This is a genomic window from Paenimyroides baculatum (assembly GCF_008629655.1).
GTDB classification, from domain to species: Bacteria; Bacteroidota; Bacteroidia; order Flavobacteriales; family Flavobacteriaceae; genus Flavobacterium; species Flavobacterium baculatum.
On the sequence record NZ_VWSG01000003.1, the window covers coordinates 215709 to 273379 of the forward strand.

The 57671-nt window shown below is 34.1% G+C and carries 65 protein-coding genes and 3 tRNA genes (2 of these 68 cut by a window edge); 39 read left to right on the forward strand and 29 right to left on the reverse strand.

What is annotated here, in order from left to right:
• The 5 genes from F0460_RS05540 to F0460_RS05560 form a co-directional block, all read left to right on the forward strand.
• A protein-coding gene (locus tag F0460_RS05540) for an OmpP1/FadL family transporter (RefSeq protein WP_150011091.1) crosses the window boundary here: on the forward strand, nt 1–1155 show its 3' portion. The gene continues 375 nt to the left of window position 1, outside the view; only the last 1155 of its 1530 coding nucleotides appear in the window; its start codon lies beyond the left edge, outside the window; the stop codon is at nt 1153–1155.
• 85 nt (nt 1156–1240) lie between these two features.
• Entirely contained in the window at nt 1241–2083 is an 843-nt protein-coding gene (locus F0460_RS05545; RefSeq protein WP_150011093.1) for a hypothetical protein, read from the forward strand.
• A gap of 54 nt (nt 2084–2137) precedes the next feature.
• Nucleotides 2138–3454, forward strand: coding sequence for a 30S ribosomal protein S12 methylthiotransferase RimO (gene rimO / locus F0460_RS05550; RefSeq protein ID WP_150011095.1), 1317 nt, complete (start codon nt 2138–2140; stop codon nt 3452–3454).
• Nucleotides 3455–3501: 47 nt separating this feature from the next.
• The gene (locus tag F0460_RS05555) at nt 3502–4419 is read left to right on the forward strand and encodes an AEC family transporter (RefSeq protein ID WP_150011097.1); all 918 of its coding nucleotides are present in this window, start codon (nt 3502–3504) and stop codon (nt 4417–4419) included.
• A 132-nt stretch (nt 4420–4551) separates the two neighbouring features.
• Nucleotides 4552–5124 (forward strand): HNH endonuclease signature motif containing protein, encoded by a 573-nt coding sequence (locus F0460_RS05560; protein WP_150011099.1) that lies wholly within the window; start codon nt 4552–4554, stop codon nt 5122–5124.
• 46 nt (nt 5125–5170) lie between these two features.
• On the opposite strand, the gene F0460_RS05565 is transcribed toward F0460_RS05560, so the two are convergent.
• Together F0460_RS05565 and F0460_RS05570 are read right to left on the reverse strand one after the other, a co-directional pair.
• On the reverse strand, nt 5171–6214 hold the full coding sequence (locus F0460_RS05565) for an AMP-binding protein (protein ID WP_150011101.1): 1044 nt from the start codon (nt 6212–6214) through the stop codon (nt 5171–5173).
• Nucleotides 6215–6216: 2 nt separating this feature from the next.
• Nucleotides 6217–7101 carry a CPBP family intramembrane glutamic endopeptidase gene (locus tag F0460_RS05570; protein ID WP_150011103.1) on the reverse strand — a complete coding sequence of 295 codons (885 nt, stop codon included), beginning with the start codon at nt 7099–7101 and terminating at the stop codon, nt 6217–6219.
• Between the two features lie 60 nt (nt 7102–7161).
• Between F0460_RS05570 and arsC the strand changes: the two genes are divergently transcribed.
• The 9 genes from arsC to F0460_RS05615 all read left to right on the forward strand — a co-directional run bounded on the left by arsC (nt 7162) and on the right by F0460_RS05615 (nt 14645).
• Nucleotides 7162–7503 carry an arsenate reductase (glutaredoxin) gene (gene arsC, locus F0460_RS05575; RefSeq protein ID WP_150011105.1) on the forward strand — a complete coding sequence of 114 codons (342 nt, stop codon included), beginning with the start codon at nt 7162–7164 and terminating at the stop codon, nt 7501–7503.
• Between the two features lie 101 nt (nt 7504–7604).
• Nucleotides 7605–10067: a TonB-dependent receptor domain-containing protein gene (locus F0460_RS05580; protein ID WP_150011107.1), complete on the forward strand. Its 2463-nt coding sequence runs from the start codon at nt 7605–7607 to the stop codon at nt 10065–10067.
• Between the two features lie 79 nt (nt 10068–10146).
• Entirely contained in the window at nt 10147–11073 is a 927-nt protein-coding gene (locus F0460_RS05585) for an EamA family transporter (RefSeq protein ID WP_397361835.1), read from the forward strand.
• 127 nt (nt 11074–11200) lie between these two features.
• On the forward strand, nt 11201–11473 hold the full coding sequence (locus F0460_RS05590; RefSeq protein ID WP_150011111.1) for a DUF2089 family protein: 273 nt from the start codon (nt 11201–11203) through the stop codon (nt 11471–11473).
• 3 nt (nt 11474–11476) lie between these two features.
• Nucleotides 11477–12049, forward strand: coding sequence for a hypothetical protein (locus F0460_RS05595; protein ID WP_150011113.1), 573 nt, complete (start codon nt 11477–11479; stop codon nt 12047–12049).
• A 2-nt stretch (nt 12050–12051) separates the two neighbouring features.
• The gene (locus tag F0460_RS05600; protein ID WP_150011115.1) at nt 12052–13407 is read left to right on the forward strand and encodes an alpha/beta hydrolase family protein; all 1356 of its coding nucleotides are present in this window, start codon (nt 12052–12054) and stop codon (nt 13405–13407) included.
• A gap of 1 nt (nt 13408) precedes the next feature.
• Entirely contained in the window at nt 13409–13870 is a 462-nt protein-coding gene (locus F0460_RS05605; RefSeq protein ID WP_150011117.1) for a hypothetical protein, read from the forward strand.
• Nucleotides 13870–14301 (forward strand): DUF3784 domain-containing protein, encoded by a 432-nt coding sequence (locus tag F0460_RS05610; protein WP_150011119.1) that lies wholly within the window; start codon nt 13870–13872, stop codon nt 14299–14301. Before F0460_RS05605 ends, F0460_RS05610 begins: the two co-directional genes overlap by 1 nt.
• The gene (locus F0460_RS05615; protein ID WP_150011121.1) at nt 14298–14645 is read left to right on the forward strand and encodes an SdpI family protein; all 348 of its coding nucleotides are present in this window, start codon (nt 14298–14300) and stop codon (nt 14643–14645) included. Before F0460_RS05610 ends, F0460_RS05615 begins: the two co-directional genes overlap by 4 nt.
• A 125-nt stretch (nt 14646–14770) precedes the next feature.
• On the opposite strand, the gene F0460_RS05620 is transcribed toward F0460_RS05615, so the two are convergent.
• Nucleotides 14771–16969 carry a radical SAM protein gene (locus F0460_RS05620; RefSeq protein ID WP_150011123.1) on the reverse strand — a complete coding sequence of 733 codons (2199 nt, stop codon included), beginning with the start codon at nt 16967–16969 and terminating at the stop codon, nt 14771–14773.
• A gap of 149 nt (nt 16970–17118) precedes the next feature.
• Here F0460_RS05620 and bshC point away from each other — a divergent pair, with 149 nt between their 5' ends.
• From bshC to F0460_RS05635, 3 genes are all read left to right on the forward strand, one after another.
• Nucleotides 17119–18702: a bacillithiol biosynthesis cysteine-adding enzyme BshC gene (gene bshC, locus F0460_RS05625; protein ID WP_150011125.1), complete on the forward strand. Its 1584-nt coding sequence runs from the start codon at nt 17119–17121 to the stop codon at nt 18700–18702.
• A 249-nt stretch (nt 18703–18951) separates the two neighbouring features.
• On the forward strand, nt 18952–19833 hold the full coding sequence (locus tag F0460_RS05630; protein ID WP_190304102.1) for an SDR family oxidoreductase: 882 nt from the start codon (nt 18952–18954) through the stop codon (nt 19831–19833).
• Nucleotides 19834–19873: 40 nt separating this feature from the next.
• The gene (locus tag F0460_RS05635; protein WP_150011127.1) at nt 19874–20581 is read left to right on the forward strand and encodes a hypothetical protein; all 708 of its coding nucleotides are present in this window, start codon (nt 19874–19876) and stop codon (nt 20579–20581) included.
• 56 nt (nt 20582–20637) lie between these two features.
• On the opposite strand, the gene F0460_RS05640 is transcribed toward F0460_RS05635, so the two are convergent.
• Entirely contained in the window at nt 20638–21552 is a 915-nt protein-coding gene (locus tag F0460_RS05640) for a phosphatase PAP2 family protein (RefSeq protein ID WP_150011129.1), read from the reverse strand.
• 240 nt (nt 21553–21792) lie between these two features.
• Between F0460_RS05640 and F0460_RS05645 the strand changes: the two genes are divergently transcribed.
• The 10 genes from F0460_RS05645 to F0460_RS05690 all read left to right on the forward strand — a co-directional run bounded on the left by F0460_RS05645 (nt 21793) and on the right by F0460_RS05690 (nt 29550).
• Complete coding sequence (locus F0460_RS05645) at nt 21793–22563, forward strand: ParA family protein (RefSeq protein ID WP_150011131.1); 771 nt, start codon at nt 21793–21795, stop codon at nt 22561–22563.
• Complete coding sequence (locus F0460_RS05650; protein WP_150011133.1) at nt 22563–23465, forward strand: ParB/RepB/Spo0J family partition protein; 903 nt, start codon at nt 22563–22565, stop codon at nt 23463–23465. Before F0460_RS05645 ends, F0460_RS05650 begins: the two co-directional genes overlap by 1 nt.
• Nucleotides 23465–24031 (forward strand): DUF5683 domain-containing protein, encoded by a 567-nt coding sequence (locus tag F0460_RS05655; RefSeq protein WP_150011135.1) that lies wholly within the window; start codon nt 23465–23467, stop codon nt 24029–24031. Before F0460_RS05650 ends, F0460_RS05655 begins: the two co-directional genes overlap by 1 nt.
• 2 nt (nt 24032–24033) lie before the next feature.
• Nucleotides 24034–24735, forward strand: a complete 702-nt coding sequence (dapB, locus tag F0460_RS05660) for a 4-hydroxy-tetrahydrodipicolinate reductase (RefSeq protein WP_150011137.1) — start codon at nt 24034–24036, stop codon at nt 24733–24735.
• A 40-nt stretch (nt 24736–24775) separates the two neighbouring features.
• Nucleotides 24776–26353, forward strand: a complete 1578-nt coding sequence (gene lepB / locus F0460_RS05665) for a signal peptidase I (RefSeq protein WP_150011139.1) — start codon at nt 24776–24778, stop codon at nt 26351–26353.
• Entirely contained in the window at nt 26353–26967 is a 615-nt protein-coding gene (locus tag F0460_RS05670; protein ID WP_150011141.1) for a WbqC family protein, read from the forward strand. Before lepB ends, F0460_RS05670 begins: the two co-directional genes overlap by 1 nt.
• A gap of 123 nt (nt 26968–27090) precedes the next feature.
• Entirely contained in the window at nt 27091–27654 is a 564-nt protein-coding gene (locus F0460_RS05675) for a hypothetical protein (RefSeq protein ID WP_150011143.1), read from the forward strand.
• Nucleotides 27644–28168, forward strand: coding sequence for a hypothetical protein (locus F0460_RS05680; RefSeq protein ID WP_150011145.1), 525 nt, complete (start codon nt 27644–27646; stop codon nt 28166–28168). The genes F0460_RS05675 and F0460_RS05680 overlap by 11 nt, the downstream gene beginning before the upstream one ends.
• Nucleotides 28159–29019 carry a tetratricopeptide repeat protein gene (locus tag F0460_RS05685; protein WP_150011147.1) on the forward strand — a complete coding sequence of 287 codons (861 nt, stop codon included), beginning with the start codon at nt 28159–28161 and terminating at the stop codon, nt 29017–29019. Before F0460_RS05680 ends, F0460_RS05685 begins: the two co-directional genes overlap by 10 nt.
• A 72-nt stretch (nt 29020–29091) precedes the next feature.
• The gene (locus tag F0460_RS05690) at nt 29092–29550 is read left to right on the forward strand and encodes a lipocalin family protein (RefSeq protein WP_150011149.1); all 459 of its coding nucleotides are present in this window, start codon (nt 29092–29094) and stop codon (nt 29548–29550) included.
• A 26-nt stretch (nt 29551–29576) separates the two neighbouring features.
• On the opposite strand, the gene F0460_RS05695 is transcribed toward F0460_RS05690, so the two are convergent.
• The 6 genes from F0460_RS05695 to F0460_RS05720 all read right to left on the reverse strand — a co-directional run bounded on the left by F0460_RS05695 (nt 29577) and on the right by F0460_RS05720 (nt 35495).
• Entirely contained in the window at nt 29577–30620 is a 1044-nt protein-coding gene (locus tag F0460_RS05695; RefSeq protein ID WP_150011424.1) for an endonuclease/exonuclease/phosphatase family protein, read from the reverse strand.
• A gap of 7 nt (nt 30621–30627) precedes the next feature.
• Nucleotides 30628–31422, reverse strand: coding sequence for a rhomboid family protein (locus F0460_RS05700; protein ID WP_150011151.1), 795 nt, complete (start codon nt 31420–31422; stop codon nt 30628–30630).
• Nucleotides 31423–31428: 6 nt separating this feature from the next.
• Nucleotides 31429–32184: a rhomboid family intramembrane serine protease gene (locus F0460_RS05705; protein WP_150011153.1), complete on the reverse strand. Its 756-nt coding sequence runs from the start codon at nt 32182–32184 to the stop codon at nt 31429–31431.
• Complete coding sequence (gene mutL / locus F0460_RS05710) at nt 32184–34115, reverse strand: DNA mismatch repair endonuclease MutL (protein ID WP_150011155.1); 1932 nt, start codon at nt 34113–34115, stop codon at nt 32184–32186. The genes F0460_RS05705 and mutL overlap by 1 nt, the downstream gene beginning before the upstream one ends.
• 121 nt (nt 34116–34236) lie before the next feature.
• Nucleotides 34237–34719, reverse strand: a complete 483-nt coding sequence (gene ribH, locus F0460_RS05715; protein ID WP_150011157.1) for a 6,7-dimethyl-8-ribityllumazine synthase — start codon at nt 34717–34719, stop codon at nt 34237–34239.
• 2 nt (nt 34720–34721) lie between these two features.
• Entirely contained in the window at nt 34722–35495 is a 774-nt protein-coding gene (locus F0460_RS05720) for a tetratricopeptide repeat protein (protein WP_150011159.1), read from the reverse strand.
• A gap of 116 nt (nt 35496–35611) precedes the next feature.
• Between F0460_RS05720 and recF the strand changes: the two genes are divergently transcribed.
• The 6 genes from recF to F0460_RS05750 all read left to right on the forward strand — a co-directional run bounded on the left by recF (nt 35612) and on the right by F0460_RS05750 (nt 40562).
• Nucleotides 35612–36697 (forward strand): DNA replication/repair protein RecF, encoded by a 1086-nt coding sequence (gene recF, locus F0460_RS05725; protein WP_150011161.1) that lies wholly within the window; start codon nt 35612–35614, stop codon nt 36695–36697.
• A 40-nt stretch (nt 36698–36737) separates the two neighbouring features.
• Nucleotides 36738–37748: a UDP-N-acetylmuramate dehydrogenase gene (murB, locus tag F0460_RS05730; protein WP_150011163.1), complete on the forward strand. Its 1011-nt coding sequence runs from the start codon at nt 36738–36740 to the stop codon at nt 37746–37748.
• A gap of 59 nt (nt 37749–37807) precedes the next feature.
• Nucleotides 37808–38902, forward strand: a complete 1095-nt coding sequence (locus tag F0460_RS05735) for a glycosyltransferase (protein ID WP_150011165.1) — start codon at nt 37808–37810, stop codon at nt 38900–38902.
• A 1-nt stretch (nt 38903) separates the two neighbouring features.
• Nucleotides 38904–39473, forward strand: a complete 570-nt coding sequence (locus F0460_RS05740; protein ID WP_223810772.1) for an RNA polymerase sigma factor — start codon at nt 38904–38906, stop codon at nt 39471–39473.
• 2 nt (nt 39474–39475) lie between these two features.
• A complete protein-coding gene (locus F0460_RS05745; protein ID WP_150011167.1) occupies nt 39476–40051 on the forward strand; it encodes a Crp/Fnr family transcriptional regulator in 576 nt (191 codons plus the stop codon).
• Nucleotides 40052–40115: 64 nt separating this feature from the next.
• Nucleotides 40116–40562 carry a carboxymuconolactone decarboxylase family protein gene (locus F0460_RS05750; protein WP_150011169.1) on the forward strand — a complete coding sequence of 149 codons (447 nt, stop codon included), beginning with the start codon at nt 40116–40118 and terminating at the stop codon, nt 40560–40562.
• An 80-nt stretch (nt 40563–40642) separates the two neighbouring features.
• On the opposite strand, the gene hisS is transcribed toward F0460_RS05750, so the two are convergent.
• Together hisS and prmC are read right to left on the reverse strand one after the other, a co-directional pair.
• Nucleotides 40643–42301, reverse strand: a complete 1659-nt coding sequence (hisS, locus tag F0460_RS05755; RefSeq protein ID WP_150011171.1) for a histidine--tRNA ligase — start codon at nt 42299–42301, stop codon at nt 40643–40645.
• Nucleotides 42302–42465: 164 nt separating this feature from the next.
• The gene (gene prmC / locus F0460_RS05760; protein WP_150011173.1) at nt 42466–43320 is read right to left on the reverse strand and encodes a peptide chain release factor N(5)-glutamine methyltransferase; all 855 of its coding nucleotides are present in this window, start codon (nt 43318–43320) and stop codon (nt 42466–42468) included.
• 28 nt (nt 43321–43348) lie between these two features.
• Between prmC and ribD the strand changes: the two genes are divergently transcribed.
• Together ribD and F0460_RS05770 are read left to right on the forward strand one after the other, a co-directional pair.
• Nucleotides 43349–44398, forward strand: coding sequence for a bifunctional diaminohydroxyphosphoribosylaminopyrimidine deaminase/5-amino-6-(5-phosphoribosylamino)uracil reductase RibD (gene ribD, locus F0460_RS05765; RefSeq protein ID WP_150011175.1), 1050 nt, complete (start codon nt 43349–43351; stop codon nt 44396–44398).
• On the forward strand, nt 44391–44999 hold the full coding sequence (locus F0460_RS05770) for an IMPACT family protein (protein ID WP_150011177.1): 609 nt from the start codon (nt 44391–44393) through the stop codon (nt 44997–44999). The genes ribD and F0460_RS05770 overlap by 8 nt, the downstream gene beginning before the upstream one ends.
• A 107-nt stretch (nt 45000–45106) precedes the next feature.
• On the opposite strand, the gene F0460_RS05775 is transcribed toward F0460_RS05770, so the two are convergent.
• Nucleotides 45107–45811 (reverse strand): hypothetical protein, encoded by a 705-nt coding sequence (locus F0460_RS05775; protein ID WP_150011179.1) that lies wholly within the window; start codon nt 45809–45811, stop codon nt 45107–45109.
• A gap of 72 nt (nt 45812–45883) precedes the next feature.
• Nucleotides 45884–46282, reverse strand: coding sequence for an acyl-CoA thioesterase (locus F0460_RS05780; RefSeq protein ID WP_150011181.1), 399 nt, complete (start codon nt 46280–46282; stop codon nt 45884–45886).
• 180 nt (nt 46283–46462) lie between these two features.
• On the opposite strand from F0460_RS05780, the gene dnaA reads away from it, so the two are divergent.
• From dnaA to F0460_RS05795, 3 genes are read left to right on the forward strand one after another with little or no spacing between them, the layout of a single operon-like run.
• Nucleotides 46463–47902, forward strand: a complete 1440-nt coding sequence (gene dnaA / locus F0460_RS05785; protein WP_150011183.1) for a chromosomal replication initiator protein DnaA — start codon at nt 46463–46465, stop codon at nt 47900–47902.
• A complete protein-coding gene (locus F0460_RS05790) occupies nt 47902–48360 on the forward strand; it encodes a low molecular weight protein-tyrosine-phosphatase (protein ID WP_150011185.1) in 459 nt (152 codons plus the stop codon). The genes dnaA and F0460_RS05790 overlap by 1 nt, the downstream gene beginning before the upstream one ends.
• A gap of 24 nt (nt 48361–48384) precedes the next feature.
• A complete protein-coding gene (locus F0460_RS05795) occupies nt 48385–49101 on the forward strand; it encodes an SAM-dependent methyltransferase (protein ID WP_150011187.1) in 717 nt (238 codons plus the stop codon).
• 19 nt (nt 49102–49120) lie between these two features.
• Here F0460_RS05795 and F0460_RS05800 read toward each other — a convergent pair whose 3' ends face one another.
• The gene (locus tag F0460_RS05800; RefSeq protein ID WP_150011189.1) at nt 49121–49432 is read right to left on the reverse strand and encodes a DUF6787 family protein; all 312 of its coding nucleotides are present in this window, start codon (nt 49430–49432) and stop codon (nt 49121–49123) included.
• A gap of 35 nt (nt 49433–49467) precedes the next feature.
• Entirely contained in the window at nt 49468–49872 is a 405-nt protein-coding gene (locus F0460_RS05805) for a DUF6146 family protein (RefSeq protein WP_150011191.1), read from the reverse strand.
• Between the two features lie 54 nt (nt 49873–49926).
• Here F0460_RS05805 and prfB point away from each other — a divergent pair.
• A protein-coding gene (gene prfB, locus F0460_RS05810) for a peptide chain release factor 2 (RefSeq protein ID WP_150011193.1) occupies nt 49927–51025 on the forward strand; the annotation gives its coding sequence in 2 pieces (ribosomal slippage) (nt 49927–49989 and nt 49991–51025; 1098 coding nt in all).
• 41 nt (nt 51026–51066) lie between these two features.
• On the opposite strand, the gene F0460_RS05815 is transcribed toward prfB, so the two are convergent.
• From F0460_RS05815 to ftsY, 13 genes are all read right to left on the reverse strand, one after another.
• Nucleotides 51067–51735, reverse strand: coding sequence for a hypothetical protein (locus F0460_RS05815; protein ID WP_150011195.1), 669 nt, complete (start codon nt 51733–51735; stop codon nt 51067–51069).
• A gap of 2 nt (nt 51736–51737) precedes the next feature.
• Entirely contained in the window at nt 51738–52244 is a 507-nt protein-coding gene (locus F0460_RS05820; protein WP_150011197.1) for a hypothetical protein, read from the reverse strand.
• Between the two features lie 62 nt (nt 52245–52306).
• Nucleotides 52307–52380, reverse strand: a tRNA-Thr gene (locus F0460_RS05825).
• A gap of 45 nt (nt 52381–52425) precedes the next feature.
• A tRNA-Thr gene (locus F0460_RS05830) sits at nt 52426–52499 on the reverse strand.
• Nucleotides 52500–52531: 32 nt separating this feature from the next.
• A tRNA-Thr gene (locus F0460_RS05835) sits at nt 52532–52605 on the reverse strand.
• An 80-nt stretch (nt 52606–52685) separates the two neighbouring features.
• On the reverse strand, nt 52686–52952 hold the full coding sequence (locus F0460_RS05840; protein ID WP_150011199.1) for a hypothetical protein: 267 nt from the start codon (nt 52950–52952) through the stop codon (nt 52686–52688).
• Nucleotides 52953–52962: 10 nt separating this feature from the next.
• Nucleotides 52963–53976, reverse strand: coding sequence for a type I phosphomannose isomerase catalytic subunit (locus F0460_RS05845; protein ID WP_223810773.1), 1014 nt, complete (start codon nt 53974–53976; stop codon nt 52963–52965).
• Between the two features lie 69 nt (nt 53977–54045).
• Nucleotides 54046–54456 (reverse strand): 6-pyruvoyl trahydropterin synthase family protein, encoded by a 411-nt coding sequence (locus tag F0460_RS05850; RefSeq protein WP_150011200.1) that lies wholly within the window; start codon nt 54454–54456, stop codon nt 54046–54048.
• A gap of 3 nt (nt 54457–54459) precedes the next feature.
• On the reverse strand, nt 54460–54987 hold the full coding sequence (gene idi, locus F0460_RS05855) for an isopentenyl-diphosphate Delta-isomerase (RefSeq protein ID WP_150011430.1): 528 nt from the start codon (nt 54985–54987) through the stop codon (nt 54460–54462).
• A 92-nt stretch (nt 54988–55079) separates the two neighbouring features.
• A complete protein-coding gene (locus F0460_RS05860; protein ID WP_150011202.1) occupies nt 55080–56381 on the reverse strand; it encodes a T9SS type A sorting domain-containing protein in 1302 nt (433 codons plus the stop codon).
• Nucleotides 56382–56455: 74 nt separating this feature from the next.
• Nucleotides 56456–56773 carry a DUF721 domain-containing protein gene (locus tag F0460_RS05865; protein ID WP_150011204.1) on the reverse strand — a complete coding sequence of 106 codons (318 nt, stop codon included), beginning with the start codon at nt 56771–56773 and terminating at the stop codon, nt 56456–56458.
• Complete coding sequence (locus tag F0460_RS05870; RefSeq protein WP_150011206.1) at nt 56766–57188, reverse strand: hypothetical protein; 423 nt, start codon at nt 57186–57188, stop codon at nt 56766–56768. Before F0460_RS05870 ends, F0460_RS05865 begins: the two co-directional genes overlap by 8 nt.
• Nucleotides 57188–57671 carry the 3' portion of a signal recognition particle-docking protein FtsY gene (gene ftsY, locus F0460_RS05875; protein WP_150011208.1) on the reverse strand. 470 nt of this gene lie beyond the right edge of the window, so 484 of the gene's 954 nt are visible here — the last part of the coding sequence; the start codon falls outside the window, past its right edge; the stop codon is at nt 57188–57190. The genes F0460_RS05870 and ftsY overlap by 1 nt, the downstream gene beginning before the upstream one ends.

The following is a 57671-nucleotide window of genomic DNA, read 5'->3' on the forward strand; positions in this document are numbered from 1 at the left end:
GGTTTAAGTTACAATTCTAATGCACGTTTTAACGATCGTTATTTTAGCAGCGGAATGAGTAATCAATCGGTTACAAACTACTTTTTAGATCACGCTAATTTTGGAAACAACGGCGGAAGTATTCCTTTGGATTACGTTCAAACCAGAGAAGGTGAATCAATTACAGAATTATATGATTTTCTGAATACAGTTCAAAACGGTTTTTCTGCACAACAGGCAATGTTGGCGTATCAAGGTTATTTAATAAACGATAACGGTACAAATTACAGCCTTAATGGTGCAGGCAGCAGTTTTTATCAGGAAAACGAAACTTATATAACCGGTTTTAACAACCAGCTTACGGGGAATGTTGGTTTTGATATTAATAAAAAACTATATTTGGGAGCGAATTTAAACGTACATTTTGTTGATTATCTAACATCATCGGCAATTTATGAAGAGAATCGATCAGCAATTACAGACGGATATCAGAAATTATTGTTCAATAACCAAACATATACTTACGGATCGGGATTTTCGTTTAATGTAGGTGGTATTTTTAAGGCTACCGAAGAATTAAGAATCGGAGCATCATATCAATCGCCTACATGGATGAGTTTACAGGATGAATTTTCTCAAAGTCTGCAAACAAATATTTTAGAAAGTGGCGTTGTTCAAAACTATAATATCAATCCAAATCTTGTAACCTTGTATAATAAATATTCAGTTAAAAATCCGGGATCAATCTCTGGAAGTTTGGCGTATGTGTTTGGAACCAAAGGCTTATTAAGTGTTGATTATATTCGTAAAGATTACAGCACTACTGAATACAGCGCAAGCGGTGCCAACTACAATAGTACAAATAAGTACTATCAAGACATGATGAAAGCGACAAACGAATTTAGAGTTGGTGGTGAATACCGCATAGACAGAGTGAGTTTGCGTGCAGGTTACCGCTTTGCCGACAGTCCGTACAAAAATAAACAAACCATTAGCGATTTAACAAGCTACAGTGGCGGTTTAGGATATAGTTTCGGTGCATCGCGTATTGATCTTGGTTATCAGTTCTGGCAACAAGATTCGCAACAAAATATGATTAGTTCGGGTACAAACGGTGTTGCAGACATTCAGTCTAAAAATCACAACATCAGTTTAACATATACGGCAAGTTTTTAAAAAGCAGATTTCAATAAAATAAAGTCCTTACTTCCACACAGCAAGGACTTTTTTTATAATATCTTTGCTCCAAAATTTAGTAATAATGAAAACGCTGCACAAACTGCTACTTTTAAGCAGTTTAACTTTTATTACCGTGCCTTCTTTCGGACAGGAAGTTACCACAAACCCTTACACAGCAAACAACAAAGGAAAAATATTTATTTACTGGGGCGGAAACCGTGGTTATTATTCAAATTCTGATATTCATTTTAAAGGAGACGATTTTAATTTTACGGTTAACGATGCCACTGCACATGACAAACCAAAAGGCTGGCACGTAGATTACATCAATCCTACTAAAATGACCATTCCGCAGACCAATTTGCGTGTAGGATATTTTATTACAGATAATTACAGTGTTTCTGTTGGGGTTGATCACATGAAATATGTAATGACGCAAAATCAGGAAGCAGTCGTTACAGGTACGTATCCAAATCAAGGTACTTATGGCGAAGTACTTCCAAACGGAAAAACAAAATTGACAGAAGAATTTTTAATGTTTGAACATACTGACGGTTTAAACTATGTAAATGCCGAAATAGCGCGCCACAAAGATTTTTCTAAATATTTAGGCATTACAAATACCGATAAAATTCAGTTTAACGGATTGATTGGTGTTGGCGCAGGAGTTTTATATCCAAAAACAAACGCCACCGTTTTAGGTCGCGAACGTCATGACGATTTTAAAGTTGCAGGCTGGGGCGTTTCTGCAAAAGCTGGTGTAAATGCTACGTTTTTCAAACACTTTTTTATTCAATACGAATGGAAATTTGGTTATATTGATATTACAAAAGCTCCGATTATTTTAAACAACGGTGCTTATGCATCGCATCATTTCACATTTAACCAAGGTATATTTGTTGTAGGAAGCATTTTTAAACTGTAATTAACGTTTTAATAGAAATTAAAAACGTAATTTTGCATCCTCAATTTTAAGTCTATGAGAACTAAATCTTTAAAGAAAAATAAAATCAACGTTGTTACCCTTGGATGTTCTAAAAACGTTTACGACAGTGAAGTTTTAATGGGACAGTTAAAAGCAAGTGGTAAAGATGTTACACACGAAGCTACCAATAATGAGGCGAATATAGTGGTAATTAACACTTGTGGTTTTATAAATAATGCAAAAGAAGAATCTGTAAACACGATTTTAGATTATGTGGACAGAAAGGAACAAGGTTTAGTAGATAAGATTTTTGTAACCGGATGTTTATCTGAACGTTACAAGCCAGATTTGGAAGCTGAAATTCCGGATGTGGATCAATACTTTGGAACTACCGATTTACCTTTGCTTTTAAAAGCTTTGGGTGCAGATTATAAGCACGAATTATTAGGTGAACGTTTAACAACAACTCCTAAAAATTACGCTTATTTAAAGATTTCCGAAGGATGCGATCGTCCGTGTTCGTTTTGTGCGATACCTTTAATGCGTGGAAAACACGCCTCACAATCAATTGAAAAATTGGTTAAAGAAGCAGAAAATTTAGCAAAAGACGGCGTTAAAGAACTAATTTTAATAGCACAAGATTTAACTTATTACGGGTTGGATCTATACAAAAAGCGTAATCTTGCAGAATTGCTTGAAAACCTTGTAAAGGTTGAAGGAATAGAATGGATTCGTTTGCACTACGCCTTCCCTACCGGATTTCCGATGGATGTATTGGAATTGATGAAGCGTGAGCCTAAAATCTGTAATTACATCGATATTCCGTTGCAACACATTGCAGATAACGTTTTAAAATCAATGCGTCGCGGAACAACTTATGCAAAAACCACACAGCTTTTAAAAGATTTTAGAGCAGCAGTTCCCGGAATTACCATTCGTACAACTTTAATTGTAGGATATCCGGGTGAAACCGAAGAAGATTTCGAAATTCTTAAAAACTGGGTTAAAGAAATGCGTTTTGAGCGTTTGGGTTGTTTTACTTATTCGCATGAAGAAAATACGCATGCTTATTTGTTAGAAGACGATGTTCCTGCCGATGTAAAACAAAATCGTGCAAACGAAATCATGGATATTCAGGCACAGATTTCATGGGATTCAAATCAGGAGAAAATTGGAAAAACATTCCGTTGTATTATCGACAGAAAAGAAGGAAACAATTTTGTTGCAAGAACCGAATTTGATTCGCCTGATGTTGATAACGAAGTTTTGATCGATGCAAGCAAACACTATTTAAAAGTAGGAGAATTTGCAATGGTTGAAATTTACGACGCTACCGAATTTGATTTATACGGAACACCTGTATCAAAATAAAAACCAAACCGAAAGACATCTTTCGGTTTTTTATTGTTTAAAAAACTATGTCCAGCATCATACTACTTTTTCTGTGTCTGTTTATAGGCATTGGAATACAAAAGATCAATAATTTCCCTAAAAACACGGCGGCTGTACTTAACCAATACATTTTATATGTGGCACTGCCCGCAATGGCACTGCATTATCTGCCTAAAATTGAATTAGGTTGGAATTTATTGTTGCCGGCATCGGTAGCATGGATTGCGTTTGGATTATCATTTTTACTATTTAATTTTCTAGGTAAAATCTATAACTGGTCTAAAAAACTTACAGGCTGCTTAATTATTACATCGGGATTGGGAAACACATCTTTTGTAGGAATTCCGATCATTCAAGCGTTGTATGGCGATGAAGGTTTAAACACTTTAATTATAGTCGATTTACCAGGAACATTCGTAGTACTTTCAACCGTTGGCGTTTTAGTAGCAACCATGTACTCCAACCAAAAAGGCACAGGAGAATCGATCCTAAAAAAAATGTTCCGCTTTCCACCTTTATTAGCATTTTTAGTCGGATTGACAATGGTTTTGCTTCAAATTGATTTTCCGGAGGCATTAAGCACTACTTTTAAACAACTATCGGCAACCATATCGCCCGTTGCATTGATTTCGGTAGGATACCAGTTAAAATTTAAAACCTACGGCAAGCACTTTAAGTTTTTAATATTGGGATTGTCTTTCCAACTGATTATACTCCCCTTTGTAATTTTAACCTTGTTTTACTTTTTACTAGGCAAAACCGATTTGGCAACCAAAGTGTGCATTATTGAAGCTGCTATGGCACCAATGATTACCGGCGCTATACTGGCATCGACCTACAGATTAAAGCCTGAATTAAGCAATATGATGGTTGGCTACGGCATTCCGTTATCGTTTATAACCATTGCCGGTTGGTACTTTATTGTGGAGTTTTTGTTGGGGTAGCTAGTTTATGAATTGTTTAAAATACTATTTCATTTCTATTCATACTTAAAAAGAAGCGTATTACAAACAGTTTTTAGTTCAATTGAAATTTAAGACATTTTCGTATATTTGAAAGGTAATTTCAATAATCTTATGAAAAACAACGAGATAGAACTAATTATTAATAATCTTATAAAAACCAAAGAAATACATTTATCTACTTGGAAAAAAGTTCGTTGGCAAGGTGGACGAGTTTACTATGAAATCAAAAGCATTGAGCAAGAAATTCAAAATTTTGATTTGCAAACAAAAATCCTCTATCTTGAAAAACTGTTAAATGGTAAATATATTATTCAAGATAATCTTCCACATTCTGCACCAGATGTTACTCAAGAATTCAAAAGTAGTTTAGTAGTTATTGTATCTGACTTAAAAATCCAATTCCTGAATTCAAAACCGAAAGTAAGTACATCAAGTAAAAAAAGAAGACCTCCTATACCACATAAAATTAAAACTCTTTTGCAAAAAGAGGTTAAATCTAAATGTCCATTTTGTATAAGTGGAGATGTTGATCATTTTCAATTTCATCACATTGACGAAAATCCAGAAAATAACGACTTCGAAAATTTATTAATGATTTGTCCAACTTGTCACTCAAAGATTACGAAGGGAGATATTCAAGAAGAGGAAGTACTAATTAAAAAAAGGGAACTATATATTAATTAACAAAAAATTCCAGTTTAAAACCGGAATTTTTATTAATTATCATTTCTTAAACCAACTCGTTAATCGTTTCTCGTCTTAAAACTTTTCCAGTTGGGGTTTCTTTAAATTTTTCTACAAAAATTGTTTCTTTAGGTTTTTCGAATTTCTCTAAACTTCCAAAAGCTTCGGGTAATAAAGTGTAAGGAGAATGCTCTATAACTAAAACCAGTTTTTGTCCTAATTCTACATCTTCTTTTCCTATCACATAAAATCTATACGGAATATAATCTGACAGTTTTTGTTCTATTTTTTCAGGAACAAGTTTTACTCCGCCGCTGTTTACCAAATTGTCGTATCTGCCAATCCAAGCAAACTGAATATCATTGGGCATTTCAACCAAATCGTTTGTAACGATAAGATGCTTTGAAACCAACGGAGCTTCAATTACCAAACATCCGCGTTCATCTTGCGAAATATTAGCATGCGGCAATACGGTAAAATAATTCTCATTGATGCGTTTAGCTGCAATATGCGTAATGGTTTCGGTCATACCGTAGGTTTCATACACATTCACCATCATTTCGTTTAAAATGTCTTTTGTTCGATCATTCAATTTAGCTCCGCCTACGATAAGTGTTTTGCATTGTTCAATCTGTGTTATTGAATTATGTACCTGCAACGGAACCATCGCTACGAAATCGTAAATTTTATCATTGTTTTTTAGTGGTTCTTTAGTCGGATTTACAAAATCGAGCTCTAAACCCAAAACAACCGCACGAATAAACATCATTTTACCGGCAATATAATGCGTTGGCAAACATAACAATGCTTTATCTTTTGGTTGTAACTTAAAAAATTCGCCTGTTGCCAAAGCCGATGCTTCCATGGCTTCTTTGCTTAATTTTACTTCTTTTGGTTTTCCGGTTGTTCCCGATGTTGTTAAGGTTATATAATCGTAATCATCAAACCACTGCAGAATTAAATTACCTAAATCTTTTTCGTGTGCTTCTCCGTCGCGGATCAAAGTAATTGCAAGTTCGCTGATACTTTCTTTGTTGTAAGTGTGTCCATTAAGTTTAAAATCGGGATGTATACAAAGTTTCTTTTCCATAGTTACATAGATTTAAATAATTTTTGTTTCCAATTTGCCCAATTGTACTTTTTTGAAAAAATGTATAACAAGATAGGAAAAATTATGAATACCTGTATCAATAATTCATAAATATTTGAATCGGCGGTTGTAATAAAAAGTGCATCGGTCTGGAAAAAAGCAGAATCAGAGGTTATCAACAATGCGCCCAATAAATTATTTGCCGCATGAAATCCCAATGCCAGCTCCAAACCATCATCCATCAAGGTCATAATTCCCAAAACCAAACCGCAACCTATATAAAAAATCATAACGGTTAAACCCATGCTTGAAACTTCGGGATTACTTAAATGCATCAATCCAAAAATTACCGATGTTGCTATTAACGCCACTCCCCTATTTTTTGACAGATATGCTGTAAACTGCATAAAATATCCGCGGAAAAAATATTCTTCAAAACTGGTTTGTATCGGAATAAAGATTAGTGCGATAAAAAGCAACGGCAAAAATGCCTTCAAGTTAAACTGAAACTGAAAACTTTCGGGATCAATAAAATATCCTACCGAAAGTACTATTAAGTTTATGCCTGCCCAAACGCCGAACGAGAAAAAAAACCGACTCCAATCGATCTTTTCACGAGCAGTTGTCAGTTTGGTTATGGAATATCTGTGGATAAATTTCCACCATAAAAACAACAAGGCAAGAAAAAATACAAACGGAACCACGAAGGTAAAAAACGTAAAATTTTTGCCCCATTTATCTATAGAATCCTGTATCATTGCGCTTGAATCTACATCCATTAAACTTGATACAATAATGTTTAACGCCATAAAACCCAGAAAGCAAACTACAAACGGCACATATTTTAAAATGCTTGAAGAATCTCTGTTGAATTGTTCTAAGTACATAAATCGCTAATTTTTATCTACGAAGTTAACTAAATTTGTAAAAGAAAATAACAGCAAAAAATGATTAAAATCTACCATAACCCAAAATGCAGCAAATCGCGTGAAGGACTTTGTATGCTGCAAGATTTAAACAAAGAAGTCGAAATTATAAACTACATAAACAATCCGCTAACTGTTAGCGAATTAAAAAACATCATCAACCTTTTAGGCATAAAACCTATTGAACTGGTGCGTGTGAAAGAAGCTATCTGGAAAGAAAATTTTAAGGATAAAAATTTAACCGACGATGAAATTATCGAAGCCATGGTAGCAAATCCAAAACTAATTGAACGACCAATTGTTGTAAACGGCAACAAAGCGGTTATTGCAAGACCTATTGAGAAAATCGATGAAATCATGTAATTCACCGCATTTTTAAGACCATTTAACAATTAATTTAGAATTAATCTTTAAAGTGGTAGTACTTTTGTGCTACTTAAGAAATAGAAACTAAAAGATAATATATGAAAGCAATAAATTACGTTTATTTTACCGTTTTTGCTTTAGCCACATCTGCTGCATATTCGCAAGAAAAAGATCAGGTTTTTGTTACCGGAACAATTGTAGAAAAATCTACCAACACACCTTTGGAATATGCAAGTATTACTATTGAAAGTACTACCGATGCCAATAATATTACCGGTGATATGAGTGACGGTTCGGGTAATTTCAACATTCCTGTTACTCCTGACACTTATCAAATTCGTATTGAATATCTTGGTTACAAAACCTTTGTGATTGATGCTAAAGATATTGCAGCATCGGTTAACCTGGGAACGATAAAAATTGAAGGCGATACCGAAGTTTTAGAAGGTGTTGTGATTCAAACCCAGCGTGCTGCCGTTGAATTGAAGTTAGACAAACGTATTTACAACGTGGGTGACAATGCCATTGTTAAAGGTGGAAATGCCAGCGATGTTTTAGATAATATTCCGTCTGTTGAAGTAGATTCGGAAGGAAACGTAAGTTTACGCGGAAACGAATCGGTTAAGGTTTTGATTGATGGAAAACCATCGGGAATGGCTGCCAATATTGGCGATGCGTTGAAAATGATTCCATCAGAATCGTTAGATCGTGTAGAAGTTATTACAAACCCATCTGCGCGTTACGAAGCCGAAGGTGGTGCCGGAATCATTAACATCATTCTTAAAAAAGGAAGCAATGCGGGTATCAACGGAAGCGTAACTGCAAATGTGGGCGATCCTACAAGTTATGGTGCAAATGCAACGGTTAACTACCGCGAAGACAAATTCAATTTATATTCAAGCCTTGGTTATGCCAAAAACAAAACTTTTGGAAACTCGTTAAACGAATCACAGTATTTCGATGAAAACGGAAATACGTCAAGCTTTGTTGACGAATATTCAAGAAGTACCCGTGAACGCGAAAGCATCAACGGAAATATTGGTCTTGATTATAATTTAACCGATAAATTAACTTGGACAAATAATCTTACCTACCGAAAAAGTACGGGAGATAATCCACGAACGCTGAACTATTCTAATTATGATGCCAGCAGAAATTTATTATATAGAAATATTCGCCAGACCGAAGAAGACGATTTTAAAGAAAGTGTAGAGTACAACACCGATTTTACTTATAAATTCAACGAAAGCGGACATCAGTTATTTGTTTCGGGAAGTATCAACAAAAACAGAGATATAGAAGATTCTAACATCACAACAACCAATCAGGCAAATACTGTTTTGGCGCAGGATGTTACAAAAGCAACCGAAAACGAATTACGCCACATTGCACGTGTAGATTACGTTTTACCGTTTAACGAAAACAGTCAGTTTGAAGCAGGTTATTTAGGAAACTTCAACGATTTAAATACCAAATTCAACATAAATACTTTAAACAGCGACGGCGTTTTAGAACCGAACGATTTGTTTAGAAACGATTTACAGTACAAAGAACAAGTTCACGCTTTTTACACACAGTTTGGTGATAAAATGAACAAATTCAGCTATATGTTGGGCTTACGTTGGGAATACACCGAAATTGATGTAAACCAAATCACTACAATGGATTTCAATAAGAAAAAGTACAACAACTTTTTTCCAAGTGCCTTTGTAAATTATGAGTTTGCCGATGGTGAAAATGTTACTGCAAGTTATAGCAGACGTGTGCGCAGACCAAGAGGTCGTATGTTGAATCCAATTTCAAATTATTCAAGTTCGATCAATTTCTTCATGGGTAACCCAGATTTGGATCCATCGTTCACAAACGCAATCGATTTAGGTTATATGAAACGCATGGGACGTCTTACATTGAATACCTCTGTATATTTTAACCATACTACCGATGCTACACAATTTGTGCGTAGAGTTGACGGTGTAAACGAAGAAGGAATTCCGATATCGATCAGCAGTCCTATAAATTTAGCTACCGAATACCGTTATGGTTTAGAATTGAATGCAAATTACAGTCCGTTGCGTTGGTGGCGTTTAAACGCAAATGCCAACTTGTTTCAGGTTTCAACACGCGGCGATTATTCGTATGTTGATTTTGAAGGAATTAAGCAAACACAGAATTTCGATAACGATGCTTTTACATGGACCGCAAGACTTAATTCGAACATAACTTTACCGGCAAAAATAAACTGGCAGACCAACTTTATGTACACCGGCGCACAGAAAAACGCACAGGGTAAAAGTTTGGGAAATGCTTCGGTTAACATGGCGTTAAGTAAAGATGTATTAAAAGATAAAGCTACAATTGCTTTAAACGTTCAGGATTTATTCAATTCAAGAAAGCGTATGAACGAAATTCAGTTAGCGCAGGCTTTTTCTTATTCTGAAATGCAGTGGAGAGAACGTACCATAAACCTGTCGTTTACCTATCGTTTCAATCAAACCAAAACAGACCGACAAAAAGATCAAAGAAAACAATCGTCATCTGAAGATATGGATGATATGATGTAAATTCTAACGAATATAAAAAGAGTCTGAAGGAAAAATCTTCAGACTTTTTTATTCAATCATTAAACTAAAACCCAACATTTTGAATTCAACATTAAAAGGAATATTGTTTGTAGCCTTGGGAGCCAGTAGTTACGGTATGCTGGCATCGTTTGTAAAAATGGCTTACAAACAAGGCTTTACAACTACCGAAGTTACCATATCGCAATACGTTTTTGCAATTATTTGTCTGCTTGCAATAAATTTCTTCATTAAAAATACACAAACCGCAACCAAGAAAAATATTTTTAAATTGGTGTTAAGCGGAACATCAATGGGGTTTACAAGTGTTTTATATTACTTATGCGTAAAATACATCAACGCATCAATCGCGGTGGTTTTGTTAATGCAATCGGTTTGGATCGGAGTTTTAATTGAAGCTTTTATCAGTAAAAAAGTTCCATCGTTTGCAAAATTGGCAGCCGTTGGTTTTGTGTTGTTTGGAACCTTACTAGCAACAAATATTTTTAGTGATGTTATAGCGTACGATTTTAAAGGATTTTTGTTCGGGTTTCTTGCAGCCGTATCATTTTCAATAACCTTATATAGTACTAACAGCGTTGCAAAAGATTTGAATGCCTATAAACGCAGTTTGTTTATGCTTTTTGGTGGTGGAATTATTGTGCTGATCTTTAGTTTACTTACTCAATTACTACCAACTTACATGAACATGCACTTGATTGGCGAAGAATTTATTTCGGTAAAAACGTTCGATAGTTCCATTTTATATACCTGGGGAATTTTACTTTCGGTTTTTGGAACAGTCTTACCTCCTATCCTATTAAACAAAGGTTTTCCATTGACGGGCGTTGGTTTGGGTAGTATTGTTTCGGCAGTTGAACTTCCTGTTTCGGTAACATTTGCATTTATCTTTTTACAAGAACAGGTATTGTTTTCACAATGGATCGGAATTGTAATTATTCTCGCCGCCGTGTTATTAATCAATTGGAATTTAATCCGAAGAAAGTAAAAACCTACTTAAATAAATTAAACTAAAATCCATCAAAATAAAATTGATGGATTTTTTTATTGCATAAAAACTAAATTTTATTTAAATTTGAATTAACAAAATTAAACTGTATTTTAATTTTATTCAAATGAAAGCAAAATTACCAACTCAGTGCCCAAGTTGCGAAACCTTATTAAGTGTATCGCAGTTAAGCTGTGAAACCTGTCAAACAGTTGTTCAGGGAAATTATCCATTGCCTGTGTTTTTAAAACTGTCGCCCAAAGAACAGGAATTTATCTTGCAGTTTTTCTTAACCAGCGGCAGCTTAAAAGAAATGGCATCACAATTGGGAATAAGCTACCCAACGGTTCGCAACCAGTTAGACGATATGATACAGCACATTAAAGACCTTAATATTTAACTTATGAAGAAACTATTAAACCCTATTGAATTTTATAATGATAGAAAATTACTAATTGTAAATCTGATTATTTTTGTGATTGGTTCAACACTTGCCGCATATTTCCGTGGGTGGTTTGATCATACCTTTCACCTTTCTTTTAGAACAGATATAAACTTTTACAAAACGTTTATTGAAAGTGGCGTTTGCGTATTATTACTCGGTATATTTATTTTCATCGCTGGAAAAATAATCAATAATAAAACTAGATTTATTGATGCTTTGAATTTAGCTTTTTACATTAGAATTCCGTTTTATTTATTTGCTTTAACTAACTATGACGGAAGATATAGTGATCTAAATTCTCCAATTGCAGAAGGAAACATTATGGTAGCACTTCCGTCTACCAGTTTAGATTTCATTATTTTAATAATTACTTCCTTGTTAAGTTTAGCTATCCTTGTCTTTCAGTTTATTACAATTTATAAGGGATTTAAAACACTATCAAACGCTAAAAAAATTACCGATTATTTAATTTTAGCAGCATTACTAATTGTTTCAATGATTGTTTCATCAATACTTCTTAAAAACCTTTAATCATGAAAAACTTTATTCTATTTTTTGCCCTATTGTTCAGTTTTTCTTCGTTTGCCCAAATCGAAGGAACTTGGAATGGAGCTATTGAAATTCCAAATCAGAAACTACCTTTTGTGTTGCATATAACCAAAGAAAACGGTCAATACAAAGCAACATCAGACAGTCCTGATCAGGGTGTATACGGAATTGAATTACAGGAAATTCGTTTTGAAAACAACAAATTATATCTGAAAGATGCCCGTATGTACATGACGTACGAAGGCGACTTGACCAACGGTAACACAATAAACGGAACTTTTAAACAAGGTGGTCAATCGTTTAAACTGAATTTTACAAAAGGAGAATTTAAACGTAATCGTCCGCAAGAACCTCAACCGCCATTTAGCTACAAAACCGAAGATGTTACTTTTGAAAACAAAGAAGCAAAAATTAAGCTAGCCGGAACGTTGACTATGCCAAATGGTAAAGGCAAATTTCCTGCGGTAGTTTTAGTTACCGGAAGCGGTGCTCAAGACAGAAACGAAGAGATATTAGGTCATAAATCTTTTCTTGTTATCGCCGATCACCTTACTAAAAACGGTTATGCGGTTTTAAGATATGATGATCGTGGTGTAGCAGCATCCGAAGGTGATTTTGAGTCGGCTACAACTTATAATTTTGCGAATGATGCCAAAAGCGCGGTTGATTTTCTTAAAAACATAAAAGAGATCGACAGTAAAAAAATCGGAATTTTAGGACACAGTGAAGGCGGAATGATTGCACAAATAATTGCTGCAGAAAGAAAAGATCTTCCTTTTATTATATCTTTAGCCGGACCAGGAATTTCAATCGACGAATTAATGCTTGTTCAGAAATACGAAATCGAAAAAGCAAGCGGATTATCAAATGAAGTTTTAGAAGCTAATCAAAAACTTTTTAGAAAAATCTACGAAATCATTAAGAAGAATCCATCAAACGATATCGCAAATAAAGAAATAAAATCATTCTTAAAGTCTGATCCAACTTATAAAGAATTATCTGATAAACAAATCAATGAATTGGCTTCGATAACAGAATCTAATTGGTTTGCAACCTTTATAAGATACAATCCAGAGAATAATTTAAAGAAAATTAATGCGAAGGCTTTGATCTTAAACGGTGAAAAAGATGTTCAGGTTACCGCAAAAGAAAACTTGGAAGGCTGGATAAAAGATTTGTCACACAACAAAAAAGCGACGATAAAATCGTATCCAAATTTAAATCACTTATTTCAATCGGCAAAAACCGGTATGCCAAACGAATATGGTGAAATTGAAACCACAATTGAACCTTTTGTTTTAGAAGATATTACTAAATGGTTAAACGAAAATGTGAAGTAATATGAAACCGCTATTCACAGAAAAACAACGTTTTAACCAATGGTGGTTGTGGTTGTTACTTGTAGCAAGCTCGGCAACACCAATCATTATTATGTATAAAGAATATACTAATGATACGGTATCATTAAATAATTTATGGGCATTAATTATAATATTTTTGGTTGTTATACTGTTTGCAGTATTACGAATGAAGACAGTTGTTACCAAAGAAAACATACGACTGACACACTTTCCATTTGTAAGGAAAACCATTAATTTGTCTGATATTGATACAATGAAAGTAATTAACTACGGTTTTGTTGGCGGTTGGGGAATACGTTTCTGGACATCGTACGGAACAGTTTACAATGTACGCGGAAACAAAGGTTTGTATATAAAACTTAAAAACGGTAAAACAATGGTTATTGGCACACAGCAACCGCAAGAATTAGAAAAAGTAGTAGCACAATTAAACATTAAATAATGTACGCAGGTTTTATAATCGCTTTTATTCTTTGTTTTTTTACAAGTCTTTTAAATGAAGAAAATGCCGGTAGCTTATTATCAGGCTACAATACCATGAGCGATGAACGAAAAAAGAATGTAGATTTTAAAGGAATTGTAAAAATTCACAAAATCGTTTTTTACAGTATTTCCGCATATTTGGTTGTTATTAGTTTGATAAATTTATTTGTAGATAACTTAAAATTCATGTTCATTGCCATGACATTAGGATTAAGTTGGGGATTTATTCCGTTGTTCTTTTTAGGATCAAATCACGACAAGAACGTTTATAAACCTTGGGAACTATGGTTTCAACGATTTATGTTTGCTTTTCTGTTCTTAGGCGGATTAATTGTTAGCTACTTTATTTTTATTACACCTTTAAACGAATTAACATCTAATAACTTATGATAAATACTATTTTAGAATACTGTAACCAAATGCTGCTTTGTGTAGGCATTGTTTTTATACTTGCCGGAGTAATTATGTATGTTTTTCCACCGAAGAAAATTAATGGTTTGTATGGATATCGAACACAAACATCAATGCAAAGTCAGCAAAAATGGGATTTCGCTCAAACATACAGTGCCAAAATAATGATGCTAACAGGATTGATCTTTACATTGATCGCTCCCTCAAAAGGATTGTTTCAAACTAACGAAAGTGTCGATTTAGCAATAGGTATGTTTTGTATGATTATTGGTAGTATTTTAATGATTGTGGTGGTTGAAAAGGCTTTAAGAAAAATTGAATAAGTGAATTCGTAAACCGTTTGTCATTCCGTAGAAATCAAAAAGTAGCTTCTTATTCATTTATGAGATGCTTCTAACTATACAACGAGAAGCTTCCTTTTTGGTAACGAGAAGCTTCTCGTTTTTAATTAAACAATCAACAAACCAAAATCGCGCAATTGTTCGCCTTGTTTAGAGAAAATAAAAGGCTCAAAATCTTCGTTGGTTTGTGCTTCAAAACTTGTTTTCATCTGTTGAAAAGACAATGTTCCTTTTGGACTGATCTTTAAATCATTATAAAACTGTACAAACCACTCGCCTGCTTCTTTATCAACCTCAACCTGCAACAAATCGTTTTTAGAATGAACGCTGATACGAGCTTTTTCAAACGTTCTGCCTTTTTTAGATTTGGTAAAATGTTCCAACACAGGTTTTGTTCCCAACCAAACTACTTTTTGGTTTGATTTAAATGTAGGGAAAGCTTCATTTTCTAAAACCGATACAATATAATCGTGTGGAATTTTGGTACGTGGAATTTTAAAATCGAACCATTCTTGCAGTTCAAAATCAAAACACAAACCGTGCATATAATTAAAGAGTGATTTTTTTAATCCGAACGAAAATTTATCATGCACCGCACCCGATTTTTCTTTATGAACCAAATCGTTGTTGGCAAACGTTCCAATTTCTTTTGATAGATTGATCACATCAAACGCTTCAGGTTCTAAACCAACCGGACTATGAGCCGTCATTGCAAACTGATGCCAAAAGCCCGATTGCATGATTCCAACCTCGAACATTTGTCGAACCATTTCCAGCGAATCAATTGTTTCTTGTGCTGTTTGTGTTGGGAAACCATACATTAAATAAGCATGAACCATGATTCCTGCTTCGGTAAAGTTTCTATTCACTCGAGCCACTTGTTCAACTGTAACACCTTTATCAATCAATTGTAACAATCTATCTGATGCAACTTCCAATCCGCCCGAAACCGCAATACAGCCCGATGCTTTTAATAATCGACATAAATCTAACGTAAAACTTTTTTCGAAACGAATATTTGTCCACCAAGAAACCGAAAGTTTGCGTTTTATAATTTCCAACGCTACTTCGCGCATCAAAGCCGGTGGCGCTGCTTCATCTACAAAATGAAAACCGCTGTTGCCCGTTGTGGTAATTAATTGCTCCATTCGGTCAACAATTTCCTTGGCAGCAATGGGTTCGTAAATCTTTATATAATCTAACGAAATATCGCAAAACGTACATTTTCCCCAATAACAACCGTGCGCCATCGTCAGTTTGTTCCAACGACCATCGCTCCATAAACGATGCATTGGGTTTACCACTTCGATCACCGAAATATATTGAGATAAATCGATATCGGTATAATCGGGACAACCAACCTGACTTTGTTTGTAATCGTGAATGATCGGATTGTTCATATACGTCACTTCGCCGTTTTGCAACAAAAAAGTACGCTTTAATTCGTTTGCAGAAATTTCTCCGTTTACAAAACGAATCAGCTGTTCGGTTGGAGCTTCACCATCGTCTAAATTAATAAAATCGAAGAACTGAAACACGCGAACATCAGACACTGAACGCAATTCAGTATTTGGAAAACCGCCGCCCATCACAATTTTTATCTGCGGATAATTTTGTTTGATAAACTGCGTACAACGAAACGCACTGTACAAATTCCCCGGAAAAGGAACCGAAAAACCTACGATTTTAGGATTTGTTTTTTCTATTAAATTATGTAGACTTTTAAGGGTAATTTGATCGATATAAGTCGGTTCGCTGTGTAACTTTTCGTATAATTCATCAAACGAATTGGCAGATCTTCCCAAACGTTCGGCATAACGACTGAAACCAAAATTTTCATCGGTTGTTTCAATGATAAAATCCGATAAATCTTCTAAATACAACGTTGCAAAATGCTTGGCTTTGTCTTGAAACCCCATGGATCCAAACGCCCAATCTAATTCATCTAACTGCGAAAAACGGCTTGCCTGCGGTAAAAAATCGTCTTGAACAATGGCGTTTGCCAATGTTGGATTTTTTCCTTGAAGAAACGAAATTACCGAATCTACCGTATGAATATAATCATCTTTTAAAGCAAAAATACGTTGGGAATTTTCACCTAAAACCGGATTAGATCGATCTATAAAATCAAACAAATCAATTAATCCCTGTTTGGAAAACAACTTCAAAATAACCTCTATTCCCAAATCGGACTGATAGGAAGAAATGTTCTTTGTATTTAAAAATCCCTTTAGGTAAACCGTGCCCGGATAAGGCGTGTTCAGCTGCGTAAAAGGCGGTGTAACTAATAAAATCTGTGTTTCCAAACAATGAAAATTTAGGCAAAAATACAATTTAGTTGTCGGTTTTACGATAAGATTTTCGTTTAATGTAGCACACTAATTTTACCAATAATTTATAGTTTATATGGTGCAACGGTTTTAGTATTTTACTAAATTTGAAAAAAATCAGATAAATGTTCCAAATTCCATACGAACAAACCGGCTATTTCTCTAAATTAATGATTGATTATCTTTGTAAAAGCAATCAGTTAAGCACTTTATACAACCGTTTTCCTTCCATAGAAAATTTTAAAGACCAGATTTCAGAAAAACAGGCGAACTTTCCTTCAGCAAACAGACAAATACTTGCAAACAGCCTGCAAAATCAATATAAAAACTTTTCAGTATCAGTTGTCACTCAAACCAACATCAACAACCTTAAAAACAACAATACATTTACTGTTGTAACGGGGCATCAGCTGAATTTGTTTACGGGACCACTTTATTTTTTGTACAAAATTGTTTCTACGATTAATTTGTGTAAAGAATTGAAAAAGATGCATCCGGAATACGATTTTGTACCGATTTATTGGATGGCTACGGAAGATCATGATTTTGATGAGATTAATTATTTTAATTTCAACCGAAAGAAATTTCAATGGAATAAAGAGGTTTCAGGTCCGGTTGGCAGATTGAATACCGATGGATTACAGGCAGTTTTTGATCAATTTAAAAAGCATTTACCTTTAGGAAACAATGCCGACGAACTTACCCTTTTGTTTGAAAATGCTTATTTAAAACACAACAATTTAGCCGATGCTACCCGATTTTTAGCTAATGAATTGTTTGGCAACGAAGGTTTGGTTATTGTTGATGGCGATGATGTAGCTTTAAAACAACTTTTTATTCCGCATATTAAGGAAGAATTGAACAACCAGTCGTCTTTTAAGGAAGTCGAGAAAAGTTTTGATATTTTAAAGGATTACATTATTCAGGTAAATCCGCGCGAAATTAATTTGTTTTTTATTGAAGACGGTTTGCGTGAACGTATTGTTTTTGAAGATGATTTATATAAAGTTTTAAATACCGAAATACAGTTTACAAAAGATGAATTGGTGCATTTGGTTGATAGCAATCCGGAAAAATTTAGTCCGAATGTTATTTTGCGTCCGGTGTATCAAGAAGTTATTTTACCAAATTTATGCTACATTGGAGGTGGCGGTGAACTGGCTTACTGGCTAGAACTGAAAGATGTTTTTACGTTGCATAACATAACGTTCCCAATGCTTTTGTTGAGGAATTCTGTTTTATTGGCAACCAAAAAACAAAATCAAAAACGGGAGAAATTAAATCTTTCTTGGGAAGAATTATTTTTAAAAACTGATGATTTCCTACAGAAGAAAACAAAAGATTTTGCTCAACATGTTTTCGATTTTGAACAACAAAAACAGTTTTTACAACAACAGTTTACAGCTTTAAAAGAAGTTACACTGCAAACCGACAAATCGTTTATTGGCGCGATAAATGCACAAGAAGCCAAACAGATTAAAGGTTTAGAGAATTTAGAAAAGCGTTATTTTAAAGCCGAACGCTTAAAAAATCAAGATCAATTGGATAGAATGCTTGATTTGAAAATCGCATTGTTTCCCAACAACAGTCTGCAGGAACGTGTTGATAATTTTTCAACTTTATATGTTGATTATGGTAAAGAAATGATTGATACTTTGTTAGAAAAGCTAAATCCGTTGGATCAGAATTATGCGATAATAACTTTATAAGTTTACACAGATTTATTGTATTTAGATAAGCGTCACTTCGAGTAGCGCACACAGTGAAGCGTATTGAGAAGTTTTTAATAATTGTGAGTTCTCAACAGGTTTGAACTGACGAAGATCTTGTATTTTCTGTTTAACACAAGGTTTTAAATAATTATCCGTGCATCTGTGGTAAAAAAATAAATCTGTAGCAAAAAAAATATATGCACGCATACTTTTTTGTATATTTACCTATCAACCAAATAGTAAAGTATGGATTTTTCTCAAAAAATGTTACGCGACAATGCGTTAAATGATAAAGTTATTATTGTAACAGGCGGTGGCAGTGGTTTAGGTAAAGCCATGACCACCTATTTTTTAGAGTTGGGTGCAAAAGTTGCAATCACTTCACGCGATATTGAAAAACTACAAAATACAGCAACCGAACTGGAACAACAAACCGGCGGAACATGTTTACCAATTGCTTGTGATGTCCGTCATTACGATCAGGTAGAAAATATGCTGCAACAAGTTTTATCGGCGTTTGGTAAAGTTGATGTTTTACTGAACAATGCGGCGGGTAACTTTATCTCGCCTACCGAACGTTTATCTGCAAATGCGTTTGATACCATTATTGATATTGTTTTAAAAGGCAGCAAAAACTGTACACTTGCTTTAGGTAAACATTGGATTGACAAAGGCGAAAAAAACAAAACCGTTTTAAATATTGTTACCACGTATGCTTGGACAGGTTCGGGTTATGTGGTGCCAAGTGCAACAGCAAAAGCCGGTGTGCTGGCAATGACGCGCAGTTTGGCGGTTGAATGGGCAAAATACGGAATACGCATGAATGCCATTGCTCCGGGGCCTTTTCCTACTAAAGGTGCTTGGGACAGATTATTGCCGGGTGAATTAAAAGATCAGTTTGATATTACCAAACAAGTTCCGTTACGACGTGTAGGCGATCATCAGGAATTAGCGAATTTAGCGGCTTATCTGGTTTCAGATTTTTCGCAATACATCAACGGCGAAGTTGTTACGATTGATGGAGGTGAATGGCTGCAAGGTGCCGGCGAATTTAATATGTTGGAAAATATCCCGAAAGAATTATGGGATATGCTGGAACAAATGATAAAAGCTAAAGGGAATAAATAAAAACTGTTTGTTTTTCAATAATGAACAAAATTTAACAAACATGATGATACCTTCTGATAAGGAATATATAGAAACAAAAAAAATAATCCTTGGAACTGATAAAATGAAACCCGGGTTTATTGCTCTGGCAAAATGGATTGACAAAACTTTTGATGTGAAGACAATTAATATTATTTACGACACACTTTATGACGGAAATCCACGTTTGCGGGTTTGTTTTGAATTTGAACAAGAAAAAAATATTTTTTTTGCTAGAGGTATTTCTAATTTTGACAAAAAAAAACAAAAATTAATTGCTGATAAATTTAAAGAGACAATTGAGCTTCAAGATTTAAGTAAACCTAAAAATTCAATATTCAACTTATTCAAATTCAAACAAAATAAAACTTTCCAGACAGAAGATATTTTTGTTACTTATTCTGCATTTGCACCTGTTGCCAAACAAGAAGTGATTTCCAAAATAAGTAAAGAACAGAAAGAAAACTTTATAAATTCATTTAACAACAAAGATATTTGGACTATTTCATGGTTTTTTACAGTTCCAACATTCTTTATGTTTACGGATGAAAAAGTGAAAGAATATGATAACCTTGAATTTAGAAAAATTTGGGCTGACAAATATTTTGAATTTATTAAACCATTTGATGATTTCGACTATTTTAAAAGAGAAGAAATTCTAATTGATTTAGACAGTAAGGAGAATTTTGACAAGAATTATCAAAGCAATTGGTATTACTATTATAAATAAAGACATTAAAGATTCCTTCGGAATGACAAACAAGACGGTAAAAATAAAACGTTATCCTAAAAAGTTCCAATTAAACCAACTCCGTTACCTGTAACAGAAAAATTCCACGTAATGTGTTTCTTTTGGTATTTCTCCCAAGGATTTTCGTATTTCGTTTGTTCAAAACGTTTTATAACCGTTTTAGTACAAAAATAAGCCAGAATTCCACCAAAAGCTACATCGCTTACCCAATGAGCGTTGGCGTACATTCGGCTAGCCATAGTTACCGCAGCACCTGTATAAAAAAGTCCCTTTAACCAAGTTTGTTCTACCCTTTCTGCTAAAACAAATGCCGTTACAAAAGCAATTTGTGAATGTCCTGATGGAAAAGAACTAAATCCCGGATCGTTTATAAAAGGTCTAAATTCGTGATTTCCAAAACCTTCGGTTGGTCGGGATCTACCTACAATTTTTTTCATGGCAGTTTGCAAAACACCCGATGTTGCGTAAGCCGATGTTAGTATCGCTGCCGTTTCTTTTGTCCATTCATCATTAATAATCCAACCGGTTGCATAAAATCCGCCTGCAACAATAACTGCCGCGTAGGGTTTTCCGTTTCGGTATCCGAAATCGCCTAATTTATTGACAAATTTTCCCTGATCTCTGTTCATAAATTCGTTCACAGGTTTATCTGCAAGCGACAATAATGCCGTTCCGCCCAAAGTTGCTCCAAAAGTTAACAGATCATCTTTCTGCCAGCGAACAGGCGATGAAAGCGTGTATAAAAAAGCATCGGTAATTCGAATAATATCCGGTGTTTTCTTGAGCATTGTATATAGCGAATCGGCAAAAACTTCAGTTTCCGTTAAACTATCTTTCGGTAGATTATCAATTTCAAAAGAATTTCGTTCAAAAGTCAATGAATCTGTTTGTGAATAACAGCCTATTCCACAAACAAATAACACAATAAAAATCAATCTTTTAAAATACATTTTTATTTTTTAAAGGTGCAAATATATAAATTGAAACCGTTGCTAAAGGGTCAGCGGTAACGTATTAATGTTAATTTAACGTGAACGCTAAATGTTTAGTATGTTATTATAAATTGAATTTAAACGTAATACACGGTTATTAGCCAAAATCGTCTTAAAAAGACACCATAAAATATATTTAGCATTTTTAGTTAAGATAATTAATTGTATTTTTACACTTCAAATTTTTGTAAAGAAAAAATGGGTAAAATCATTGCTATAGCGAATCAAAAAGGTGGTGTGGGAAAAACCACCACTTCTGTTAATTTAGCCGCATCTTTGGGTGCTTTAGAAAAGAAAGTATTATTGATTGATGCCGATCCGCAAGCAAATGCTACTTCTGGTTTAGGTATTGATGTTGAATCGGTTGAAGCAGGAACTTATCAGATATTAGAGCATACGGTATTACCGCAGGATGCTGCTTTGGAATGTTCGGCTCCGAATGTTGATTTAATTCCGGCGCATATCGATTTGGTTGCTATAGAAATTGAATTAGTAGATAAAGAAAATCGCGAGTACATGCTGAAACAGGCATTGGCTTCGATTAAAGAAGAATACGATTATATTATTATTGACTGTGCACCGTCGTTAGGTTTGCTAACATTGAATGCTTTAACGGCTGCAGATTCTGTTGTGATTCCAATTCAATGCGAATATTTTGCTTTGGAAGGTTTGGGCAAGCTATTGAATACCATTAAAAGTGTTCAAAAAATTCACAACCCGAATTTAGATATCGAAGGATTGCTTTTAACCATGTACGATTCTCGTTTGCGTTTATCGAACCAGGTTGTTGACGAAGTTCAGAAGCATTTTAACGACATGGTTTTTGAAACCGTTATTCAGCGTAACGTAAAATTAAGCGAGGCTCCGTCGTTTGGCGAAAGCATCATTAATTACGATGCAGCAAGTAAAGGTGCAAGCAACTATTTGAGTTTGGCACAGGAAATTATTAAGAAAAACCCTAACAACTAATGGCAAAAGCAGTTAAAAAACAAGCGTTAGGTCGCGGTTTATCGGCACTTTTAAAAGATCCTGCTAACGATATTAAATCAATAGAAGATACAAACGCCGATAAAGTTGTTGGAAATATCATTGAACTGGAACTGGATTTTATCAAGGTAAACCCTTTTCAGCCAAGAACAAATTTTAACGAAGAAACCTTAAAAGAACTTGCAACATCTATTAAAGAATTGGGTGTTATACAGCCTATTACAGTTCGTAAGATCGATTTTAACAAATACGAATTAATTTCGGGTGAGCGTCGTTTACGTGCTTCAAAATTGGCAGGTCTACAGACAATTCCGGCGTATATCCGTATTGCAAACGATAACGAATCGCTTGTTATGGCATTGGTTGAAAACATTCAGCGCCATGATTTAGATCCTATTGAAATTGCGATGTCGTACCAACGATTGATTGACGAAATTCAGCTAACGCAGGAACAAATGAGCGACCGTGTTGGTAAAAAAAGATCGACCATTACCAATTATTTGCGTTTGTTGCGTTTAGATCCTATTATTCAAAGCGGTATCCGCGACGGATTTATTTCTATGGGTCACGGTCGTGCAATCATTAATATTGAAGATCACGAAGTACAAACGGATATCTACCACAAAATCATCAAAGAAAATTTATCTGTTCGCGAAACCGAAGCTTTGGTAAAAGCATATCAGGAAGGTTTGTTGAATACTGGAAGTGTTCCTGTAAAGAAAAAAATCACGTACACGATTTCCGATTCACAACGAAAAATATTTACAGAGTTTTTCGGCGCTAAAGTCGATGTAAAAATTGCAGCAAACGGTAAAGGTGCCATCAATGTACCTTTTCATTCGGCAGAAGATTTAGAACGTATCATTAAACTTTTAAACAAATAGTGTTTTCTAAATTATACATTATTGTTTTTTGTCTGTTTTTTGGAACTGTTTGGGCACAAAACGATACCTTAAAAATGGTTCAGCCCGAAATGCCCAAATTAACCGCACAGGCATTAAATCCTTTGGCTCCGGCTAAAGCGGCTTTTTATTCGGCAATTGTACCGGGTCTGGGTCAGTATTACAACAAAAGTTACTGGAAAATTCCATTGGTTTATGGCGGAATGGGAACCAGTCTGTACTTTTATATTGACAATCAAAGAGCTTACACCGCTGCCCGTGACGAATATAAATTACGCTTGCGTGGTATTGAGCGTACAGACAATCCAAAAGTAGGCTCATACACACAGGATCAGCTGGTTACCGTACAGCGAAATGCACAGCGAAACCGCGATTTATCGTTATTTATTACTATAGGAATTTATATTTTAAATATTGTTGATGCCAATGTAGATGCGCATTTACAACAGTTTAATGTAGATGAAGATTTATCGTTTAAGCCAAATTTAGAATACAATCCGTTAATAAACCAACACCACTTTAACGTTAACGTAAGTTACAGATTTTAATTATGAAAATAGCATTATTAGGCTACGGAAAAATGGGTAAAGAAATTGAAAAAATTGCCTTGCAACGTGGTCACGAAATAGTTTTAAGAAAAACAGAAGAAAACGATTACAGCGGATTGGAACATGCCGATGTGGCAATTGATTTCAGTATCCCTACAGCTGCAACAGAAAATATAAGTACGTGTTTTAATCATAACATTCCGGTAGTTTCTGGTACAACTGGTTGGTTGGAACATTACAACGATATGACGGCTTTATGCCAGGAAAAGAACGGAGCTTTTTTATATGGATCTAACTTTAGCGTAGGTGTCAATTTATTTTTTGAACTGAATTCGTATCTGGCAAAATTAATGGCAAACATTAAAGAGTATAATGTATCGATGGAAGAAATTCATCATACACAAAAATTAGATGCGCCAAGCGGAACAGCTATTTCACTGGCACAAGGAATCATTGCAGAAACAGATTACAAGCAGTGGACAATGGACAATGCAAATGATAACGAAATTTATATCGATGCAAAACGTATTGAAGATGTTCCGGGAACACACAGTGTTTTTTATAAATCAGCCGTTGATGAAATCGAAATAAAACATACCGCATTTTCACGTCAGGGCTTTGCTCTGGGCGCTGTGATTGCAGCCGAATGGATTTTAGGCAAAAAAGGCATCTTTACTATGAAAGATGTTTTGAATTTAGGTTAATTAGTCAAAAAAAATTACTTTCGTTAAAAATATTTAGGTTATGACATTTACACAATGGTTTTTATTTTTCCTTGCAGTTCAGGTAATACATTTTCTGGGCACATGGAAATTATACGTAAAAGCAGGCAGAAAAGCGTGGGAAGCAGCAGTACCTGTTTATAACGCAATTGTTTTAATGCAAATTATTAACCGACCAAAATGGTGGGTTATTCTATTGTTTATTCCTATTGTAAACTTAATCATGTTTCCGGTTGTTTGGGTTGAAACCTTACGCAGTTTCGGAAAAAACTCAACTGTAGACACCATTTTAGGTGTAGTAACTTTAGGCTTTTACGTGTATTACGTAAATTATTTTGAAAACGTTACCTACATACAAAACCGAAGCATAAAACCCAAAACCGAAGCTGGCGAAACCGTAAGTTCTATATTGTTCGCCGTTGTGGTTGCAACCATTATACATACGTTCTTTATACAGCCGTTTACCATACCAACTTCATCGTTAGAAAAAACCTTATTGGTAGGCGATTTCCTATTTGTAAGTAAAGTAAACTATGGTGCGCGCGTTCCACAAACTGCAATTGCTTTCCCAATGGTACATGATACTATTCCGTTGGCAAAAGTAAAATCGTACAGTAAATTTCCACAAATACCTGAAATGCGTTTTCCTGGTTTTGAGAAGCCGGAACACAACGACATTATGGTTTTTAACTGGCCTGTTGATACCATTTCGTATTTTGGTTACAGAGGATCGGAACGTTTTGACAAACCGATGGATAAAAAATCAAACTACGTTAAAAGAACCGTTGGTTTACCGGGTGATAATTTAGAGATTAAAGACGGTGTTTTATACATAAACAATAAAGTATTGGAATTAGGCGATCGTGCTAAAATTCAGTATTCATACGATGTAACAACAAATGGTTCACCATTAGATGTTAATTTCCTAGTTAAGGATTTAGGTGTTACCGATGGTGCAATGCAGATGTCAACAAATACTTATAGAATTTTTGCTTTAACTGAAGAAGGAGCTGAACGTTTAAAACAGCTTTCATCGATAACCGAAGTAAAAAGAAATGTAGAGACACAACCTGAACCTCATCCTTTCAAAACAAATATGTTGGCTATTTTCCCTCACAACAAAGCCTGGAATCGTGACAATTTAGGTCCGATACATATTCCTGCAAAAGGAGAAGTTGTTCAATTAACAACCGAAACATTACCTTTATATAAAGGAATTATTACAGATTACGAACACAACAAGTTAGAAGTTAAAAACGGATCGATCTTTATTAACGACCAACCTGCAACAACATATACTATTCAGCAAGATTATTACTATATGATGGGAGACAACCGTCATAATTCAGAAGACAGCCGTTATTGGGGCTTTGTTCCTGCAGATCATATTGTAGGAAAACCTGTTTTCATCTGGATGAGTATGGATCCTAATGTGCCAATGAGTAAATTGTTCGATAAAATTCGTTGGGATCGTTTGTTTACAACCGTTCACGGCACAGGCAAACCACATTCTTTCTTTATTTATTTCGTAATTATTTTAGTGGGCTGGACAGGTTACAGCTTCGTTAAAAAACGCAAGGCAAAAAAGTATAAATATTAATGAGTATTTTAATACATCCCACCTATTTTCCATCGGTCAGTCATTTTGTGGCAATGCTTCAAGCTCATGCTGTGGTATTCGAGGCAGATGATAATTTCCAGAAACAAACGAACCGCAACCGTATGTACATTTACAGTGCAAACGGTTTGCAGTTGTTAAACATACCTGTTAAACACAGTGCAGAACCGAATCAAAAATACCGCGACGTTAAAATAGAGAACGATTTTAACTGGCAGAAGCAACACTTTAAATCGTTAGAAGCCGGTTACAGAACATCACCTTATTTTGAGTTTTTTGAAGATGATATTCGTCCGATTTTTGAAAAGAAACATTCTTTTTTAATGGATCTGAATCTGGAAATCCATGAAATTGTAACCGATTGCTTAGGTATTAAAATTCCGTACACAAAAACCGAAGAATATTTTAAAGAACCTTCTCAAACCGATTTCAGATACCTTGCAAACGGCAAAAAAGACGAAAACGTTTTTGATTCGTACATTCAGGTTTTTAACGACAAACACGTTTTTTTAAACAATTTAAGTATTTTAGATTTGCTTTTCAACGAAGGAAGACACGCAGTTGATTACTTGAAAAAACAAACTTTGATAAAATAAAACAAGGAGATTTCGATTTGAAATCTCCTTGTTGCTTATATACAAAAGACTTATATATTTGTTAAAAAAGAGTTTTAATAAAATTTTACTTCCTATTTTCGTTAAAACACTTATTTGATTAAAATGATAAAAACACTAATACTATTTCTTTCTCTATTTTTAGCTACTTTTTGCTGGGCACAAACCAAAACCGAAAATGATTTGTATGTTGCGGGGTATATTAATGAAAATATTAATTATCCAATAAGTTGGTTTATTGAATTTAAAACTGATTCTGTTAAACTTATCAATTCAAAAAATGAGTTATTAAGTGTTTTAGCTAATAAAGCTACAAGAGATTCAATAGCAAACGGAATTGCAAAAAAAAATAAACAGTCATTTGTTCTTGAGAATAAGGATGAAGCTGGCTCTATAATAGAATATACCTTTTTTAAAGTAATAAAAGACGTTTCTATTTCTAAAAATGCTTCAGAAGTATTATTAAACAAGACTTTTGAAACACAAATAGACAAAACATTCAGCAGCCCAAACAGCGACCTGCAAATAAAAAAATCATATACCTTCTCAAAAGATTCGCTTTTAATAGTACATAATTATTTTTTAGAAAATAAACTAATGTATGCCGAGAAAGAATTGGTTCCTTATGAATTATTTCAAAAAAAAAAATTCACTGTTTTTGGAAATTAAACTATCAAAAGAAAACGATACCAAAAGACTGTATCAAATTATCAAATTAAACAAAAACACTCTTTCTTTAGTTTATTACGACCAAAGAGAGAAAATTACCGAAACATTTAAAAAATCAACCCTAAAAGATATTCCCAAAAAAGAATTTAGTATTTGTTTAGATAGTCATCCTAAAGAATATTATGCAACTGATCCTGATTATAAATACACTAAAGGAAATAATTACATTTTATCAAAGATAGGTAAAAGCGCACCCTTAACTAAAGGTAACGGATACATAACCATACATTTTACTATTAATTGTGCTAAAGAAATTGGTAGGTTTGGTGTTGAACAAATGGATAGATTGTATAAACCTGCAACTTACAACCCTGATCTTATAAAACATTTAATAAACGAAATAGCTCTTTTAAAAGATTGGCCCGATTTTGTAAAGGATTCTTACCACCATGATATTCACGCGTTTTTAATGTTTAAAATTAAAAATGGTAAAATTGTAGATTTATGTCCATAAAAAACCTATCACTCATATTTTTCGCGATTGTTTTTATTTCTTGTAAATCAAACAAAAGCGAAAATCCGTTTGCACATCTTTCATCCGAAGAACGTTCAAAATTGGCAGATTATTATCATGAAGAGTCTATGAAGTTTAATCCATGGTTTCAAACAGGAAAATTACATCGAATCTATAAAGACAGTGCTTTACTGGCGGTTCCAGATCATGTGGAATATATGCAACGAGCATCGTATTCGTACAAAAAAGCGGGCGAGCACATAAAGGCTATGGAAATGCTTAACAAAGCTGTAGCGATAGATACTACAAACGGAAAAACAACTGCCTTAGAATATAAAGCGTGGAGCATGCTGTATTTTTACCGCGATTACGAAAGCACCATTAAAGATGTTGATAAAGTTATAGAAATAAGTAAAATTCCTCACAAAGCGTGTCATGGTGAATCGTGTTTACTATTAAAAGCTCAAGCATACTATCAATTAGGTGAATATAAAAAAGCAATTGAAACGTTTGATTCCTTATTTACCCTTCTTAAAGAACAAAGTGTAAATCCAAAAGATGACTTTCTAGCTAATTTCTATCTGGCGCGGAGTTATTTTAAATTGAATGATTTAGACAAATCGCTTTTTTATTTAGAAGAACAATTGAGTATGCCCTATAGTGTAAAAGCAGAATTGAACTTTTATGCCGGACAGATTTATGTTTTAAAAAATAATACCGAAAAAGCTAAACAACATTTTTTAAAAGCTAAAGAATTATATCTGCAAAACGATAAAATGAATGAGCCTTATATTGAACGTTTTGATGAAATTTTCATGAATGATATTAATTTAGAAATCAGCAAATTATAGTTATAAAATACGAAATATTTTTTTTATTCATTTATAAAACTATCTTTGCTGGAAATTTAATAATATTTACTTATGAAAAAATTAGTATTTTTCTCAGCATTATTGTCTTTATCTTTAGTTAGTTGTGGTGATGATGATAAACCACAACCAGAACAACAAAAAGACACGCAAACACTTTTAACTGCTAAGTGGAATTTGGTTAAATCTGAATACATTATAAACGGAGTAACAGAAACAGAAGATTTAAAACCGGGTGATTGTGATTATGATTATTACGATTTAAAATCTGGTGGATTAAAAGATGAAATCTCACATGATGAAAGTGATAATTGCTCTACAAGCAACTGGCCTGGAACTTGGGCGTACAATGCAGCAAAAAAACAAGTTACATTAGTTGACAGTGATGATAATTACACATTAGTTACAGAAGTAATTTCAATAAATGCTACTGATTTAAAAATTAAATTAATTTCTGCAGATGGTGAGCCAGCTCCTACTGGTACAGAAGTTTACTTATATTTGAAGAGATAATTCTAAGAAAAAAAAGGATAACTAAATTAGTTATCCTTTTTTTTATCTTTCATATTCAATCGTGCCATTATTGGGAAATGATCCGAATTTTTAAAATCTTTATAAGTTTTAAATTCTTTCACTTCAAACACCTCATCAACCAAAATATAATCAATACGGGCAGGATAATATTTGTAGTTATAGGTTTTTCCGAAACCTTTGCCGGCTTCAACAAACGCATCATTCATATCGCCAATAATGTTTTTATAAACGTATGAAAACGCCGTGTTGTTCATATCGCCACAGATAATTTTATGTCCTTTAAAATCTTCCATGTGCGCCTGAATCAACTCCGACTGCAACTGCTGAACTTTAAACGCCTCGCTTAATCGATTAAAAATTCGTTTTGATTTACTTTCATCGATCTCATTAATATCCGGACTGATATTTACCGACTGCAAATGAATACTGTAAACGCGAATGGTATCCTTATTTTTTACGATATCGGCATAAACCACGTTGTTATCAGAATTTGGCAAAGCGATTTCACCTTCATCAATAATTCGGAATTTAGAAAAAATAGCCTGACCGGTTTTAATATTTTTACCGTGCATAATAATATGTCGGAACTTATAATCGTCTAACTCATAATCTGCCGATTTGGAATATTCCTGAAAACAAATGATATCCGGATTTTGTTCTTCAATAAAACGCTTGATGTTTTCGGCAACATTTTCGTTCGGCATCCAATTAAAAAGATTAAACAATCGAACATTATAACTTAAAACGGTAAAGTCTGATTCTACTAGTTCTTCGTTTGTAGATGTGAACTTATAAAATTTAGTAAAAAACGTGTATCCGATCAAAAAAACAATAATCGATAAAAATACCTGTCTTTTTAGTTGAATTGCCCAATAAACCACAAATACGAGGTTTAGCATTAAAAGTGTGGGCAAAATTAGAGTAAGAACCGACAAAAACGGAAACAGTTTAGGCGCCATAGACGGCAATAAATAGCCCAACAATGTTAGCACAACCAACATTATGTTTAAAATATAGGCTATTTTATTAAACCATTTTAACTGTTTCATCATAAGTTTATTTCTGCTTAAACAAAAACTCTTTCTCTTCCTTGGTAAGGCTGTCGTATCCCGATTTGCTAATTTTGTCTAAGATAATATCTATTTGTTTTTGAACGCTATTATCTGTCGAATTATTTTTTGTTTGATTTATTTTATTGTGAACCGTTCGCAAATTGGTTTTAACTTTTGATTTTTTAAGATTGCTTAAAGAAAATCCTCCCAACCATTTGCCGTAACAGAAACCAAATATACTTCCGCCTAAATGAGCCAGATGTCCGCCAGCATTATCAAAAAATAACTGCAACAAATCAAAACCTAAAAACGCTATCGCGATATAATATATTGCTACGTTTCCAAAAATTATCAGCTGTACACGCATTTTTGGATTATATCCTACAACCGTAAAAAATACCGCCATTACAGCTCCCGATGCTCCTACAACATAACTTTGCAAGCCAAAAATATTGGCTACTAAAAAGTAAAAAATTCCAGCAGCAATGCCCCCTAAAAAATAGGCTTTTAAAAATTGCTTTGAATTAAAAAATGTAAAAAATAGCTGACTAAAAAAATACAGCATTAGCATATTAAACAACAAATGCATAATATCGCTATGCAGAAAACTGTAAGTTACAAATTGCCAAATTCGATAATTAAATATTTTAAAATCGCTAAACAATGCGAATTGCTCGATAATCGTCTTATAAAAACCTGCATCGGCAAACTTTATAAGCATAACAAGAACACTTATTAAACTTACAACAATAAGAAGTTTAATTTCGACTGCAATATTTTTAATATCGAATTTTTGCATAATTTGTTATTTATCCCAACGGAATTGATCGAACTGTTTTTTCTTCCAAAACCACATTAACAAGAAACCAACAAGAGCTCCGCCAATATGTGCAAAATGAGCAATTCCTGTTCCGCCTGATCCAAAAATGGCAGCACCATTAAATCCTAAAACTAAATCTAAAACCAAAACTCCTGGTACAAAATATTTTGCTTTAATTGGTACAGGTATAAAAAGTAAAGCCAAACCAGCATTTGGAAACATAAAAGCAAATGCAACCAATAAACCGTAAATGGCTCCAGAAGCACCAACAGCTACCGATAAATATGATGAAGCAAAACTATCTAATTTTGAAGGAGACAGAAATTGTTGCCAACCGTTATTAATCATACTTTGGTTAAGTGTCTGTATAACTTCATTCTCTTTAATTCCGTTTAAAAGTAAAGTATTTAAACCATCATGAAATTGCCAATAATTAACTGCAGTGTGTAGAATTGCAGCACCTAATCCACACAAAATATAGAAAAGTACAAACTTTTTGCCTCCCCATATTTGTTCCAACACAGATCCGAATGAATACAACGCAAACATATTAAATAATATATGAGGGATACTTCCATGCATAAACATGTGCGTTATTGGCTGCCAAAATTGAAACGCAGGATTTTCGAAATAATATAATGGCAAATAATCTTTTAATATCGGCATAAAAAAATTCGCCGCTAAAAATATTATAACGTTTACAATTAACAATTGTTTTACTACTGGAGTAATCTGATTCATTACATAAATTTTTTATCAATATCTTCTACCTTCATGGTAATAAAAGTAGTTTTGCCAAAGGGCGATGTTTGCGGATCTTCGCATCCAAACAAACTGTTTACAATATTTTCCTGTTCTTTATCGCTTAAATACGTGCCGGTTTTTACCGCCAAACTCTGTGCCAGCGATTTTGCAATTCGGTCGTGCAAAACATCAACATCTGTAGGAGCATCGTCTTGCATATCGTTTAAAAGATCTTCTAAAACAATAGAAACCTCGCTTTCTGTAATCGATACCGGAATACCTAAAATTACAATTTTTTCGTTAGAAATTTCATCGAATAAAAATCCCATTTGCACCAATTCATTCTGCAGATTTTTAAGCAATTCCATTTCGTAAACACCATAGTACAAAGACAAAGGAAACAGTAACTGCTGACTTGCGTTCTGCTTTACCGTGAACGAACGCATGTAATGTTCGTACAAAATTCGCTGATGTGCCCTGCGCTGATCTATGATAATCATGCCCGATTTTATGGGACTGATGATGTATTTTTTTTGAAACTGATACGATTGCTGATGATTTGTGGGTTGCGAAGCATCGTCATCGAACAAAGATCCGGTGATTACTTCTTCATCAAACTGATGATTTGCTGATGTTAGAATGATTTCTTTTGCATCTGAAATACCTTCGTACAAAGTTTCCCAACCGCCCGATTTGTGTTTACGATCTTGAAACGATGCATTGCTTTGAAAGGAACTTCCCGAGTTTTTTGGTTTGACACTTTCGAACGGATTAAAACCAGAACCCATTTGTCCTGCCAGATTACTCCCCGATTTCATACTTTCAAACGGATTGAAAAACGTGTCAATGGCAACCGTTGGTTCGTTAGATTTTGTTCCTTCATAACTGTAAGGAACTTCTAAATCTCCATCTTTCTGAAAATCCAACACCGGCGAAACATTAAACTGACCCAAACTATGTTTAATTGTAGCCCTTAAAATAGCATACAAAGCCTGTTCATCGTCAAACTTAATTTCGGTTTTTGTCGGGTGGATATTTATATCGATACTGTTTGGCGGTAACGTTAAATACAGAAAGTAACTCGGATGTGTACCGTCTTTCAACAAACCTTCAAAAGCAGCCGTAACTGCGTGATGCAGATAGCCACTTTTTATAAATCGATCATTCACAAAAAAGAACTGTTCTCCCCTGCTCTTTTTAGCAAACTCGGGCTTTGCAACAAAACCATGAACCTCAACAATCTCGGTTGTTTCCTGAACAGGAACCAACTTTTCATTGGTTTTTCCGCCGAAAACATTTACGATTCGCTGACGAAAATTAGATGCCGGCAAATTAAACATTTCACTGCCGTTGTTTATAAACGTAAACTGAATATCGTTATGCGCCAATGCCACACGTTCAAATTCATCAATTACATGGCGTAATTCTACCTGATCTGACTTCAAGAAATTTCGTCGTGCCGGAATATTAAAAAACAGGTTTTTAACCGAAAACGATGTTCCGCTTGGAGCCACAACAATTTCTTGTGATGTAATTTTACTTCCTTCAATAATTACATGCGTTCCTAATTCGGCAATATGTTCTTTAGATTTTAATTCTACGTGTGCAATTGCAGCAATAGATGCCAATGCTTCGCCACGAAAACCTTTTGTCTGCAATTGGAATAAATCTTCGGCTATGGAAATTTTAGATGTTGCGTGACGTTCAAAACACATACGCGCATCAATTTCGTTCATTCCCTTACCGTCGTCAATTACCTGGATCAGCGTTTTACCTGCATCTTTAATTACCAGTTTAATGGCTGTTGCTCCTGCATCTACAGCATTTTCGAGTAATTCTTTAACTACCGATGCTGGTCTTTGCACCACTTCGCCAGCGGCAATCTGGTTGGCTACGTGATCGGGCAATAAACGTATAACGCTTGACATGTATTGTTGTACTTTTTTAATGATTTACAAAAATACAATTTTATGTGGGATTATGATTACCGATGCCCTTTGCATAAAGTTAAAGAAAACAAAAAAGCCCTGAAATTTCAGAGCTTTTTTGTTATTTATTTAATGCGATCATTTTTAAAGCGGCAACCGCAGCTTCGGTTCCTTTGTTTCCGTGGATACCTCCACTTCTGTCGATCGACTGTTGTTCGTTATTATCTGTCAGCACACAGAAAATGGTAGGTACATCGTAGATTAAGTTTAAATCTTTAATGCCTTGTGTTACGCCTTCGCAAACAAAATCAAAGTGTTTTGTTTCGCCTTGAATTACACAACCTATTGCAATAACAGCATCAAACTGTTCTAACTGGTGCATTTTTTTGCTTCCAAAAATCAATTCAAAACTTCCTGGAACATTCCAACGTACAATATTTTCAGGCTTCGCCCCACAATCAATCAATACATCGTAAGCACCTTGAAACAAACCGTTGGTAACTTTATCGTTCCATTCCGAAACAACTAAACCAATCTTTAAATCTTTTGCATCAATTAAATCGGCTTTGTTGTATTCTGATAAATTTTTATTAGCTGTAGCCATAATTATTGAGCCATTCCTAAATAAACATCAATATTTGCAGCTTCTACCGAACTTTTGTAATTGTCTTTAATATTGGTAAACAATTTCAACGCTTCGTCTTTCTTACCCAATTCAATAGCCATTAAGCCTGCTTTATAAGCATAACGTGGCGTAGAAAAATCGTTTGGAGTATGTTCTGATGCTTTTTTGTAAAATTCAAAAGCTTCTTGTTGTTGGTTTAATTCTGCAAATGCATCACCAATTGCACCTAACGACATTGCTTTTAAGAACAAATCTTTAGAGTTAAACTGCTCTAAATGCTGAATTGCTTCTTTAAATTTACCCATATTAAGGTACGATGTTCCTGCATAATAATGCGCCAAATTAGCTGCATTTGTTCCGCTGTAAGTATCGGCAATTCCTAAAAAGCCCATTTTACCTTCACCACCATTTAAAGCCAAATTGTATAAAGAATCTGCTGCTTGTCCGTTAATAGCTTGATCGTAATATTGCTGTGCCTGAAACATTTCGTTTGCAGCTTCGTCTTCTTTTGGTTCCAAAATAAAGTTAGTATAACCCAAATAACCAACTGCTACAACAGCCAATGCGCCAATTGCATAAAATACTTTTGACTGGTTTAATGTAAACCAATTTCCTATTTTATTTGCCGATGAATCTAAAGAACTAAAAACTTCTTTGGTTTCACTATGATCGTTTAACACCGCTTGGTGCGCATTTTCTTCTTTTTCTACCTCTGGTTTTTCTGGTTTATAACCTCTTTTATTATATGTTGCCATAACGATGTAAGAATTTTAATCTGCGCAAAAATAGGATTTTTATCTAAATTTAAAAGTCTATTTGTTAGATATTTTTCAGAAATTTGCTTTTTAATTCAATTAATAAAACTGCTTTTGTGAATTTAGAGCAAATACATATCCTTAATTTTAAAAATATTCCCGAAAAAACACTTCATTTTACTAAAAAAATCAACTGTTTTGTAGGAAAAAACGGTCAGGGAAAAACCAACCTGCTCGATGCTATTTATTATTTGGCATTTGGCAAAAGTTATTTTAACCCGGTGGCTTTGCAGAATATTAAGCATAACGAAGATTTTTTTGTGGTTGAAGGTACTTTTAACAAAACCGACAAGCGCGAACAAATTGTGTGCAGTTTAAAAAAAGGACAAAAAAAGGTTTTAAAACGTAACGGAAAAATTTACGATAAGTTTGCCGATCATGTGGGTTTGATTCCGTTAGTTATGATTTCGCCGAGCGATCAGGATTTGATTTCGGAAGGAAGTGAAACCCGCAGAAAGTTTATCGATTTGGTAATTTCACAGCAAAACAGTCAGTATTTGCAGCAGTTGATCCAATATCAGAAAGTGCTGATGCAACGTAACGCTTTATTGAAATATTTTGCTTTAAACCGAGTTTTCGAAACTGATACCTTAACTATTTACAACGAACAACTGCATCATTTAGGAACGGAAATTCATAAGAAACGAAGCGAATTTATTGAAGAGTTTAATCCGATCTTTCAAAAATACCACCAACAGATTACCGGCAATAGCGAATCGGTAGAAATTAAGTACGAAAGTCAGCTACATGAAAAACCTTTAATTGATCTTTTTAATGATTTTTTACAGAAAGACCGTGTGCTGCAATATACATCGGTAGGAATTCATAAAGACGATTTATTGTTTGAAATCAACGGACATTCTATTAAAAAATACGGATCGCAAGGTCAGCAAAAATCCTTATTGATCGCTTTAAAACTGGCACAGTTCGATTTTATAAAGAAACAAAGCGGCGTACTGCCCATTTTATTGTTCGATGATATTTTTGATAAGTTGGATGCCGATAGAGTGCAACAGATTATTGAAATGGTAAATAATGCTACTTTTGGTCAGCTTTTTATTACCGATACACATGAAGATCGAACGGAACTTATTGTAAAATCGACCAATTTAGATTACGAAATTTTTAAAATATCTAACTAAACAAAAAGGGTTTTTCGTTTATTTGTACAAATTTTCAACTATGCAGTTCAATCAGTCTTTAAAAAATTACAATACGTTTGGGATCAGTGTAAATGCAGCCGCTTTTGTTGATATTACTTCGGTAGATCAGTTAAAACAGGTCATTCAGCAAAATAGCAATAAACTGCCTCTATTTATTTTAAGCGGCGGAAGCAATATGCTGCTTACAAAGGATGTTGATGCGCTTGTTTTACATTTAAACACCAAAGGAATTGAAGTTGTGAACGAAGACCATGATTTTGTTTGGATACAAGCACAAGCAGGCGAAATTTGGCACGACTTTGTTTTGAACACGGTTAACAGAAATTTAGGTGGATTGGAAAATTTATCGCTGATTCCCGGTAAAGTTGGATCCTCTCCTATTCAGAACATTGGTGCGTATGGCGTGGAAATTAAAGATACTTTTCACAACTTAACTGCCTTGAATCTGGAAACTTTGCAAATTGAAATTTTTTCAAATACCGATTGTGAATTCGGGTATCGCGAAAGTGTTTTCAAAAACAAGCTGAAAGATAAATACATTATTACATCGGTTACTTTTAAACTAAAAAAAGCAACACATATTCTGCATACATCATACGGAGCCATTCAACAAGAATTGGATACGCAAAATATTTCGAACCCAACGATTAAAGATGTAAGCAATGCGGTAATCGTAATCCGTCAGTCGAAATTACCAGATCCAAAAGAAATTGGAAACAGCGGAAGTTTCTTTAAAAATCCTGTGATCGATAAAAGCTTTTATCAATCATTATTAGAAAAAAATCCGGATATTCCACATTATCCTGTAAATGATACTCAAGTTAAAGTTCCTGCGGGCTGGTTAATTGAACAAGCTGGTTTAAAAGGCTACCGCAAAGGCGATGCCGGCGTACATACAAAACAGGCTTTGGTGTTGGTTAATTATGGCAACGCAACCGGCGAAGAACTAATTAATCTGGCTAAATACGTGCAAGCAACTGTTTTGCAGAAATTCGGTATTGAAATTAACCCCGAAGTGAATATTATTTAATTTTTAAACTTGTAGTTCGTTAACATTTAAAGTATTTTTGCAGCTATTTAAAACACCCTATGGCATTAACACTACTTTATATTTTAGCAGGTTTATTTATTGTTTTACTGGTATATTATTTAGGCATTTTCGCAGGATCTATATTCAGCAAACCGCACGAAACCAACGCCAAACGCATACCGGTTTCGGTAATTGTATATGCTAAAAACAACAGTGCCGAACTGCTTAATTTACTGCCTGTTTTACTCAATCAGAATTACCATCAGTTTGAACTGGTTTTGGTAAACAACGCTTCTACCGATGATACGTTACATTTAATTAAAGAATATGCGTTAATGTACCCGAACATTAGAATTGTTGATGTGGTGAACAACGAAACTTTTTGGGGAAATAAAAAATATGCTATTACTTTGGCAATTAAAGCCAGCAAATACGAATATTTGGTTTGCATTGATGCCGATAAAAAAATACATTCTAACAACTGGCTGGTTCAGTTAACATCGCATTTCACATTAAACAAAACCATTATTTTAGGATCGTTTTTTTACAGAAAACAAAAAGGATTCTTCAACAAATACTTGCGGTTTTTTCATACCATGCAGCAAATTCAGTCGGTTGCTTGGACAAAAATAAGTCAGCCTTACAGTTTAAATTTGCAGCAAATCGCCTTTAAAAAAGAAGATTTTTACAACGTAAACGGGTTTATCAGCCACATGCAGAAACCTTTCTTTATGGACGAATATCTGGTGAACGATGCGTCAACATCAAAAAACACCACGATTTGCGAACATCCCGATGCCATGATTGAAACCGAATCGCTAAATCGTGCCGATTTCAAAATCTTTAAAAATCAGCAAATCAAACTATTATCAAACTTTAAAGGATCAGCAGCATTTAAAATCAAACTTTTTAATTTGTTTCAATTTTTGTTTTTTGTTATTGCAATTGCATCGTTCATAACCCTTGAATATTGGTACGTAACGCTTGCAATTGTGCTTTTACGCTACCTGATTATCTGGATATTGTTTGCAAAAGCAGCCAAAAAATTCCGTTACAACGATCTTGCTTTTTACTTTCCTTTATTCGATTTGTTTTATATCTTTATGCAGATTCAACTATTTTTAGGAAATCTTTTCAAAAAATCAACAACGTAGCGTGGGACAAAAACCGGCAAGTGAAATCGCAGTTTTAATAGAAAATGCAAAAACAGGAAGTCAGACTGCTTTTACTGCCCTGTTGGATATTTATTGGACAGAAGTGTATCATTTTATATTGAAGAGAACCGAAAATGAAACCGATGCCGAAGATATTACCATTGAAACTTTTGCCAAAGCTTTTGATAAACTTACACAATACAAAACCGAATTTGCATTTAACACATGGCTAATTGCCATTGCAAAAAATGTTCATATTGATTTAATTAGAAAGCGAAAAAGCAATGATATTGTCAATTTAAACGAAAACGAGGAATATTTGTTTGATACCCTTGCTGATGACGATACGCTGGAAGATCAGTTGATTTACGAACAAAATTTGGCGACGTTAAAACTTTGTATTAAACAGTTAAAACCTCATTATCAGCAGATTATTCAGTTGCGTTATTTTCAGGAACGAAGTTATAACGAAATTGCCGAAATAATCAATGAACCTTTAAACAACGTAAAAATTAAGATTTTGCGTGCCAAAAAACTGTTGACTGAATTGATTAAAAAGCAAAACGAGTAGTTATGGTTGAACTATTCAAAGCGCATTTAGAAAAATTTGTTTCGATAACAGATGCTGAATTCTCGGAAATAATCTCTTTTTTTGATGTAAGATTGGTTCGCAAAAAGGAAAATCTTTTGGAAGAAGGACAAATCTGCAAAGAACATTTTTTTGTTTTAAAGGGAATTTTACGCAAATTCTATATCAACGAAAAAGGATCTGAACAAACTACCGAATTTGCTATTGAAAACTGGTGGATCACAGATAATATGGCGTACGAACATCAATCTCAAACCGATTTTTACATTCAGGCAGTAGAAAAAACAGAGCTTTTAGTCATCAGTCAAAAAAATCAGGAATTGCTTTTAAGTCAATTTCCACAATTAGAAAGGTATTTCCGGTTTGTTTATCAGCGTGCTTACGCAGCTACACAAATGCGCATAAAGTATATTTTTTCGCTTGCCAAAGATGAATTTTATTTTCAGCTTTTAAAGAAACATCCCGAATTTGTTCAGCGTGTTCCGCAATATTTAATCGCATCTTTTTTAGGTTTTACTCCCGAATATTTAAGTGAAATTCGCAAGAAAAATCTTTCTTAAACCTGTTTAAGTTTTTGCATAAAACTGTTTCTCAACTTTGTATCAGATAAAAAACTAAGAAATCATGACAAAACGTATTAACATTAACAAAGTAGCGCCACAGGCTTTCAAAGCTATGTTTGGTTTAGAAACTTTTCTTGCAGGTGCAGAAATCTCAAAAACATTAAAAGAATTGATAAAAATTCGCGCTTCGCAAATAAACGACTGTGCTTATTGTATTGATATGCACACAAAAGACGCACTGAAAAACGGCGAAACCAATCAACGTATTTTTCTATTGAGTGCTTGGAAAGAAGCGAAATCTTTCTTTACAGAAGAAGAACAGGCGGTTTTGGTAATGACCGAAGAAATTACATTGATCAGCCAAAATGGTTTGAGCGAAGAGGCTTATGAAAATGCTTCAAAATTCTTTAGCGAAAATCAGATTGCTGAAATCATTATGGCAATTGTAACCATTAACGCATGGAACCGAATTGCAGTGAGCACGCATTTGCAGGTTGGGGAGTTTTAATAAACCGTAAGTTTCATCCCAAACTTGATTTGGAATCTCATTATATTTCACAAAAAATCCAATCAGCTGATCGGATTTTTTTATTTCAATAAAGTTTGTTTTAACTCTTGTAATGTAACGTTTTGTTGTTCGCCTGAAATTAAGTTTTTTAAACCAAAAATATTTTGTTGCATTTCGGTTTCACCAACAATAACAGCATATTTAATTCCTTTTTTCTCGGCAAACTGAAATTGTTTTGCCATTTTAGCTTTATCGGGATACAATTCAGCATTCACTCCGGCTTCACGCAATTCACGAATAACTTTTAAGCAGTATTTAGCTTCATTATCGCCAAAATTTAAGAACAAAACATCGGTAACATTTGATACGGTTTCAGGAAAAACATTCAATTCTTCAATAACCAGATAAATTCTGTCTAAACCAAACGAAATACCTACACCACTCATATTTTTCAAACCGAAAATTCCTGTCAAATCATCGTAACGACCACCGCCACCGATTGATCCCAACTTAACGGTTTCTGGTGCGGCAACTTCAAAAATGGCTCCGGTATAATAATTTAAACCACGCGCCAATGTAACATCTAAATTTAATGTTGCTGATTTTAATCCTAATTCTTCTACGGTTTCGCAGATAAATGTCAGCTCGTCTACACCTTTAGTTCCTTCAACCGATGATGCTAACAATTCACGTAATTGATTCAGTTTTTCGGTTAACGATCCATTAAAATTGAATAACGGTTGTACTTCAAACAAAGCTTCTTCAGAAATTCCTTTAGCCAACATTTCTGCCTTAACGCCATCTTCACCAATTTTGTCTAATTTATCTAAAGCAACGGTAAAATCAATCAGCTTGTCGCTTGCACCAATAACTTCGGCAATACCCGACAATATTTTTCGGTTGTTGATTTTTATAGTAACGCCCTCAACCTTTAAATCGCTAAAAACGGCATCGTACAACTGCACCAATTCTACTTCTTGCCATAATGATGTTGATCCAACAACATCGGCATCGCACTGATAAAATTCGCGGAAACGACCTTTTTGCGGACGATCGGCACGCCAAACCGGCTGAATCTGATATCTTTTAAAAGGAAACTCCAATTCGTTTTGATGCTGAACTACGAAACGAGCAAACGGAACCGTTAAATCGTAACGCAACGCTTTTTCGGAAATATAATTTCCTACATATTTCGTTCCTAATTTATAATAAAACTCACCAAATATAGAAACACCTACAGATTTTTCATTTTTTTCTAAATCTTCAATATTTGAATATGTATCAGTATAATTCTTTAAGTAAAACCAAAGATCTTTAGAAAATTGAATTTCATTAATCTTATTTTCACTTCCAAAAATCTTATTAAATCTCTCCTTTATAATTTTTGGTAAATTTTCGTTTATGAAATAATTATATTTTTCACCTAAATAGAATTCAAATCCATTTTCTTTCAAATTACTGATGTGCGAAGACAAAATATCTAATATAATTTCAATCAGAAATTTATTATACTTCTCTAAAAAATCGCCTGAATTTAAAATCTTAAAAATTAAACGGTCGCCTTCTTCCCCATATTTTCCCATTAAGGTTTCAGAATTTTCAAACGAAGGTGTTTCAATTGGTTGAAAACCGTTGCGTTCAAAATGCTTTTTTATAACAGATATGATGTATTGACGCTTTGCTACTTCAATCGGAGAAAAATCTCTGGTTCCTTTTGGAATACTTGGTTTTTGTGCCATTTTAATTTTTGTTTTTAATATCAAGTGTCCTGCAAGGTTTTTGAAACCTTGTAGGCTTTCTTGTTGAGTTCATACCTACAAGGTCATGAAGACCTTGCAGGATAATTTGTTTTTGCAAATATAATAGTTATAGTCTGAAAGTTGTAACGTCGAAAGTCGAAAGTTTACTTGATTGGGAAGTCCGCCTTCATCATTCGGTCGTTCTGTATAAAATCTTTTTTTAGTTCGATTGATTTGAAATATTCCGAAACCATTTCTTGCATTTCATTACTCAAATATTGATTGATCTCGAAAAACAACATTCCTTTTTCATTCAAACTTTTATGTGCTAATTGTGCAATTTTTCGATAAAAAATCAACGGATCGTTATCGTCAACAAACAAAGCCAAATGCGGTTCGTGTTGCAAAACATTTTCGTTTATTTCTGCTTTTTCTAAATTTCGAACATACGGTGGATTTGAAATAATGATATCATAATCATCTAATTTTTCTGTCTGCAAAATATCCTGCTGAATAAAAGTAATAGCAGCCTGCAAGTTCACTGCATTTTCTTGCGCAATTTTTAAAGCTTCAACCGAAACATCTATCGCGGAAACAATTGCCAACGGAAATTCCTTTTTAATGGTTATAGGAATACAACCCGAGCCGGTTCCAATATCCAACACACGCCAGTTTTTTTGCGGTTGTTTTTTCATTTCGGTTAAAACCCAATCTACCAACTCTTCAGTTTCTGGTCGTGGAATTAATGTTGCAGGCGAAACCTTAAAATCGTATCCAAAAAAATTAGCCTGTTGCGTAATATATTGAATGGGTTCATTATCTTGCAAACGATTGAAAACTTCGTCTATTTTTTGCTGATTTTCAACTAAAACCGAATCATTTCCATTCAAAACAACATCGGCTTTATTGTAATTCAACACAAATTCCATTGTCATATAAAACAAATTTAACCGCTCTGTTTCATCATAAAAAGCAGGAAGTTGGTTTAGAAATCGTTTTTTATAATCGTTTACCGTCATCTTTTTTTAATTTTGTAAAAAATTCGCCATGCACACACACGAACAATTTATGTACCGCGCTTTGTTTATTGCACAGAAAGGCTTGCCCGCTGCCATGCCAAATCCGTCGGTTGGTGCGGTAATTGTTCACAAAGATACAATTATTGGCGAAGGTTCAACGAGTGCTTTTGGCGGATCGCATGCCGAAGTGAACGCAATAAATTCGGTTAAAAATAAGGAACTTTTAAAGGAAAGCACCCTTTATGTTACGCTGGAACCTTGCAGCCATTATGGAAAAACGCCGCCTTGTGCAGATTTAATCGCAAAAATGCAGATTCCGAATGTGGTGATTGGTTGTGTGGATCCTTATATTGAAGTCGCAGGAAAAGGCATTGAAAAACTGAAAAATGCGGGTGTTAATGTTATTGTTGGCGTTTTGGAAAAGGAGTGTATCGAGAGTAACAAACGATTTTTTACGTTTATCCAGAAAAAAAGACCTTACATTATTTTAAAATGGGCAGAATCGGCAGATGGATTTATTGCTCCCACTGAAAAGAACGAACAAAAACCTGTTTGGATTTCTAACAATTATTCCCGACAATTGACGCACAAATGGCGTAGTAAAGAAATGGGCATTTTAGTTGGGACAAAAACCGTTTTAGATGATAATCCTTCATTGACAACTCGAGATTTTGTGGGAAAGAATCCGGTGAGGATTTATATTGATGCAAATAATAAGATCGATGCATCGTTTGCAATTACAAATACAGAAAGTAAAACGATTTGTTTGTGTGCGGAATTTCCTTTGAAACCGATTAATCAAATTATTTATAAAAAGATTGATTTTAGCGATTTAACTGCCGAAGTCAATAAAATTTGTGTGGAAGAAAATATTCAATCGATAATTATCGAAGGTGGATCGCACACTTTACAACAGTTTGTTGGTGCGGAATTTTGGGACGAAGCACGCGTTTTTAAAAGCGATGTAATTTTAAATGAAGGCATAAAAGCTGCTGAATTAAAAAATACTGTTCAAGTTTCTGTGCAAAAAATTCAGAACAACATTTTAACGTATTACAAAAACCAAAATAATGACTGATACTTATAAAACGATAGAAAAACCAAGCGAAGAAGTGTTGTTTAAAGAAAAAAACAGCAAGTTTTTCGGCTATGCTTTTCCGGTTGAGTCAGAAAATGAGGTTAAAGAAATTTTAGATCAGGTTAAAAAACAGCATTATACAGGCAGACATTGGTGTTACGCTTATCAAATTGGTACGAAAACAAAGATTTATCGCGCTAATGACGACGGTGAACCTAACAACAGCGCAGGAATGCCTATTTACGGACAAATACAATCGTTTGATGTTACAAACGTTTTGGTAATTGTGGTTCGATATTTTGGCGGGGTAAAATTAGGAGTTGGCGGTTTAGTTACGGCTTACAGAACTGCTGCACAAATGGCTTTGGAAACGGTTGAAATTGTAGAAAAAACAATAAACACGCACTATCTTATTCGGTTTGATTATAAAAATATGAATAAAGTAATGCGCGTTATTAAAGAAAAAAACCTGAATGTTGTAAATCAGGTTTTAGAATTGGATTGTTTGATTGAAATTTCCTGCAGACTCACTCAAAAAGAGGAAATCTTTAATGCGTTCAATCATATTTTTGAAGTTTCTATTACAGAAAAAGAAGATTAATCTTCTAATTTACCACAGATGCACGGATTTTTTATGTCTACAACCAATAAAATTCAATCTTACTACTTATGTAATTATTTTTATCTGTGAATCTGTAGCAATTTAAATTAATCGTATTTAAAATTCAATAATTGCTCTTCCATCAGCATTCTAAAGCCGTCTGATTCCAATCTGGTTCCTTCGTTTATAAAATCCATCATGTGCAAAGCAAAATAAGGCGCTTTCACTTTTGGCAGTTTATAGTTTTCATACAGAAAATCGGCAGAATATACCTTTAGAAAACGCTCCATAACATTTATTTCACGCTCTACCGAAAGTGCTTTTCTGTTCGTTTTTGCTTTACCGGAAAGTTTGTTTACAAAACCATCTAACTTAATGTTTCCTGTAGCCGAACTTTTATCGTTATATGTAATTTGATTGTCTTTTTTAACAGCGCGTTCTGCTTTGGTCAATTCCGGCGATGTTCCCAACCCTAGCTTATTGTTCATGTTGGTATATTCAATTTCCAATTCATCCAAAACAGTAGAATCGGTTAAAAGCACATTCAAACTTTTTCTGTCGATTACCTTTTGCGAAACTTCTATAGTTTCCACAATTGTTCCATTCACATAAAACGATAATTTGTCGTTTACATTCAAAGGAATGGTTTTATAAACATTCTGTCCCAATTCAATTACAGGATCGTTATTATGTTTAATTGCAATTTGCACTCCTTGGGATGGATTGTACACACGAGCTTTTAAAGCAACAGGTGTTTGTGCCATTAAAAATCCCGAGCAAAACAAAAACATCATTAAAATAAACTTTTTCATAGTTGTAATTTTTTTGTAGAATTTACGATTTTTTGTTTGTTCCTAAAAAAGTTTTTTTGCTTTTAACAATATTTACCCGTTGATTAATTTTTCAAGATATTCAGGAACCGAAATCGGGCGTTTTGTTTTCATGTCAACAAACACCAAAACTGTTTGCGCTGTTGTTAATAACTCGCCCTTTTGGTTAACAATTTCATAGCTAAATTCAATCTTTACGCCACCTAGAAATGCCAGTCTGGTTATTACGGTTAATTTATCGTCATAATACGCAGGTTTCTTGTAATTCATATTTAAAGAAACCACTGGTAACATCACCCCGCTGTCTTCAAGCTCTTTATATGAAACCCCTTTGTTTCTAAGCCATTCCACACGACCCATCTCAAAATATTGAGCATAATTTCCATGGTAAACCACCCCCATTTGGTCGGTCTCTGCGTATCGCACACGTATGCTAATTTTGTGTTCTTGCATAAAAAAAATAGTTTGAAAAATTTTATAATTCGAATAAAAAATTACTTACAATATTATTTCTAAAAATCAAATAGTAAAATCATTTTTTTTGATGATTTTTATTCACATATTTGTAAATGAAAATGTGTTTTATGTAACTCTCTAAAACACTATTATTAAACACCATTATCTCTAATAAAAATGCTTGATTATACACAAGAAACCGCAATATCTGTTTGGAATCGTTGTCTGCAATTCATAAAAGACAACATTGGCGACCAGGCGTTCAAAACTTGGTTTGAACCAATTGAGGCTATTGAGTTAACTGAAAATGCTTTGTATATTCAAGTTCCTAGTAAATTCTTCTATGAATGGCTAGAAGAACATTATGTAAAGGTATTAAAATCTGCATTACAAAAGGAACTTGGTTCTAAAGCAAAGTTACTTTACAAAATTAAAATGGAGAATACTTCGGGAACAAAACAACCGTTTACCGAACAATTACCTAGTACCCAGAGAGAACCTGTTAAAACCCAGGAATTAGATGTTCCTGTGCAGACAAAAAATCCCGAATTAAAAAATCCGTTTGTAATTCCCGGAATCAGAAACGTTAAGATAGAATCACAGTTAAATTCTAACTACAGTTTTGATAATTTCCTGGAAGGCGAATCGAACCGTTTGGCTCGTAGCGCCGGTATGGCAGTTGCCAACAAACCGGGCGGAACCGCTTTTAACCCGTTATTGATTTACGGTGGCGTTGGTTTGGGAAAAACGCATTTGGCACACGCTATTGGTGTGGAGATTAAAGATAAACATCCGGAAAAAACCGTATTATATATTTCGGCAGAAGTTTTTACACAGCAATATGTTGATTCTGTTAGAAAACAAACCCGTAACGATTTTATTTATTTCTATCAGTTGATCGATGTATTAATTGTTGATGACATTCAGTTTTTATCTGGAAAATCGGGTACACAAGATGTATTCTTCCACATTTTCAACTATCTGCACCAAAACGGAAAACAGGTTATTTTAACTTCTGATAAAGCTCCGGTTGATATGCAGGATATCGAACAACGTTTGTTATCTCGTTTTAAATGGGGACTTTCGGCAGAAATAATGCACCCAGATTTTGAAACTCGTGTCAATATCGTAAAGAATATTTTGTATCGCGATGGTGTTGAAATGTCTAACGATGTTATAGAATACGTTGCAAAGCACGTAAAAACGAATGTCCGTGAATTGGAAGGAGCCATTATTTCGTTAATTGCACAATCGTCTTTCAACAAAAAAGAAATCACGGTTGATCTGGCTAAAAGCGTCATTGAAAAGTTCGTTAAAAACATTCGAAAAGATATTTCTATAGACTACATTCAAAAAATAGTTTCCGATTATTTTGAGTTGGATATTGAAACACTTTGTTCAAAATCGCGAAAAAGAAATATTGTGCAAGCCCGCCAATTAGCTATGTTTTTTGCAAAGAAATACACCAAATCGTCGTTAGCAAATATTGGTTCGCAAATTGGCGATCGCGATCACGCTACGGTTTTACACGCTTGCAAAACGGTTGACAATTTATTAGAAACCGACAAAGAGTTTAAAGCGCATTTCGAAGACATCAACAAAAAACTATCTATGTAATGGCAAAAATATTAATGGTTTGTTTGGGTAATATTTGCAGATCGCCGTTGGCAGAAGGCATTTTAAAATCTAAATTAAAATCTGAAGTGTTTTTTGTAGATTCTGCCGGAACCGGTGCTTGGCACGCTGGCGAATTACCAGATAAAAGATCAATTGCCGTTGCAAAAAAATACGGTATCGATTTAACAACCCAACGCGCAAGACAGTTTTGTTTAGACGATTTTTCTACTTTTGACTATATTTATGTTATGGATAAAAGCAATTACGAAAATGTTTGCAGACTGGCACCAAACGATGAAGCAAAGAAAAAAGTACAGCTAATTTTAAACGAGTATCATACTGATAAAAACATGGAAGTTCCCGATCCTTATTACGGTGGCGACAATGGTTTTGACGATGTTTACAATATGTTGAATGAAGCTTGCGAAAAGATAAAGATAAAATTAGAAAACGCTTAAAGGCGTTTTTTTATATTTACAGATATGACAACATTAGGCACCTTATATTTAATTCCGGTAATGTTAGGAGATGAAACTCCTGCTCCAGATGTTTTACCCGCAAGTGTAATGCGCACGGTTTCGCTCATTAACGATTATGTTGTGGAAAACAGCAAAGTTGCCCGCAAATTTATTAAAGCAATTGATCCAAATAAAGTTCAGGCTACTTTAAATTTATTCGAGCTGAACAAACACACCGATGCTAAAGAATTAAAAACATTTATTCAGCCTTTGTTAGAAGGAAGAAATATGGGTTTAATGAGCGATGCCGGTTGTCCCGGTGTTGCAGATCCAGGTGCGGTGATTGTTGCAATGGCACACGAAAAAGGCATTAAAGTAGTTCCGCTTACTGGTCCGTCATCAATTTTACTTTCGTTGATGGGTTCAGGTATGAACGGACAATCGTTTACTTTTAACGGATACCTTCCAATTGATAAATCAGAAAAAAAGACGATGTTGAAAGATTTGGAAAAATGGTCTTTTGAACGCAATCAATCTCAAATTTTTATTGAAACACCTTACAGAAATAATCAGCTGATTGAAGAAATGGTTCAGGTTTTAAATCCAAACACGTTGTTGTGCGTTGCCTGCGATTTAACATTACCAACCGAAATTATGCTGACAAAACCTATAAGTTTCTGGAAAAAACATAAAATAGATTTACACAAACGTCCGTGTATCTTTATTATTCACAAAAAATAAGCGAAACTTAACGTTTCGCTTATTTTTTTGTTCCATATAAAAATCCTAATCGCATTCGGATCAGCATCTTCTTAACAAAATTCCAGAAAAAGGTGTGTTGAAGAAATATCGTACCAATAATAATCAACAAAACTTTGTAAACAGGTAAAATTAAAATTAACGATAATGGCCAGTAAATCAACGGATGCATACTTTCTTTTGTGATACCAATCAATTCTAAAACCGGACGCGTAATATATGCCGATGTACTGCCAGTAATAGCAAACACCACTAAAATTACGATAAACTGAAAATTAGATGTAATTCCCCACTTTTGTTTTAACGAAGCCATAATTTATTTTTTGTCGATGCAAATTTACAAATAATTTAATCTAATCGTAAATTATTAACTTGCTGAAAATACAATAAATAGTGATAAAGCATGTAATTAACTTCGTATCCGTAATGGGTTTGCGAATTGTAATCGATACTGTATTCAATAACACTATTCATTCTACCAGCACGCGCATTCCATTCCTGCACCCATCTTCGATTTTTATTCTCTAAAAAAGCAATAGAATAATGATCTTTCGGTTTTCTGTTCGTACTAAACCAACGTTCAAAACCATTATCCATAATAATAACCTCGTATTCCAAATCTGGGTTTGACAGCGTTACTTTACCGTTTTCAATTTTAGTCGTTCCTTTATCAATAGCATCGGTTTTAGGCTGTACAACACAACTCATAAAACTCAACCCCATAATTCCTAAAAATAGATTCACCGTTTTCATTTTTTTATTCTTTAAGATAAATGTACATTTGTTATCTAACAAAAATCATACAAAATGGTTACTACAGATCAAATAAAGGGTCTTATTGATCGCCTTGGTGCGTTAAGGAGGTATCTTTGACATCGATCAGAAATTAATTGAAATACAAAACGAAGAAGAAAAAACGTTTGCTCCCGATTTTTGGAACAACGCCAAAGAAGCCGAGATTTTGGTACGAAACATTCGATCTAAAAAGAAATGGGTAGAAGGTTACCAAAGTGCGCAAAGCAATGCGGAAGAACTGCAGGTTTTAATGGAGTTTTTTGCTGAAGGAGACGCATCGGAAGAAGAAGTTCAAAACCAATATGATGCAACAGTAGAAATTGTTGAGGATTTAGAGTTTAGAAACATGCTTTCGGACGAAGGTGACAGTTTAAGCGCAGTTGTACAAATTACAGCGGGTGCCGGTGGAACAGAAAGTTGCGATTGGGCTGCTATGTTAATGCGTATGTATTTAATGTGGGGCGAAAAAAGCGGTTACAAGATTAAAGAGTTGAACTTTCAGGCAGGAGATGTTGCCGGAATAAAAACGGTTACTTTAGAGTTTGAAGGTGAATTTTCGTTCGGATATTTAAAAGGCGAAAACGGCGTACACCGTTTGGTTCGAATTTCTCCGTTTGATAGTAATGCGAAGCGTCATACCTCATTTGCGTCGGTATACGTGTATCCGCTGGCAGATGATACGATTGAGATTGAAATAAATCCGTCTGATATTTCGTGGGAAACCATGCGATCATCGGGTGCAGGCGGGCAAAACGTAAATAAGGTTGAAACAGCAGTGCGTTTACGCCACCACCCTACCGGAATTATTATTGAAAACTCTGAAACACGTTCGCAGCTTGATAACAAAACTAAAGCCATGCAGTTACTTAAATCGCAGTTGTACGAAATTGAGTTAAAGAAACGTCAGGCTAAACGCGATGAAATTGAAGCCAACAAAATGAAAATTGAGTGGGGATCGCAAATCAGGAACTATGTGATGCATCCTTACAAATTAGTAAAAGATGTTCGCACGCAATTTGAAACCAGCGATGTTGACAGTGTAATGAACGGCGGAATTGATCCGTTTTTAAAGGCTTATTTAATGATGATGGGTCAGAAAGAAGAAAATTAAAACCATAAAAAAACTCCTAAAGAAATTTAGGAGTTTTTTTGTTAACCAATATTTACAAATTGAGGTGAAATATATTCATATTTAATTGCTTGCGACAGTACTTTTGCCATTTCTATTATAGATTTTTTAGCTGTTTCATCAATTAAGTAATAAATAAGTTCTTGATTATCATTCATTTTCATAGGATCACTTTCACTTAAAATATATCCATACTTATCTGCCTGACTTTGTAAATTAGACAATTCTGATTCACTTTCAAGTTTAACTACAATAATATTTGTCTCCTTCATTATTGAATACTTATTTGATCCTTCAATTACTTTTCGAACATTATGCACTTCAGAAATATTTTGGACCTGACTGATGTATTCATTTAACTTTTCGCAAGATAAATTTCCTTCTTTAAAATATCCAAAAACAACTTTAGTTGGATAGGTTGAAAACATATCAGGATAAATAGCAGTAATCTTTCCTTCTGAATTAAGTGGCAAATCAAAAAGAGAGAGCCCTTTTAATCGTTCACTTATAACAGCATCAAAAATTCCATAATCAAATTCTATAGCTATTACATTATTTTTTACATTACTAACTAACTGTTGATCTTGTTGATAAGATGAAACAACTTGCTCGTTACAAGTACTAATAACATTATCATCTGAAGAACAAGAAAGTACTAAAAAGAACGCTAAAATTGATAGTAGTTTTTTCATATTTAAAATTTTAAATCGAACCATCCGTCACGAACAGCATATATGTTCCCTTTATCGTCTGCACAGTCAAAACTAAAGCGTGCTGCTATTATTCTATTTGGAAAATCAAGCTTTGAGATTGTAATTGTTCCTCCTATTTCATTATTTGTGGAACAACTTACATAGGGAATATTTGGTCCATAAAATTCACTGTGAGCCTTAATATTAGAATTTAAATTTCCTTTTATTGAATATGTTTTTCCCTCTTCTAATTTAGCACTTGAAAAAATTGATACTCGAGAATATTCATCATTCTTCCCTAACTTCATAAGTATCATCTGTTCGGATACTGAAATAACACTAGAAATCTCTTTAGCATCATCAGAATCAAACGAAGACATTCTTTTTCCATTAAACGTATATTCAACGGAATTACTTCCATTCATTGTTAACGGAAATTGCTTTTGATCATCATCGGAAGAACAAGAAACAAAAGCGAAAAACGTAACAAGTACTATTATTTTTTTCATAAGTTTAATTTTTGTAAAATATAAAAACTCCTAAATTTCTTTAGGAGTTTTTAGTTTTATTGAGCCTCTAGAGGGACTCGAACCCACGACCTGCTGATTACAAATCAGCTGCTCTAGCCAGCTGAGCTACAGAGGCAAAATAATATTGTAAATTCAGTAAAAAATCAAATTAAAAATTTTGAGCCTCTAGAGGGACTCGAACCCACGACCTGCTGATTACAAATCAGCTGCTCTAGCCAGCTGAGCTACAGAGGCAAAATAATATTTTCAATTTGATTAAGAACTTGAGCCTCTGGAGGGACTCGAACCCACGACCTGCTGATTACAAATCAGCTGCTCTAGCCAGCTGAGCTACAGAGGCGACTCATTTACGGTTGCAAATATACTGCTGTTTTTTTATTTTGCAAGTGCTTCCGTAACTTTTTTGTCAGTTTTTTTTAACTATAAAGCGTTAATTTTTTCAACCAATTGATTAGCAGTTCCTTCTAAATCTGAATAAATTGCTTTGAAGTGTGCTTTTTTATTTTCTGCTTTTTTATCGTTTACACGCTCAATTAAAGTATCAAATTTATTAATTGCTTCATCTATAATTGCTTGCGATTCATCTGTTGGTTTTCCTGCTGTAGAAAGCTCCCAAATGTAAACTGCTTCAATAATATCACCCAATACAAAATTGATATCTTTTTTTAAAGTTCTAACGTTTGCCATAATTCAATAATTATAATTTATTAATAAATACTTCTAATAAGGTTGCATTGCCTTGTAAGGCAAAATTGTTTAATTGTGCCGGTACTAAAACGGTATCGCCTTGTTTTATTTCAAAACGTTCGTTTTGGGTTACCAAAGCCGCATTTCCTTCTGTGCAAATATACACCAAAAAACAATCGTTGTTTTTAGTTATTTCATAAGAAGACGTTAAAGACACAATGTTGGTTGTAAAGAACGGACAATCGATCAGTTTTACCGATTCATCGTCAATTTTTACGTATTCTATTTTTGGATCTTTTTTGTTGTAATCAATAGCTTCTAAAGCTAAATCTACATGAAGTTCGCGTTCGTTTCCTTGATCGTCTACCCTATCCCAATCATAAACTCGATACGTAATATCTGATGTTTGTTGGATTTCTGCCAATAAAATTCCGCCGCCAATGGCATGAATGGTTCCGGTTTCAATAAAAAACACGTCGCCTTTTTTTACGTAATATTCCTGTAAAACGCTTGGAAGTGTTTTATTTTTTAGGTGATCTAAATATTCTTCGGAAGAGCTATCTTCTTTAAATCCTAAAATAATTCGAGCATTTTCATCGGCTTGCATTACGTACCACATTTCGGTTTTTCCGAAAGAATTGTGTCGTTTTTTTGCCAATTCGTCGTTAGGGTGCAGTTGAATAGACAAATCTGTTTTTGCATCTAAAAACTTAAATAACAAAGGAAACTGCTTACCGTATTTTTGATAAACTTTTGTTCCTAATATTTCGTTTGGATACAAATCAATCAATTCTGCTAACGATTTTTCTTTATAAATACCGTTGGTTACAATATTTACATCGGTATCAATCATAGAAATTTCCCAGCTTTCGCCAATATTATCGTGTGAAAGTTCTTTTCCCAACGACAGAAGTTTGTTACCACCCCAGATTCGTTCTTTTAAAATAGGCTGAAATTGGATCGGGTAACTTTTGAAAGCGGTTGAATTTGACTGATTATTTATATGTTGTTTAATTGAATTCAATTTTAAATGCGTTCGATTAAATTAAGTTTGCAATGTACAAATTTTATTAAAATATTTTTTCTAAAAATATCATAAACCACAATACTTAACGAAATTTCGAGGGGTTTCGTACAAGGTTATTTCCAAATCTAACTTTAAAGGAAGGCGTTTTCGCAATTTATGCCAGATAACGTATGCAATATGTTCTGCCGTTGGATTCAATTCTTGGAATTCAGGCACATCTAAATTCAGGTTTTTATGATCGAAAGGAACTTCTACTTCTTCGTAAATAATATCGCTTAAATCTTTAATATCGATCACATAACCTGTTTCAGGATTTACCGTTCCGGTAACTTCTACAATTAATTCGTAGTTGTGTCCGTGAAAATTAGGATTGTTGCATTTACCAAAAATCTTCTGGTTTTTTTCATCAGACCAATCTTTGCGGTATAAACGGTGCGCCGCGTTAAAATGCGCTTTTCTACAAACAGTAACTCTCATAAATTAAACTTTCTGTGCTTCGATGTGATGATAAAACTTATCGAAAATAATTTTAAACCATTCGGTATAAACTTCCGGATGCTGCAGCATGTCTTGCTTTACAGCTTCAATACTCATCCATTTCCAGCTTTCAACTTCTTCTTTATTGATCGAAGGATTTTCGTTAAAATAACCAACCATAACATGATCAAATTCATGTTCGGTTAAACCGTTATCAAACGGAGCCTTGTAAATAAACGAAAACAATTCTTTTAATTCAACCGAAAAACCCATTTCTTCAAACAAACGTCGTTTACCTGCATTGATATTACTTTCACCGTTACGCTGATGACTGCAACATGTATTGGTCCACAACAAAGGCGAATGATATTTACCCGCAGCGCGCTGTTGCAACATGATTTCGTTTTTATCGTTCAAAATAAAAACAGAAAAAGCCCGGTGTAACAAAGCTTCTTCATGTGCCTGTAGCTTGGGCATTAAGCCAATTGGCTCGTCTTTTTCGTTAACTAAAATTACTTGTTCTTCGGTTATCATAGTTTATTAAAGCAAATATCAAATTTACCACAATTAATACAAATAAAAAACACCCTTCTTTCAAAGGGTGCTTTTTGTTGATTTTTCTGTTATTTTACAATAATTCTGTTTGTTGTTATTTCACCGTTATAGGTTGATACTATTAAATAAACTCCGGCTGTTGAAAATTTGGTTTCAAACACATGACTATTGATGTTGTTCATTTCTTGTTTGTTGATCAATCGACCATCAACTGTAAAAACATGAATATTTAAATTAGTCGGTTTTCCAAAATTGTACGCAACATTAACCGTTTCGTTGATGTTTACAGGGTTTGGATACGCATTCACTTTTGAGTTTGAAACGGTTTCAGGTTTTGAATTTTCTTTTGCTTTGGTTGTGTATCCTACAGAAAAGGTATCATATCCGTTTCCGTCTGCATCAAACATAACATTTTCAAAAACTAATTGGTTTCCTTCTACTTTTCCTTGAACTCTTAAAACGTTACTGTTTGCAAATGATGTTTCGTTTTGATTGATCAACAACTCATACGTTCCAGTTGACTTTAACGATCCTAAATTAAAACGTAACGTAGTTAAATTAGATGCTGTATTTGTTTGAACCAACCACGATGAATCTAAAATTTCGTAATCGTTTGCTTTTACAAATGATGTATTTTCATTGGTTGTTCCAATAAACAAATATTCGTTGTTGTTAAAACCGTTCGTGCTGATTTCGATACGCTTATCAACAGAATTAACCGTTTCGGCTTTGTTCAAACCAAAATAATCGCTTTTACCAACACCTGTAATGTTTGTATTATACTGTGCGTTTAAGTTGTTGTTCCACATCTGTTTTCCGTTAGCATCTACATAATTTGCAGGATTTATTAACGAAATTCCATATTTTACAGATAAATACGTTTGAATTTGTTGATGATCTAATTCTGTGAATTTATCATTTACATAAATTACTTCGTAAACATCGGTTAAATCGTTTTGCGCATCAGAAACAGCCACGTAATTTTTATCGCCATTTGCATGCGGATAATCAAAACCATATTTTACAATAGCTCCGGTTTTTCTTTTCTGATCAACCGTAGCAGCATCGTGGTAATTAATATTATGCGTTGTTACATTGTGCTGTGCACATGTAAATGTAAAATTCAATAAATCTTTTTCAACAGTATCTTCAGACTTGAAAACCATGTAAAAGTTTGAATTTCCTGCACCAATATTCGTTACTAACGATTGATTTGTACCCTGACTCAACGAGGCATTTTTATTAAATACCTGTTTTGTATTTTGCGTTTTACTTGGTTTTGCCCAAAATGTTGCTCTGTTTTCAAAGGTTTGAGCAAATGTTGTTACAGATGTAAATAAAACTGCTGCTAAAAGTATTTTTCTTTTCATAATGTTTTGTATTTTAATCTAATATACAAATTAAATTGAAATGAAAATAAAAAAAACTCATAGAAAATATGAGTTTATCTTAAAATTATTTTTTTTATTACTTCCTTACCTAAATCTTCATTTATCATGGTAATGATTTTATCTAAACCGTAGCTTAATTCTTCTCGCAACACATTGGATGATAACGCAACAAACAGTGTATCCTTCCGCAATTCTACCTGTTGTGTGTAAGCTGCAATTCCGGGACCTAAAAGTTTTATCCAGGCTTCGCGAACATTTAATTTATCGATACCTTTTTCTAAATTATAGCCCGTGATCATTTTACCCAAAACATCTTGAATAGACGATTCTTCGTGTGATCTTTTATAAGGATTAAATTTTTTATTATTCATTTACTACAATCGGCGTAAACCTTTTATATGTGTATTTTATGTCGTTTTGGTTAATAATTACCAATTCGTCTTTTGTAAGTTTATCAACCTTTTCTGTCCATTTGGCGTAATCTGTAGAATATTTCAGATATGTTGCATTGGCAGAATCTAAAACTGTGAACTGTTCTTTTATACCGTTTGTTTGATTTTTTCCATCGAACTGCGGTACAACTTTAGTACGTGTTCCCTTTAAATCTTTCAAATCAAAAAAATCTACGTTGTTGTTCGATTGAAATTCTTTGGTATCGCCGTCTGCAGTTTTTACTTCGTTGATTTCCCAATAACCGTTTAAATTCTTCAATTCTTCGGCAGAAATTGATTTGGAACAAGAAACTGCCAACAAACTAAAAGCAAATAAGCCTAAAATATTTTTCATTATTTAAAGAATGAATCTACGAATTCGTATTTATTAAAAACCTGTAAATCTTCGATCCCTTCTCCTACTCCAATATATTTTACGGGAATTTGAAACTGATCTGAAATACCAATTACCACGCCGCCTTTTGCCGTGCCGTCTAACTTTGTTACTGCTAACGATGAAACTTCGGTTGCTGCAGTGAATTGTTTTGCCTGCTCAAATGCGTTTTGACCGGTAGATCCGTCTAAAACCAACATAACATCGTGCGGTGCATCGCCAATAACCTTCTGCATTACGCGTTTTACCTTGGTTAATTCGTTCATTAAATTCACCTTGTTGTGCAAACGTCCGGCAGTATCAATAATAACTACATCGGCATTTTGTGCAACCGCAGATTCTAATGTATCAAACGCAACTGAAGCCGGATCTGATCCCATTTGCTGTTTCACGATAGGCACCTGAACGCGATCTGCCCAAATCTGCAACTGATCGATAGCTGCT

Coding starts and splice junctions, on each gene's coding strand:
- F0460_RS05545 (WP_150011093.1), top strand. CDS start 1,241: ATGAAAACGCTGCACAAACTGCTACTTTTAAGCAGTTTAACTTTTATT.
- rimO (WP_150011095.1), top strand. CDS start 2,138: ATGAGAACTAAATCTTTAAAGAAAAATAAAATCAACGTTGTTACCCTT.
- F0460_RS05555 (WP_150011097.1), top strand. CDS start 3,502: ATGTCCAGCATCATACTACTTTTTCTGTGTCTGTTTATAGGCATTGGA.
- F0460_RS05560 (WP_150011099.1), top strand. CDS start 4,552: ATGAAAAACAACGAGATAGAACTAATTATTAATAATCTTATAAAAACC.
- F0460_RS05565 (WP_150011101.1), bottom strand. CDS start 6,214: ATGGAAAAGAAACTTTGTATACATCCCGATTTTAAACTTAATGGACAC.
- F0460_RS05570 (WP_150011103.1), bottom strand. CDS start 7,101: ATGTACTTAGAACAATTCAACAGAGATTCTTCAAGCATTTTAAAATAT.
- arsC (WP_150011105.1), top strand. CDS start 7,162: ATGATTAAAATCTACCATAACCCAAAATGCAGCAAATCGCGTGAAGGA.
- F0460_RS05580 (WP_150011107.1), top strand. CDS start 7,605: ATGAAAGCAATAAATTACGTTTATTTTACCGTTTTTGCTTTAGCCACA.
- F0460_RS05590 (WP_150011111.1), top strand. CDS start 11,201: ATGAAAGCAAAATTACCAACTCAGTGCCCAAGTTGCGAAACCTTATTA.
- F0460_RS05595 (WP_150011113.1), top strand. CDS start 11,477: ATGAAGAAACTATTAAACCCTATTGAATTTTATAATGATAGAAAATTA.
- F0460_RS05600 (WP_150011115.1), top strand. CDS start 12,052: ATGAAAAACTTTATTCTATTTTTTGCCCTATTGTTCAGTTTTTCTTCG.
- F0460_RS05605 (WP_150011117.1), top strand. CDS start 13,409: ATGAAACCGCTATTCACAGAAAAACAACGTTTTAACCAATGGTGGTTG.
- F0460_RS05610 (WP_150011119.1), top strand. CDS start 13,870: ATGTACGCAGGTTTTATAATCGCTTTTATTCTTTGTTTTTTTACAAGT.
- F0460_RS05615 (WP_150011121.1), top strand. CDS start 14,298: ATGATAAATACTATTTTAGAATACTGTAACCAAATGCTGCTTTGTGTA.
- bshC (WP_150011125.1), top strand. CDS start 17,119: ATGTTCCAAATTCCATACGAACAAACCGGCTATTTCTCTAAATTAATG.
- F0460_RS05630 (WP_190304102.1), top strand. CDS start 18,952: ATGGATTTTTCTCAAAAAATGTTACGCGACAATGCGTTAAATGATAAA.
- F0460_RS05635 (WP_150011127.1), top strand. CDS start 19,874: ATGATGATACCTTCTGATAAGGAATATATAGAAACAAAAAAAATAATC.
- F0460_RS05640 (WP_150011129.1), bottom strand. CDS start 21,552: ATGTATTTTAAAAGATTGATTTTTATTGTGTTATTTGTTTGTGGAATA.
- F0460_RS05645 (WP_150011131.1), top strand. CDS start 21,793: ATGGGTAAAATCATTGCTATAGCGAATCAAAAAGGTGGTGTGGGAAAA.
- F0460_RS05650 (WP_150011133.1), top strand. CDS start 22,563: ATGGCAAAAGCAGTTAAAAAACAAGCGTTAGGTCGCGGTTTATCGGCA.
- dapB (WP_150011137.1), top strand. CDS start 24,034: ATGAAAATAGCATTATTAGGCTACGGAAAAATGGGTAAAGAAATTGAA.
- lepB (WP_150011139.1), top strand. CDS start 24,776: ATGACATTTACACAATGGTTTTTATTTTTCCTTGCAGTTCAGGTAATA.
- F0460_RS05670 (WP_150011141.1), top strand. CDS start 26,353: ATGAGTATTTTAATACATCCCACCTATTTTCCATCGGTCAGTCATTTT.
- F0460_RS05675 (WP_150011143.1), top strand. CDS start 27,091: ATGATAAAAACACTAATACTATTTCTTTCTCTATTTTTAGCTACTTTT.
- F0460_RS05685 (WP_150011147.1), top strand. CDS start 28,159: ATGTCCATAAAAAACCTATCACTCATATTTTTCGCGATTGTTTTTATT.
- F0460_RS05690 (WP_150011149.1), top strand. CDS start 29,092: ATGAAAAAATTAGTATTTTTCTCAGCATTATTGTCTTTATCTTTAGTT.
- F0460_RS05695 (WP_150011424.1), bottom strand. CDS start 30,620: ATGAAACAGTTAAAATGGTTTAATAAAATAGCCTATATTTTAAACATA.
- F0460_RS05700 (WP_150011151.1), bottom strand. CDS start 31,422: ATGCAAAAATTCGATATTAAAAATATTGCAGTCGAAATTAAACTTCTT.
- F0460_RS05705 (WP_150011153.1), bottom strand. CDS start 32,184: ATGAATCAGATTACTCCAGTAGTAAAACAATTGTTAATTGTAAACGTT.
- mutL (WP_150011155.1), bottom strand. CDS start 34,115: ATGTCAAGCGTTATACGTTTATTGCCCGATCACGTAGCCAACCAGATT.
- ribH (WP_150011157.1), bottom strand. CDS start 34,719: ATGGCTACAGCTAATAAAAATTTATCAGAATACAACAAAGCCGATTTA.
- F0460_RS05720 (WP_150011159.1), bottom strand. CDS start 35,495: ATGGCAACATATAATAAAAGAGGTTATAAACCAGAAAAACCAGAGGTA.
- murB (WP_150011163.1), top strand. CDS start 36,738: ATGCAGTTCAATCAGTCTTTAAAAAATTACAATACGTTTGGGATCAGT.
- F0460_RS05735 (WP_150011165.1), top strand. CDS start 37,808: ATGGCATTAACACTACTTTATATTTTAGCAGGTTTATTTATTGTTTTA.
- F0460_RS05745 (WP_150011167.1), top strand. CDS start 39,476: ATGGTTGAACTATTCAAAGCGCATTTAGAAAAATTTGTTTCGATAACA.
- F0460_RS05750 (WP_150011169.1), top strand. CDS start 40,116: ATGACAAAACGTATTAACATTAACAAAGTAGCGCCACAGGCTTTCAAA.
- hisS (WP_150011171.1), bottom strand. CDS start 42,301: ATGGCACAAAAACCAAGTATTCCAAAAGGAACCAGAGATTTTTCTCCG.
- prmC (WP_150011173.1), bottom strand. CDS start 43,320: ATGACGGTAAACGATTATAAAAAACGATTTCTAAACCAACTTCCTGCT.
- ribD (WP_150011175.1), top strand. CDS start 43,349: ATGCACACACACGAACAATTTATGTACCGCGCTTTGTTTATTGCACAG.
- F0460_RS05770 (WP_150011177.1), top strand. CDS start 44,391: ATGACTGATACTTATAAAACGATAGAAAAACCAAGCGAAGAAGTGTTG.
- F0460_RS05775 (WP_150011179.1), bottom strand. CDS start 45,811: ATGAAAAAGTTTATTTTAATGATGTTTTTGTTTTGCTCGGGATTTTTA.
- F0460_RS05780 (WP_150011181.1), bottom strand. CDS start 46,282: ATGCAAGAACACAAAATTAGCATACGTGTGCGATACGCAGAGACCGAC.
- dnaA (WP_150011183.1), top strand. CDS start 46,463: ATGCTTGATTATACACAAGAAACCGCAATATCTGTTTGGAATCGTTGT.
- F0460_RS05790 (WP_150011185.1), top strand. CDS start 47,902: ATGGCAAAAATATTAATGGTTTGTTTGGGTAATATTTGCAGATCGCCG.
- F0460_RS05795 (WP_150011187.1), top strand. CDS start 48,385: ATGACAACATTAGGCACCTTATATTTAATTCCGGTAATGTTAGGAGAT.
- F0460_RS05800 (WP_150011189.1), bottom strand. CDS start 49,432: ATGGCTTCGTTAAAACAAAAGTGGGGAATTACATCTAATTTTCAGTTT.
- F0460_RS05805 (WP_150011191.1), bottom strand. CDS start 49,872: ATGAAAACGGTGAATCTATTTTTAGGAATTATGGGGTTGAGTTTTATG.
- F0460_RS05815 (WP_150011195.1), bottom strand. CDS start 51,735: ATGAAAAAACTACTATCAATTTTAGCGTTCTTTTTAGTACTTTCTTGT.
- F0460_RS05820 (WP_150011197.1), bottom strand. CDS start 52,244: ATGAAAAAAATAATAGTACTTGTTACGTTTTTCGCTTTTGTTTCTTGT.
- F0460_RS05840 (WP_150011199.1), bottom strand. CDS start 52,952: ATGGCAAACGTTAGAACTTTAAAAAAAGATATCAATTTTGTATTGGGT.
- F0460_RS05850 (WP_150011200.1), bottom strand. CDS start 54,456: ATGAGAGTTACTGTTTGTAGAAAAGCGCATTTTAACGCGGCGCACCGT.
- F0460_RS05860 (WP_150011202.1), bottom strand. CDS start 56,381: ATGAAAAGAAAAATACTTTTAGCAGCAGTTTTATTTACATCTGTAACA.
- F0460_RS05865 (WP_150011204.1), bottom strand. CDS start 56,773: ATGAATAATAAAAAATTTAATCCTTATAAAAGATCACACGAAGAATCG.
- F0460_RS05870 (WP_150011206.1), bottom strand. CDS start 57,188: ATGAAAAATATTTTAGGCTTATTTGCTTTTAGTTTGTTGGCAGTTTCT.